Below are 57,671 nucleotides of genomic sequence, written 5' to 3'. Positions count from 1 at the left end.
CCTGCCTGTTAACGCCGAGACCGGCATGATCGACGCCGGTGGCGCCGGCGTGGGCTTCGGCTTCCTGGGCGGCATCGTCGGCGGCTTCCTCGCTGGCTATGTCATCCTGCTGCTCGAGAAGGTCTTTGCCGGTCTGCCCAAGAACCTGGACGGCCTCAAGGCTATCTTCCTGTACCCGCTGTTCTCGACGGCTATCGTCGGCCTGGTCATGCTCGGCATTTCGGGCCCCATGGCTGCCATCAACACCGCCATGATGGATTTCCTCAAGGGCCTGTCCGCCTCTGGCGCCGTTGTCCTGGGTCTTGCCATCGGCTGCATGTGCGCCTTTGACATGGGTGGCCCGGTCAACAAGGCTGCTTACGTCACCGGTACTGCTATGCTCACCGAGGCACTGGCTGCCGGCGTTGGCACCGATACCTACAACTTTGGCACCAACTTCATGGCTGCCGTCTCTGCCGCCTGCATTGTTCCGCCGCTGATCACCACCTTCGCTGTCGTTGTCGGCAAGAAGTACTTCAGCCAGGAGGATCACGACGCCGGTATCGTCAACCTCATTCTTGGTTGCACCCACATCACCGAGGGCGCCATTCCGTTCATGACCAAGAACATCTGGCCGGTCATGCCCATCATGATGCTCGGTTCCTCCATCGCTTCGATCCTGACCATTATGTTCAACGTTCACGATCCGGCGCCTCACGGTGGCTTCCTGGTCCTGCCCGTTGTCGAGAACGGTCCGCTGTGGGTCCTCTCGATCCTCATCGGCGCTGTGATCGGTGGCATCCTGTTCGTGGCCTTCAAGAAGTACGACTTCGAGAAGAATCAGAAGGCCGCTCCTGTAGCCAAGCCGGTTGAGGCTTCCAAGGCTGCTGCCGTTGAAGCCCCTAAGGCCGAGGCTGCCGACTTCGTGAAGGTCGAGAATGTCTTTGTCGCCGAGGACTTCGCTTCTCGTGACGAGGCTCTGAGCTTCGTTTCCAACCAGGCTGTCAAGGCCGGTATCGCCAGCGACGCCGACGCCGTGATGAACGCCTTCCTGGCCCGCGAGGCCGAGGGCACCACGGGCATGATGGAGGGCTTCGCCATCCCGCATGCCAAGTCCGACGCCATTACCGAGGCTGCCGTCATCGTCGTTAAGGACGAGTCCGGCGTGACCGGTTGGGATACCATGGACGGCGCTCCCGTCAACGTGGCCATCGCTCTGCTCATCCCTGGTGCACAGGCTGGCACCACGCACCTCAAGATCCTGTCCAAGGTCGCCGAGGCGCTCATGGACGAGGACTTCCGTGCCACCGTCAAGGGTTCCACCGACGCCGCCGAGATCGCCAAGACGATCAACGCCCGCCTGGTCTAATTCCACAGTACGCGAATAACATCGCCCCCCTGTATATAAGGCGGAGTCCCTCCCCAGGGCCTCCGCCTTTTTCATCCCCCTTCTTCTAACTTGCGGTGAAATAAGGGCTGTTTAAACGTTTCAACCCCAAAATCAGTCCATATTTCACCGCAAGTTAGAAGAAGGGGATAGCGCGGCTTGTCTATTAGATCGTCCGTGCGGACAAAAATTCAGCCAGAATTCCTTTCGCACGATATTGCTCTGGACCATCCGAGTTTCCGCAACTCGCCTGCCGGGCGGGGCGGTTAAGTTTGTCGTGAGTTCCGCACGCAAAGGAAAGCACTTAATGTGCTTTCCGTCTTGCGCAGGACTGTAGAGCAGCAAACTTAACCGCCCCGCCCGGCAGGCGAGCGGACAGCGAACGACATCTGTCCAACAATTCGTGCGAAACACAATGAAAAACCGTTTGATGTGAGTTAATATAAACAACGTCGTGAATCTGACTCCTGCCACATGCATGACAGGGGTTAAACACAAAAAAGGAGTCAACTATGGTTTCTGAGAAGGCTACCCTCGTTAATCCTCAGGGTCTGCACATGCGTCCGGCTGGTCTGTTCGCCTCCACCATGGGCAAGTACGCCTGTGACGTGACGGTCGTCACCCCCGAGAAGGAGGTCAACGGCAAGTCCCCGATGGCCCTCATGGCTGCTGGTATCCCCTGCGGTACCGAGGTCGAGGTCAAGTGCGACGGCGCCGACGAGGCCGAGGCTCTGGCTGCTGCCATCGAGCTCATCAAGAGCGGTCTTGGCGAGTAGAACTCAAACGGGTCGCATGTTGAACAACTAAGTTCATATTTGGGGGCGCAGTGACCTGTCTTAAGGTAGCTGCGCTCTTTTGTCATGGATATGGCAAAACGCTTTATCACATGACACGGAGAGAGGAATGGGAATGTATCAGGGAGTCAACGCTTCCGAGGGCATCGGTATCGGCACCGTCATGGTCGCCGTCGATCCCGACTTGACGTTTGAGCCGCACGAGGTTGCTGATTCGGCAGCAGAGAAGGAGCGCTATCAGACCGCTCTTTCGGTCTTCTGCGAGAAGACCCAGGCTCAGGCCGACCACATGAAGGAGACGGTGGGCGAGGCCGAGGCCGAGATCATGAGCGGACACATTGTCCTGGCTCAGGATCCGGGCATGACCGACGCCATCAACGCCGCCATTGACGGCGGCACCTGCGCCGAGCAGGCGCTCATGGACACCTCGACCATGTTCGAGAACATGTTCCTGTCCATGGACGACGAGATGTTCCGTCTGCGCGCGGCCGACATCGCCGACATCCGCACCGGTATTCTGGCCGAGCTGCTGGGCAAGGAGGTCGTCGACCTTTCCGTCCTGCCCGAGAACACCGTCGTTGTCGTGCACGACCTCACGCCGTCCATGACTGCCACGATCGATAAGGCCCATGTTGCCGGTATCGTCACCGAGACCGGTGGCCGCACGTCGCACTCAGCGATCATCGCGCGCGCCCTCGAGATCCCGGCCGTCCTTTCGGTTTCCAACAGCTGCACCGCACTGCGCAACGGCATGACCGTTGTCGTCGACGGTGGCAAGGGTATCGTCGAGGCCGATCCCGATGAGGAGACGCTCGCCGCTTACACTGCCAAGGCCGAGGCTTTCGCTGCCGAGAAGGCGGCTCTCGAGGCCTTCCGCGGCAAGCCGTCCGTGACTGCCGACGGCATCAAGAAGATCATTGCCTGCAACATCGGCAACCCCGATGACGTGCCCAACGCGCTCGATCACGACGCCGAGGCTATCGGCCTGTTCCGTTCCGAGTTCCTGTTCATGGACTCTGCTGAGCTTCCTTCCGAGGAGGAGCAGTTCAACGCCTACCGTAAGGTCGCCAGCGCGCTCAAGGGCGCTCCGGTCATCATCCGCACGCTCGATGTGGGTGGCGACAAGGAGATTCCGTACCTGCACATGGTCAAGGAAGAGAACCCCTTCATGGGCTTCCGCGCCGTGCGTTACTGCCTGGCCAACCCCGACCAGTACAAGGTCCAGCTCCGCGCCCTGCTGCGCGCTAGCGCCTTCGGTGACGTCAAGATCATGATCCCGCTCGTCACTTGTGTCGAGGAGGTCTTGGCTGTCAAGGAGCTCGTCGAGCAGTGCAAGGCCGAGCTGACCGAAGAGGGTCGCAAGTTCAACGAGAACATCGAGGTCGGCATCATGGTCGAGACACCTGCCGCCTCGCTGCTCGCTGACCGCCTGGCCGAGGTCGCCGACTTCTTCTCCATCGGCACCAACGACCTGATCGGCTACACCATGTGCGCCGACCGTGGTAACGACACCATCTCCAACCTGTACCAGGTTTACTATCCCGCCGTGCTTCGCTCGCTTAAGAACATCATCGAGAGCGGCGTGAAGGCCGGCATCATGGTCGGTATGTGCGGCGAGGCTGCTGCCGATCCGCTGCTCGAGCCGCTGCTGATCAGCTGGGGCCTGGAGGAGTTCTCGATGAGCGCTCCGTCGATCCTGCGCGCCCGCAAGACCATCAGCCAGTGGACCAAGGCCGAGTGCGACGAGCTCGCCGAGAAGGCGCTCGCCTGCAACACCGCTGCCGAGGTCAAGGCGCTGCTCGAGTCCGCAGCTCGCTAATTTGGTATCAGAGGTAACCGCGTGGTTGGAATGGGCCGGCCACGCGGCCCTCACATATACAGGGGGTACTGTAAATGTTCTACACGCTAACCGCTAACCCGGCTGTCGACATGACGGTTTCGAGCTCTCCGCTCGAGCCCGACGAGAACGTCCGCACCGGCTCGGCCAGCTACACGGCTAACGGCAAGGGCCTCGACGTGTCCTTCGCCTTTAAGAAGATGGGCGTCGACACCGTCGCGCTCGGTTTCTTCGCCGGCTTCACGGGCAAGTTCATCGTCGAGGAGGTCATGAACCTGGGTTGCCTCTGCCGTCCGGTCTGGACCGACGGTATCACGCGCATCAACACCTACGTCAACGATGGTCAGCACGAGTACGGCATCCTGAACCCGGGTGCTCCGATCACGCCGCAGCACCAGGAGGAGCTCTACAACATCCTGGACACCGCGGGCGACCTTGAGTGCCTGATCGTCTCCGGCTCCGTGCCTCCCAAAGCTACGCCCGACTTCCTGGCTCAGGTCATGGAGCACGCCCAGGCCCGTGGCGCCGACGTCGTCCTGGACCTGTCCTCCGACAAGCTCAAGGAGCTCGCTCACAAGAAGCCGCTGCTCATCAAGCCGAACCATCACGAGATGAAGGCCATCTTCGGCGTGCCGGTCGACACCGACGACGAGGTCCGCGTTGCCATGAAGCTGGCTCACGAGGCCGGCGTCCAGAACGTGCTGCTCACCCGTGGTAGCCGCGGCGACGCTTACTTCTCCAATGGCGAGGACATCTGGTATGCCAAGCGTGAGTTCAACATCAAGCTGGTCTCTTCCGTCTGCGCCGGCGACTGCACCCTCGCTGCGTTCCTGCACAAGTGGTACAGGGATCGCGACAACGTCGAGGAGGCCATGAAGCTCGCTATGGCCACCGGCGCCAACGTTGCCGAGTCCGTCGGCATTGGCGACTTCGGTCACGTTGACGAGTACAGCAAGCGTGTTGCTGTTCGCAAGCTCGATCGTCAGTAATCGAAACGCGACATATTCGCGCGCATGCGGCGCCCCGGTTTCGGCCGGGGCGCCTTTTTTGTTCTGTCATGGGGGAGACATGTTCTGCCGTACTTCATCGCTTCCACACCGTTCACCGAGTTGTTGTAGCCTTTTATCGATGCGTGGAATATACTTTCATTAACTCGTTGCCTTGTGAAAGGAACATTCATGATTTATACGCTCACTGCAAATCCTGCCATTGACTACAACATCGCCTGCGACGGCCTTTCGGCCAACACCGTCACCCGCACGCGTAACGCGGTCTACACGCCCAACGGCAAGGGCCTCAACGTCTCGTTCACCCTCGATCACTACGGCGTCGACACCACAATCCTGGGCTTTTTTGCCGGCTTCTCGGGCGAGTTTATCGTCAAGGGCGCCGAGGCCCTGGGCGTGCCCGTCAAGCCCGTGTGGACCGACGGCATTACGCGCGTCAACGTCTTCCTCAACGCCGGTCCCGATACCGAGTACAACATGGTCAACGCCGGTGCCGCCATCAATGAGGCCAACGAGCAGGAGATGTTTGAGCTCATCGATTCACTCGACGATATGACCTGCCTGGTCATCAGTGGCTCGCTGCCCCCCAACACCTCCGAGGGTTTCCTTGCCGAGGTGCTTCGCCGTGTTAAGGCAAAGGGCGCCGAGTTCGTGCTCGATATCTCGAGCCATCAGCTGGCCGACCTTATTGCCATGGAGCCGTTGCTCATTAAGCCCAACGACGACGAGCTGCTCGACATCTTTGGCATTAAGGTGAGCGGTGGCGACGACGAGTCTGTCAAGGGCGCGATGGCCGAGCTGCATGCCAAGGGCGCCAAGAACGTGTTGCTGACCCTCGGCGGTGCCGGTGCATACTTCTCCAACGGGGAGCACATCTGGTTTGCCAAGCGCACCTTCGACGTCAAGCTGCTGTCGACGGTCTGCGCCGGCGATTCCTCGCTGGCCGCCTTCCTGTCCGTGTGGCACGACGCTCCCGAGCGCGTCGAGGACGCCCTGCGTCTCTCGATGGCCACCGGCGCCAACGTTGTCGAGTGCCCGGGCCTGGGCGACTTTGCCAAGGTCGATGAGTATCAGAAGGGCATTGCCATCCGTCAGGTCTGCTAGCGCAACGTACGGGCCTTGGTTTCTTGCATTGTTGAGCACCCGTCTCGGATTGCCGAGGCGGGTGCTTTTTCATTTTGGTAGCCGAGGACTTGGCACTCAATCACGCGAGATGTGGGTTCGCGTGTGCGCCCGCTCTCGTTTCTTGCTAGACTTCTTGGGAACCGTCAATCGATACGCCCGCAAGTGCAGGAGGCCACAGGAATGTGCAATGTTTCGCTTAACGCTACGCAGCCGTCAGCCGCCTCTCTGCGCGTGTTGCGAGCCCTCGAGGATGCCGGTCTTGAGGCCTGGTATGTGGGCGGTTGGGTGCGTGACGCGCTGATGGGATGCCCCAGCCACGATGTAGATATGTGCTGCAGCGGCCTGTGGCAGGAGTCAAAGGCGGCGCTCGAGGCCGCTGGCATTGCGGTGGTCGAGTCGGGCATTAAATTTGGCGGCATCACCGCCATTTGCGATGGCGAGCGCATTGAGGTCACCACCTATCGCCTGGACGGCTTTTACACCGATGGCCGCCATCCCCAGAGCGTGGAGCGTGCCGCCTCGCTTGAGGACGATCTGGCGCGTCGTGACTTTACCGTCAATGCCATGGCGTGGCATCCCGAGCGCGGCCTTGTCGACCGCTACGATGGCCAGGGTGACCTAGACCGCAAGCTGATTCGTGCCGTCGGTGATCCTAAGCGCCGTTTTAATGAGGACGCCCTGCGCATGTTGCGCGCGGTGCGCTTTGCCTGCCGCCTTGACTTTGTGATTGAGCCCGAGACCAAGCGTGCCCTTGCCGAGTGCGCGCCGCTGCTCGATGCCGTGGCGCGCGAGCGTGTGGGCATTGAGCTTGAGGGCATCCTTTCGACCGGCCACGGGGGAGACGCCATGCTGCGCTACCCCGAGCTCATCTGCGCCGCCGTACCAGAGCTTGCGCCGGCTCGTGGGTTTGACCAGCGCAGTGTCTATCATGCGTTTAACGTCTACGAGCATATCGCCCGTGTACTGACGGTGGCGGGGGAGTTGGCGCTGTGCGACGGCGTTACACCCTCAATGAGCCTGATGTGGGCGGCGTTTTTGCACGATGTGTCCAAGCCCGACTGTTTCACGGTCGACCATGCCGGTAACGGACACTTCTACGGTCACCCCGAGCTCGGGGCCAAGAAGGCACGTGTCATTATGGATCGCCTCGCGCTTTCGCACGATTTGGTTCGCGACGTGTGCCTACTCATCAAGTATCACGACAAGCCGCTGCGTCCCGAGCGCTCCTGCTTGCTCAATATGATGCGCGCGCTTTCGGGCGAGGGCGTCGACACGCCGCGTCTGATGGACGAGCTCATGGACCTCAAGCGTGCCGACACACTTGGCAAGGCCCCGTCGTGCTTCTATTACGTCGAGACGATTGAGGAGATGCGCGCGCTGGCGCACGAGCTACTGGAGGCGCGGGAGCCCTATACGCTCAAGATGCTCGCCATCAACGGCGGTGACCTGATCCGCGCCGGTGTGAAGCCGGGGCCCGAGCTGGGCCAGCTTCTCAACGCCGCCCTCGACGCGGTGATCGAGGACAACATCCCCAACGATCGCGAAGCCCTCCTGGCTCATCTCAACTTGAACTAGCTAATCAGTTGACCTGCGCGTTCCATAACCTGCCGACAATTTTTCGGCAATTTGGAATTTCTTCTTGCGCTGACGTTTTTTGTCCCGTAATATATGTCCTCGCAGCACGGCAGTGCAGATGTCATGTGGCCCGTTCGTCTAGCGGTTTAGGACGCCGCCCTCTCAAGGCGGAGATCACCAGTTCGAATCTGGTACGGGCTACCATGCATCTGATACCCGGTCTTTCCACGGAAGGCCGGGTTTTTTATTATCAAACAACTGTCTGTCATTCCCGTTTGAACAAGAGCTTTTCGTTCTGCTTATGGCCCTTACGGGTACAATAACCAAGATATTTTGACTGTTAGAAGGAGTCTCATGACGGAGTCCTCTCAGCATACGTCCAAGCCCCAGGTCGAGGTTGAGGCCTCGGGCGGCGATGACAATAAGAGCGCACGCCGCGGCGCAATCTTTATCGGCGTTGTGCTGGTAGGTTATATCGTCTATCTGGTGGTAACCGGGCAGATGGGGCAGTTCTGGGCTGCTATGTCGAGCGTCCAGGCGCCCTGGCTCGTTGTCGCGTGTCTTTGCATGTTCATGTATCTGTTCTTTGGCATTGTGGCCTATGCGATCGCCGTCTGGCTCGACCCCAATTCACCCGTCGGCATTCGCGACCTGATCTCGGTCGAGGCGAGTGGCATCTTCTTTGGCAACCTGACGCCAATGATGATGGGCTCTACGCCTGCCCAGATCTACCGCCTGACCAAAGCGGGCCAAAACGTGGGCGAAGCGGGTGCCACGCAGTTCACCCGATTTATTGTGTATCAGTTTGGCCTCGTTGCCTGGGGCGCTATCCTATTGCTTGCTCGCATGCCGTTTTTTGCCGAGCGCTATGGTGACATGACGCTGCTGTGCGTCTTTAGTTTTGGCGGTCACTGCTGCATCCTGCTCGGCATCTTCGCCGTCGCGCTCATGCCTAAGACCGTCACGCGCGTCGCCCATTGCATCATCAATTGGCTCGAGCGCATAGGTGTCTCGGCCACTAAGATCGATGGATGGCGCTCGTTTGTCGATGGCGAGATCTACTCGTTCTCCGAGAAGTTCAAGCTTTCGGCCGGACATTTTTCGTCCATGCTGCTCACCGTGTTTATCACCATGCTGCAGCTCGCGTTTTTCTATCTGGTGCCGTATTTCCTGATGCTTGCCTTTGGCCACCACGAGGTCGACTTTTTCTCGGTCATGGCCGCGAGCGCCTTTGTCCAGCTGCTGAGCTCTGCGGTCCCCTTGCCCGGTGGAACTGGTGGCGCTGAGGGCGGCTTTGCATTGTTCTTGGGTCATTTCTTTGGGTCGGCTTCGACCGCCGGCTATCTGCTGTGGCGCCTCATTACGTTTATCGCGCCGACCATTTTGGCTGCGCCCCTGCTGGGCCTTAAGAGCGCCCACAACGAGAGTATCCATGCGCGCTGGGATCGTGTGATGCGCAGGTTCGGCCGCACGCCTCAGACGCCCTCTGCGCCCACTATGCCGCACCCCATGAATGCTGTTACCGTTGATCCCAAGAAGCACGCTCAGAAGGCTTCTGGGACCGCTAAACCGGCTCATAAAGCCTATGTGCGACAGACAGGCGACGGTATCCGCGTGTCTCCGTCGGCACTCAATAAGAAGAAGCACCCTAAGTCCCAGTAGGGCAGTCGTGCGTTCTTCATGATGCGGGGCATATTTGTGCTGTATGGGGGATAATCCTCTTACGTAGATTATCTCTCATCTGTTGATGAATGCCCGCATATCGAAGGGACACGTCCATGGACACCAGCAAACCGCGTCTTGATCGCCGCATCGTTCGCAGCCGCAATGCCATTCTTACCGCTTTCGAGCGCCTGCTCATGGAAAAGCCGCTGGCAGACATTACGGTGAGTGCCATCGCGCGCGAGGCCAATGTCGACCGCAAGACCTTTTACGTTCACTTTGGTACGGTTGATGGCTTGCTCGATGCCATCGCCGCCGATGTGGTCGAGATGATCGTCGACTCTGTCGAAAAGACGCTTTCCTCTATGGGCGGTAACACCAACGAGCGCGCCCTGGGCGCGGCGGCGACCTTCTTTAAAACCGTTAACGAGGCGCTGTGCAACAACCTGGTGCTCAATCGTCAGCTGATCGAGAACATTCCGCTCGATGATTTTATGGCTCATCTTCGTACGCCGCTCGAACACGAGATTGCCGAGCGCGATCTGCTGCCCCAAGGTCTCAAGGACGAGATGTTCGACTACTATCTGGCGTTTCTGCTGTCGGGTATCATCGGCATTTACCGCACGTGGGCGCTCTCCGATGGCTCGGTGCCCATCGAGCGCATCTCGGAGGTCGCTAACAATCTGACGTTGAACGGACTATCGAGCCTTGAATCTCGCTTGGAGTAGGCCTACTGCCGGAATATGTCCCCAAGCAGCCCCTTAATGAGTTGCGGTGAAATAGTGTCTGTTTTTGCTGGTAGAAGGCATAATCAGTCCCTATTTCACCACAACTTAGGGGATATATGTCATAGATGGCGCGGGCGCCCCAAGGTAATTTGGGGCGCCCGCGCCTTTGTATTCTATCGATGATGGGGCACTAGCAGCTAGACTTAAGCTTGCGGTCCTGCTGTTCGAATTTATGCATATCGCTATCGGCCATGCCCTGCGTCTCGTCTTTGTGGCGCTTGGCATAGAGGGGGTCGCTTGGATCGTTCCAAATGCGATCTGCCACGGGAGCCCAGGCCTCGGCCGCGGCGCGGGTTTTCTCGCGCAGCTGCTCGGGCGTTTCCTTCTCGACCAAGTCGGTGCTCATGGCACCCGTCTCGGCCACCATCCTGGGCAGCACATCGGGGTTCTCGAGCATGGGGCAGGGCTTGAGGTAATTGTCGTTGAACGGCTGGCCCTCGTAATACTTCATAAAGAGGGGAGAGCGCAGCGCGTCAAGCAGACTCACTTCGTGGATGTTGGCGTTGGAATAGTGGATGAACACGCACGGCTCCACGTCGCCCGCTGCATTGATGTGCAGGTAGCGACGGCCGCCGGCGATACAGCCGCCCACGTACTCACCGTCATTTTGGAAATCGAGGGTAAAGAGCGGCTTCTTCTCGCGCATCTCACGAATAAAGCGATACATGTGCTCGCGCTGTTCGGGCGTGGGCATGAGCTCGGAGGTGGCGTTGCGTCCGACCGGCATAAAGTGGAAGTACCAGCAGAAGAGCGCTCCCTCGCTGATCATCCAGTCCATGTTTTCCTCGGTGGCGACGGTATCGGCGTTGGCGCTGGTCCAACAGGTCGAAATACCAAACGGTAGATTGCGCTCGCGTAGGAGTTTCATCGCATGCTCGATCTTTGCGTAGGTCCCCTCGCCGCGGCGGGCATCGGTGGTGTGCTCGTTGCCCTCGGCACTGATGGCCGGAACAAAGTTGGCTACGCGGATCATGTCGTCGCAGAACGCTTCGTCGATAAGCGTTGAGTTGGTAAAGCAGAGGAACACGCAATCCCGGTGCTTTTCGCAGATCTTGATAAGGTCGTGTTTGCGAACGAGCGGCTCACCACCTGTGTAGATGTAGATGTGCGTGCCGAGTGCTTTGCCCTGCGTGATGATAGAGTCGATGTCTTCAAACGAGAGATTTTGCTTATAGCCGTACTCGGCTGCCCAGCAGCCCGTGCAATGCAGGTTGCAGGCGCTCGTGGGGTCGAGCAGGATGGCCCACGGAATGTTGCACTGGTACTTTTCGCGATTCTTCTCCTGCTGCGGCCATGCGAGCAGGTTGCCGTCGACAATAAGCGCCTTGAGCAACTTGGTGCGCATATCGGGATTGAGGGTGAAGACTCGCATGATCAAGTCATACCAATTGCCGCGGCTCTTGATGACGTTGGTGAACGCTTCGCGCTGCGCAGGAAACACGCGGTCGGGGACCAGCTTGTTCACGAGATCCATGATTTTGTCGATGTTTTCTTGCGGGTTGTCGTCGAGATAATCGATGAGTTTGTTGAGCGCTGCACGCTCCGCTGACTGTGTAAGCGACATGGGCATATCCTTTCATGTGTGGCTTGTGTGTGATAATACCCATATGTGGAATTAAAAGAGCGTAAAGAATACCTATTGTGTCTATTCAACGAATCAATTTGATTTGGGGTAAAGCGTTATACCAGACGCTTTCAAAGTTGCGGTGAAATAGGGTCAGATATAGCCTATTAACAGCATAAACAGCCCCTATTTCACCGCAACTCATTGGTGGCTTACTGGTAGCGTAGACACTCGACGGGGTCGAGCTTTGCGGCGCGGCGGGCGGGGTAGAAGCCAAAGATCACGCCGATGCCGACGGAGACGGCGAAGGCCAGCAGCACCGTGGCGATTGAAAAGCTCGGTGTGATTTGCCCGCTGGCACCGAGCTCGCTGAGAACCCCTGATCCTGCGGCAAACATCGCAAGGCCCCAGGCCAGCAGATAGCCAATCAGGACACCCAGTAGGCCACCGGTGACGCACAGCGCCGAGGACTCGGCCAAAAACTGCGCGGTGATATCGCGACGACTGGCGCCCAGGGCACGGCGAATACCGATCTCGCGGATGCGCTCAGTCACGTTGGTGAGCATCATATTCATAATGCCGATACCGCCGACAAGCAGTGAGATACTAGCGACAGCACCCATGATGAGCGAGAAGGCGCCCATAAACGAGTTGAGTGCATCGATGGCGCTTTTCATGGAGGTCGCCGATACGCTGTCGTACTCATCATCCTCCGCGATTCCCTTCATCGCGCGCACCTTGGACTCGATGGTTTTGCAGAGCTCATCCATGTCCGTACCCTCGGCGGCAAGTGCTGTCACGCTGGGGAATGAAGGATTCTCGTCGCCAAACAGGCCGGAGATGGTTTCGCGTGGCATATACAGCGTGAGCGAGCCCATGGAGTCGTTGCCGCCATCAATCACGCCTACAATCTGCACCTCGCCGTTGGACACCTTGATGGTTTTCCCCAGTGCGTCCTGTTCGTTGCCGTAAAGCTGATCGGCGCCGCCGCGGCTGATGAGCGCCACGTGCGATCCTGATTGAGACTCGGCCTGTGAATAGACACGTCCTGCAACGAGCTTGCTGGCACCCACGGCGTCGAGCATGTCGCTGTCGACACCCTGTGCCATGACGGTATAGCTTTTATCGCCGGTCTTGTACTCGGTATACGCGCTGTCGACAATGCCGATCTGCTCTATCTGCGGCACTATTTTTTGAAGCTTCTCGACGTCCGAATCGGTGAGTTCTTGCGACGAATAGATTTGCACCATGCGTGCCGCATTGAGGCCCAGGCTATTGACCAAGCTGTTTTGGATGCCGCCGATGAGCGAGGTCATGGCGATGACCGAGGCTATGCCGATGACAATGCCCAGGATGGTGAGCAGGCTGCGCCCCTTATTGGCCTCGAGCGAGTGAAGTGCTTCTTGGATGAGGTCGTGCGTGCTCACACCATCACTCCTTTCTGCGGGATGGTCGGTTCGGAGATCGTGGGTAGGCTATCTACGGCGTTGCGCAGGGTCCGCGGTGCATGTGGAATATACGCGCCGTCGTGGATGCGGCCGTCGCGAATGGTCACGGCGCGGTCGGCCTCGGCGGCGATGCCGGGGTCGTGCGTGATGAGTATGATGGTCTTGCCGCGCTCCTGGAGCTTATGGAAGGTCTCCATCACAAGCGCTCCGGTGGCGGAGTCCAGGTTTCCCGTCGGCTCGTCAGCCAAAATGATGGGCGGGTCATTAACGAGGGCGCGTGCGATGGCGACACGCTGCATCTGGCCGCCCGAGAGCTCGGATATGCGGTGGTCCCAGTGGTCGACGGGCAGCGTGACGGCCTGCAGCGCGTGCACGGCGCGCATTTCGCGCTGGCTACGGGGCACGTTGGTGTAGGCCAGCGGCAGCATGACGTTTTCGATAACCGACAGGCGCGGCAGCAGGTTGAAGCTCTGAAAGACAAAGCCAATGCTCAGGGCGCGGACTTCGGTGAGCTCGTCATCATCGAGCTCCGCCACGTTGAGGCTCTGCAGGTAATAGTCGCCTGCTGTCGGTTTGTCCAGGCAGCCCAGGATGTTCATGAGCGTCGACTTGCCTGAGCCCGAGGGGCCGGTAATGGCGACGAACTCGCCGGGATCTACCGCCAGGCTCACGTTGTGCAAGATGTGGGCGCAACCCGCCTCGCTCTCAAAAATGCGGTGCACGTTGCGGATGTCGATGACGGGACGCATTACATACCCTCGTCGGCAGACATACTGCCCGAATCTGCGCTGTAGCCGCCGTCAGCCGTTGCGTCCGCTCCGTTGTCCATGACGAGGGTGTCGCCATCGCGCAGCTTGGTAACCGGCACGTTAGGGTTGATCTCGTTGCCCTGGTCGTCGCGCTTGACCTGTATCTTGCCGACTACAGCTTCGTTGTCGTTTTGCGTCACGACGGTCACCTTCACGCGACGGGTTTGCTTGCCCTCGTCATCGGTTGCCACGTTGACGTAATAGTGTTCGCCGTCTTTGGTCATGAGCGCCATGGTCGGCACCATCACCACGTCGTCGAGCTGCTCGGTCACCACCGAGACCTCAGCGGTCATGCCGGGCTTAAGGCGGCTATCGGGAGCTTCGATGAGGATGTCGACGTTAAAGGTCACGCTGCCGCTGCCACCGTAGCTGGAGTCGGAGTTTGCCACCGATGCGATAGCCGTGACGGTGCCCTGGCTCACGATGTCGGGAAACGCGGGATACGTCACGTTGGCGCTCTGACCCACGGCGATTTTGGCGATGTCCTTTTCGCCCACCTGGACCGTTACCTTCATCTTGGAGAGGTCGGCGATCTGCATGCACTGTTTGCCACCGCTCGTGTCGCCTTCTCCCATGACCATGCCCCCGGTCACCGTGGCGCCCACCTTGGCGTTGAGCTCGACGATGCTGCCCGCGCTGGGGGCCTTCACGGTGCGCTCGGCCGCCTTTGCATTTGCCTGCTCGAGTGTAGCCTGAGCCGAGGCGAGATTGCGCTGCGCACTCGAGACTGCGCTGGCGTTAGCGGTTGCGTCTGTTGGTGCAGCCGCCCCGTCGGCATCTGTCGCCGGTGCGGACTGTGCGGCAGCGAGTGCTGCCCGCGCATTGTTCAGGTCTTCCTGGGCGGCCGCGACCGCGCGCTGCGCCTCGGCAACGGCGTTATCGAGTTCGTCGTTTTTAATCGTCATGAGCACGTCGCCCTCGTTGACGCTCTGCCCGGCCTGTACGTTGATCTGCGCCACCGTGCCGTCGACAGAAGGGGAGACGACCGATGCCGAGATGGGCTTAAGCTGCCCCTTGGCTTCGACTGTGGTGGTAAACGTGCCTTCGGTGACCATGTCGGTCACCGGTCCGTTGGTGCCTGCGGGTTGCGCGTTGATGACCAGCGTTGCGATGATGGCAATGAGCGCGATGGCAACAACGACACCGACGGCGATACCGCGTCGGATGAGCTTTTTGCGCCGACGCTCGGCACGCTTTGCCTTGAGCTTTGCATAGGCTTCTTCATCGGAGATATCGGTCGAATCGTCGAGACTCGTTTGGGGCTGCTTGGTGTCTGCAGCGCTGATAATCGGCAGGGTCTCGGTGGCATCTTGGGGCATGCGATCGGAATCGTCAGGACCCGGATTGATCGTGGGGACCTTGGACATAGCGTCTCCTTTATCGATATGGCTCCGATAAGTATATACGCCCGTCGCGATAGGCGGGCGTATAGAAGTTGCGGATGACGGTACTGTAAGTTTTGTCGCCGTGCTGTCTACTTGTTGTAGACGTTAGCTGCGTTACGAGTGCACGACCACGCAGAGGCCGACTTTGATGCGCTCGTGGAGCGACTTGGCATCGGCCAGACGCAGGTTGATACAACCGTGGCTACCGCACCACTTGTACGATTCGGCGTTATCGAAACTCGAATCGTTTTGCCAGGTGGCGTCGTGGAATCCGACCATATTGCCCTCGAACGGCATCCAGTAGCTTACCGGGCTCTCGTATTTGGGCTTGCCGGTCTCGGGGTCCTTGGCACCGATGAGTTTGCTGGCGCCATCGTTGCTGTTGATCTGCCATACGCCCTCGGGGGTGGCGTCTTCGCCCGGTTTGCCAGAAATAAAGTTGGCCTCCCACACGATGTTGCCGCTCTCGTCGTAGTAGCGCGCATGCTGCTCGGACAGGTCGACGTCGATATAGGCCTTCCAGTCGGGCTCGCCCTTGGCGGTAAATGTGTCGGCCTTCTGGGAGTACTTGATCTCGATTTCGCCGGTCTGCTTGTTGTTGATGGCGTCCTCGACCTGCTTGGCGAGCGAGCTGCTGTCGATGGACCAACCAAAGTCGCCGCCTTCGACGGCGCACTGCTTGCCATCGGCGCGCGTCCACCAGCGAGTGGAGCCCACGGTATTAAAGCCGTTGGCGAGCTCGGCTGCCCAGCTGCTGATCTGCGACGTATCGAGCGTGGGGTTGGCCGGATCGGCAAAGCTGATCCACTGCAACACGGAGCTGCCATCAACCTTGCCGGCATCCTCGCCGTTGAGCTTGAGGGTCACGTTGACGCCCAAGAAGTTGTTGGCGGCATCGCATGCAGACTGAATCTGATCATCGGTCAGCGTTCCATTGAGCGGCTCATAGGCATCGTTGCCGAGCTTGGAAAGATCTACGGTCTCGGCCAGCGAGGCAAGCTCGAGCTCGGCATACTTAATGACATGCTCGCGGTTGAGTTTTTCGTTGGAGCGCGCCTTCTCGACGGTAAACTTGCCGGCCTGCTCGTCATAGGAGCTATTGGCCTCGAACGCGCCCGAACGCCCCTCGTTAAACTCGTCGATGGCGGCGCCCAGATCCTTCTCAAACTGCTTTTGGTCAAAGGTGTCGGAGAGCATGGACAGGTCGACGTCTTGATCAAGATCGACTTCGTTGGAGCTAGCGGTTGTTTTGGTCTTGCCGCTTAAGGATTCTACAAGGCGAACCGGCCATACAATGGCTTCGTTGCGGCTGATAATCTCTTTTGCGGCAGCTTCGCCGTCGACAATGGGCTCATCGGACTCGGGCTGATAGGTCCAGCTAAAGTCATCGCCTGTCACGGTGAGCTTATAGTGCTTCCAAGCCGAGTTGACCTTGGTGGCGGCAGACGAAGCGTTGGAGAACGAGACATCGACGCCGGCGATAGTGGTGTTGGGGTAGGCTACCTGCGAAAACGCTACGACGCCTACGATATAGACAATGACGATAAGACCCAGAACGACAAAGAGCGTCGTCTTTTTACCTGACTTATTGTTCTCGGCGGGTTTGCGTGCGGGGCCGCGATTGCCTCGAGCGTGCGTGGGGGGCTGCTTGGGCGCATTGCCGTTTGCCTGACGCTGCTGGTTCGGGCGTTGGGAAGCGTTTGCCGCACCACGCTGCTGACCGTGGCTCGGCGCGATAGGACGCGGCGACTGAACGCCGCCGGTGTGCCTGCTCGGCTGCTGCGGATCGGGAATCAGTTGAGTTCGATCGTTTTGCGACATCGTATGCATATCCTTCGAATTTCGCCTTGCGGCTCATCGTGTTTTTACTGGGCTTGCATTATAGCGATTACCCAGTTGTTTGTGGTATGGAAACGGTGGCATTCAAAAGAGGTGGGACATTTGTCCCACCTCTGAGTCGTTCTTTGTCGCTATCCGCACACACCGCATTTTGCACAGGCCGAAAGTGCGGCCGGAGCCTGCGCGATGCCGCCCTTTGCCGTCTCGCGCAGCGTGGCCGGCAACGCGTGGCCCACCGAGAGCATGACATGTGCCATCTGGTCAAACGGCACCAGGCTCTTAATGCCGGCGAGGGCGAGTTGTGCCGAGCTAAAGGCCGCCGCCACGCCGATGGCGTTGCGGTTTTGGCAGGGCACCTCCACGAGGCCAGCGACGGGGTCGCAAACGAGGCCCAGCAGGTTGCTCAGCGCGATGGAACTGGCGTCGAGCGCCTGCTCGGGCGTGCCGCCAAGCATCTGCACCAGCGCGGCGGCTGCCATGGCGGCGGCGCTTCCGACCTCGGCTTGGCAGCCGCCCTCGGCGCCGGCAACGCAGGCGCTCGTGGTGAGGTTGAGGCCGATGGCGGCGGCGCAGTAGAGCGCGTCCATGATCTGTTCGTCGTCGAGCTCGAGGTGGTCGGCGAGCGCCAGCACGCAGCCGGGTACGACGCCTGCGGAGCCTGCCGTGGGGGCAGCGACGATCACACCCATCGTGGCTGAGCGCTCGAGCACGGCCATGGCTCGAGCCACGGCGTCGGTCTGGACGGCGCCCATTAAGTTGGAGCTCAGGTCGTTGCTGCCGGTGGCATCGACAAGTTTTGCCTCGCCTCCGATGAGGCCGCCGAGCGATCGCTGCGGATTGTCGATGGGAGCCGTGGTCTCGTCTTTCATGACATCGAGCACGCGACGCATGGCAGCGACGGCATGCTGCTCGCCGGTCAGGCGTGCCTCGCGCACGGCCATGACGGCGCCGATGTTGAGGCCCAGTTCGTCACACGCATCGAGCAGCTGCTCGCCGTCGTCGAAGATTTCCTTTGCTGAGACGCCGGGGGAGAGCGATGAGGCCGAACCGGGAAGCTCAATGAAGGTGGCGTAATCGACATTGTCGAGCTTGCGTAACATGGGGATAACGGTGTCGTCGGGCGCGCCGTCGGTCTCAAAGACGGAGTAGGCCTGGCCGCCCACCTCGGTGCGGTAGGTGCGGCAGAAGGCGATGTTCACATGGGCGTAGGCGAGCAGGTTCGTGAGCGCGGCGAGCACGCCGGGAACATCCTGGTGCGCCACGAAGAGCGTGGAATACATGCCCGAGATGTCGACGCCGACGCCGTTGATGCGACTGATGCGCATCTTGCCGCCGCCCAGGCTCTCGCCGCGGACCTGTGCCGTGGCGCCCGTAAGGTCTTGCATGTCGATGTCCACGGTGTTGGGGTGGATGGAGGCGTCGTCGCCCTTAATGTCAAAGTGATATTCGAGGCCCTGCTCGCGTGCGAGGTCAAAGGCCTGCTTGATGTTCTCGTCATCGGTATCGAGGCCCAGGATGCCCGCGACGAGCGCGCGGTCGGTGCCGTGGCCGCGGTAGGTGTGGGCGAAGGAGTTCCACAGGCCAAAGGTGACTTTGGTGATGCGGCCTTCCAGCAGGCTGGCGGCAACTTGGGCGCAGCGCAGGGCGCCGGCGGTGTGCGATGAACTGGGGCCGACCATGACGGGGCCCAAGATCTCGAATGCCGAGGTCGTAGCTAGTGTTTGCGGCTTGCCTGCCATGGCTGCTCCTTTGCCTTGTCTCGTCGTCCCGAGGGGCGGGGCATAAGGTCGATCGCGAGTTCCGCACGAGCCGGAGAGCACTTAATGTGCTCTCCGTGCGAGCAGGACTGTCCGAGCAGGCGACCTTATGCCCCGCCCCTCGGGACTAAGGATACATGGTTGGAGTGCCTGTGCTGCAAAATTCATTAGCTAGTGACGCAGCGTAGGCTCATATCGAAACATCTTCACTACCGGATTAATAAAAAAGAAGTACCGCTTGGGGGCGGTACTTCTTTTGAAAGCGTGTGCGTGTTGTGACCTTGGTGGTTCCCAATTACAGTCCGCAGGCTGCTTTGAGTTCTTCGACTCGGTCGGTTTTCTCCCAGGTGAAGTCGGCGTCTTCGCGGCCGAAGTGACCGTAGGCTGCCGTCTTTTCGTAGATGGGGCGACGCAGGTCCAGATCGCGGATGATTGCGCCTGGGCGCAGGTCGAAGGTCTTCTCTACGGCCTCGACGATCTTGTCCTCGGCAACATGCGCGGTACCGAAGGTGTCGACCATGATTGAGAGGGGCTTGGAAACGCCGATGGCGTAGGCCAGCTCGACTTCGCAGCGGTCGGCAAGGCCGGCAGCGACCACGTTTTTGGCGACCCAGCGCGCGGCATACGCGGCGGAGCGGTCGACCTTGGTGCAGTCCTTGCCGCTAAAGGCACCGCCGCCGTGACGGCCGTAGCCGCCGTAGGTGTCGACGATGATCTTGCGGCCGGTGAGGCCCGTGTCGCCCATGGGGCCGCCCACGACAAAGCGACCGGTGGGGTTCACGTAGATGTCCGCTTTGTCCCACGGCATGTTCTCGGCAGCCATGACCGGGGTGATGACGTGCTCGATGAGGTCGGCCTTGATCTTGCCCATGTCCTCGATCTCGGCGGCGTGCTGCGTGGAGATGACGATGGTCGTGACCTCGACGGGCTTTCCTTCCTCGTAGCGCACGGTGACCTGGGTCTTGCCGTCGGGACGCAGATAGGCGAGGGTGCCGTCGTGGCGCACGGCGGCCAGGCGCTCGGCCAGGCGGCTTGCCAGGTAGTGCGGCATGGGCATGAGGGTCTTGGTCTCGTTGGAGGCATAACCGAACATCATGCCCTGGTCGCCGGCGCCGATCAGGTCGATCGGGTCGGTGGTGGCGCCGGTCTGGGTCTCGAAGGACTCGTCGACGCCCTGGGCGATATCGGGCGACTGCTCGTGGATGAGGCTCATAACGCCGCAGGTGTCGCAGTCGAAACCGAACTTGGCACGGTTGTAGCCAATGCGACGGATAACGCCGCGGGCGATTTCCTGTACGTCGACGTAGGCCTGGGTGCGAATCTCGCCGGCGACGATGACGGTGCCGGTGGTCACGAGGGTCTCGCAGGCGCAGCGGACGTTCTCCACGTTGGCAGGCACGCCGTTGGGGGCGATGTAGCCCTGCTCTTGGAGCTCTATTTCTTTGGCGAGGATTGCGTCGAGGACGGCGTCGCTGATCTGGTCAGCGATCTTATCGGGATGACCTTCGGTCACCGACTCCGACGTAAAAACAAAGGACCCGTGTTGAGGTGGGATGGAACGAAGTTCTTCTGACATGATTGTCCTTTCAAAAACGTGTCCCGGCGACCGTTACCATTCCGCCGGGCTCTCTATGCAAGGGCACATCATAGCGCGTAAATCAAACATTCACACCCTTTCCGCACCTACTCATTGGGGACAGACTTAAATGACCAGTCTTAAATCAAGAATGTCCCCAATGACTACAACGACTAGTCATTTAAGACTGTCCCCAATGGCTAGGTCGGTGCCCTTTGTGCGGAGGTGGGCATTGTTGCTTTATACTGGTGCGGTTAGACATCCATCCTGCAATCGAGGAGATTTCCATGGCATCAGACGTTCGCGTCCGCTTTGCACCCTCACCGACGGGCAAGCTGCACATCGGCGGCGCCCGCACCGCTATCTATAACTGGGCTTTCGCCCGCGCAAACGGCGGTACGTTCATCCTGCGCATCGACGACACCGATCCCACCCGTTCCACCGACGAGAACACGCAGATCATCCTGCGAGCCATGCGCTGGCTGGGCCTGGACTGGGACGAGGGTCCCGAGGTGGGCGGCGACTATGGTCCCTATGCCCAGACCGAGCGCCTGGACCTGTACAAGCAGGCCGCCCAGAAGCTTTGGGACGAGGGCAAGGCCTATCCCTGCTTCTGCACCAAGGAGCAGCTCGACGCCGATCGCAAGGCCGCGCAGGAGCGCAAGGACCCCTTTCAGGGCTATCAGCGCCGTTGCCGCGATCTTGATCCCGAGGAGGCCCGTCGCCGCATCGAGGCCGGCGAGCCCTACGTCCTACGCATCAAGGTGCCCGAGGACCGTGGCGACGTCGTCATCCACGATGCCGTCCACGGCGAGGTGACCTTCGACGCCAAGGAGCTCGACGACTTTGTCATCTTCCGCGCCGACGGCACGCCCACGTACAACTTCGCGACCGTCGTCGACGACGCCATGATGAAGATCACCCACGTCATTCGCGGCGACGACCACCTCTCCAACACCCCGCGCCAGGTCATGGTCTACGAGGCCCTCGGCGCGCCCGTGCCCACGTTCGCCCACATCTCCATGATCTTGGGTGCCGACGGCAAAAAGCTTTCCAAGCGCCACGGCGCCACCTCGGTGGAGGAGTACCGCGACGCCGGTTACCTGTCCGATGCCTTTGTCAACTATCTGGCGCTGCTCGGCTGGTCGCTCGACGGCGAGACCACAATCATCCCGCGCGATGTCCTGGCCAGCAAGTTCTCGCTCGACCGCATCTCCAAGAACCCGGCGACCTTCGATCCCAAGAAGCTCGATTGGGTCAATGCCGAGTACATCAACGGCATGTCCGACGCGCAGTTTGCCGACGAAATCATGGTCCCCGAACTGCACGAGGCAGGCCTCATCGAGGGTAACGTCGAGTACGGCGAGGACTGGATTGATGCGCTTGCCGCCATCGTCAAGCCGCGCACCAAGATGCCGGCCGACGCCGTGACCGTTGCCGCCCCCATCTTTGCTACGGCCGAGACGCTCGAGTATGACGAGAAGTCCGTCAACAAGGGCCTAGCCAAGGAGGGCATGGGTGCCATTCTGGACGCCGCCAAGGCCGCGCTCGAGGGCGTGGACGAGTGGACCGCCGAGGCCATCGACGCTGCACTTGAGCCGCTGCCCGAGCAGATGGACCTCAAGAAGCGCGTGGTGTTCCAGGCCGTGCGCGTCGCCGTCTGCGGCAACATGGTGAGCCCTCCGCTGGGCGAGACCATGGCACTCGTCGGCCGCGACGATTGCCTGGCGCGCATCGACCGCGCCCGCACGATGGCGCTGTAATCGCTGCGCAAACGTTTGTATCCGAGCCCCGTTCTCCCCGAGCGGGGCTCTTGTTTCTGTACCGATGAGTGGGTTTCTGGGACAAAATAATCAGTAGTGTTTGTCCCATGTTCGAGTGACGCAACAAGCTTGACACTTGTATCGGCCATGGGACAAACACTACTGATTATTTTGTCCCAGCCCTTTCAGGTCCGTTCGTTAGAGGTGGTGTATGGCTCAACAACTGTCGCTGTTTGCTTCGCCGAAACCGGAGGAGGCTCCGGTGAAGCCCGTTCCTGCCGCTGCCCCGGTAAAGCCCGAGTCTGCACCCGAACCCGTCGCCGCCTACGCGAGCGTGGTTCTCGACATCCCGACGCGTGCGCTGTCCGAGCCATTTGCCTACGGCATTCCCCGGTCCCTTGCCAACGAGGCGCAGATCGGATCCACGGTCCTGGTCCACTTTGGTAACCGTGCCGCCGCGGGCTATATTGTCGACATTGCGCCTGGGCTGGGCGACCTGCAGGGCAACAACGTCCTCGACCCTGCGCGCATCAAGCCCATCGAGGCCTTCCTCAGCAAGCCGCTCTTTACCGCCGATGCTGCCCGTATTGCACGCTGGATGAGCCGCGAGTATGTCGCGACGCTTTCCGAGTGCCTGCGCCTGTTTTTGCCCCCGGGCGGCAGCCCGCGTGTAGTCAAGGGCGACGACGGCGTGTGGACGGTTGAACGTCCAGCCGTCAAGCCCATCCAAAACCGTTGGGTGATGCTTACGCCCGAAGGCTTTGATTACACGCCGCCCAAGACCGCGGTCCGTCAGCGCCAGCTCATCGAGGCGCTACAGTGCGGCTCGGTTACGACGCGCGACCTCAACCTGCTCTACAACAGTATGTCGGCGACCATCAAGGCGCTCGAAAAGCGCGGCGTCGTGGTGGTGGAGGAGCGCCGCGCCTGGCGTGGCTGCAGCGAGCAGACCACGCTGTCCTCGGCAAGCGGCAAAGCGCCGGTCTCCCTTACCAACGGCCAGCAACGGGCACTCGTGCAGATTGAGCGCGCCCGCCTTGACGCCCATGGCGACGTGGTCCTGGTCGACGGCGTCACCGGCTCCGGCAAAACCGAGGTTTACCTCTCAGCCATCGAGCGCGTGCTCGCAGCCGGTCGCTCGGCCTGTGTGCTGGTGCCCGAGATCTCGCTGACGGCCCAGACCGTCGGCCGCTTCCGCTCGCGCTTTGGCGAGACGGTGGCTGTGTTCCATTCGCGTCTTTCTGCTGGCGAGCGTCTCGACCAGTGGGATATGGTCGCCAGCGGTGCGGCCCGCGTGGTTGTCGGCGCTCGCTCGGCGCTCTTTTGCCCGCTCAGCGATTTGGGCCTCATCATCATCGACGAGGAGCACGAGACCAGTTACAAGCAGGGCTCCAGTCCGCGCTACCATGCGCGCGAGGTGGCGGCCGAGATGGCACGGCGCTACCGCTGCCCGCTCGTGTTGGGCTCCGCCACGCCTTCTGCCGAGGCCCTCGACCGCTGCCGCCGTGGAACGTATAGCGGTGCTACTTGGACGCGTGTCGAGATGCCCGAGCGCCCGGGACACGCCGTGCTGCCCACGGTCCGCATCGCCGACCTGCGCCGTGAGTTTTCTCACGGCAGCCGCTCCATGTTCTCAAAACCCTTGATGGAGGGCTTGGAGCGCGTGGTCGAACGCCGCGAGAAGGCCGTGCTGCTGCATAACCGCCGCGGCTTTGCGCCGTTCCTGATGTGCCGCGAGTGCGGCTGCGTCCCCACCTGCAACCACTGCTCCACCGCGCTTACGTATCACGAGCGCACGCACACGCTGCAATGCCACACCTGTGGTTCGTCTTGGCGCGTGCAGCCGTATCCCGCGCCCACGAGCCGTTGCCCCAAATGTGGCAGTCGCTATCTGGCAAAAATGGGTCTGGGTACGCAGCAGATCGAGGACACACTGCACCAGATGCTTCCCGAGGACGTTGCCATTATTCGTATGGATGCCGATTCTACGCGCGGCAAGGATGCGCACAAAAAGTTGCTCGAGCAGTTCGATGCGGCCGATTGCGCCGTGCTGCTGGGCACCCAAATGATCGCAAAGGGGCTCGACTTTCCCGAGGTCACGCTCGTGGGCGTGGTCAATGCCGACTTTGCGTTGAAGTTGCCCGATTTTAGAGCAGGGGAGCGCGCCTACGATCTGTTGGAGCAGGTGGCGGGCCGCGCCGGCCGCGGCGATCGCCCCGGCGAGGTGATCATCCAGACCTACCTGCCCGAGGACCCGGTCATTCGCGCCGTCGCCGAGCACGACCGCTCGATCTTTACCGACTACGACCTGGACCAGCGCCGCGACGCCCTGTATCCGCCGTTCGTGCGTCTGGCCAACATCTTGGTATGGTCGGCAAGCCGCGACAATGCGCAGGATTATATCGGTCGCATCGCGAAGCTCCTCAAGCGTCGCTGGCATGCCGCCGCGCCCGACTTTTTGCGGGCGGGGAGCGCCGTGCCGCAGGTGCTTGGTCCGGCTTCGTGTGTAATCGAGAGAGCCAAGGACCGTTACCGCTTCCATCTGCTTGTAAAGTCGCCGGTAGGGTACCATGTCTCTGATGATATCGACGCCTGCCTCAAAGAGGTGGGCTCCGTGTGCGGCGTGAGCGTGAGCGTTGACGTCGACGCCTATGATTTGATGTAACTACCTGAAAGGATGGCCATGGAAGCCAACGGAATCGTACTGTCGCCCGACCCTCGTTTGCGCCAGGAGTGCGCCGTCATCGAGGAGATCACCCCGGCGATCGAGGCGCTTGCCGAGAAGATGAAGAAGATGATGTTCGAGAACGGCGGCTGCGGCCTGGCTGCTCCGCAGATTGGCGAGCTCATTCAGCTCGTCACCATCGACTGCGACTACAGCGACAAGAACGACTACGACCCGTACGTGCTCATCAACCCTGTCATTGTTGAGCAGAGCGACCATCTGGTATCGTTTAGCGAGGGCTGCCTTTCCATCCCCGGCATTAGCTGCGAGATCGAGCGTCCCGATCACGTTGTCGTCGAGGCGTATGACCTGGACGCCAACCTGATTCGCTACGAGGCCTCAGGCGACCTGTTCTGCGTGTGCCTGCAGCACGAGATTGATCACCTGCACGGCAACACCATGTTCGAGCGACTGAAGCCCATGCAGAGGATCAAGGCAGTCAAGGAGTACCAGGACGCCCTGGCCCGCGGCGCTCGACCGGGAGAGACGGAGTAGGTCCCACCGTCCCCTTCCGCCGCAGGGCTTAGGTTATTGCTCCATGCTCAAACAGTCCTGCTCGCACGAAGAGCACATTAAGTGCTCTTCGGCTCGTGCGGAACTGCGCGTGGAGCAATAACCTAAGCCCTGCGGCGGAAGGGGACTGCGCTTTCGTGCTCCTTTTCGCCCGGGTGCCGTCGGGCCAGGGATGGGCGTCTTCGCTGATAGGTGCTTTGCTGAAAGAGTTGCTTTTATTGCGGCTCTTTCTTTGGTTTTGGGTATATTTGTTCTTGTTGAAATGTTATTGCGGATGGACTGGTGACTTGGCTTTCCGCTGTTCTTTGTAGCCGTCTCGGCTTTGGTTGAGAGGAGACGTTCTTTATGCGTATTGTGTTTATGGGTACGCCTGATTTTGCTGTGCCTTCTTTGACTTCGCTTGTTGAGGCTGGGAATGAGATTGCGCTTGTTGTTACTCGTCCTGATGCTGTTCGTGGGCGTGGTAAGAAGCTAGAGCCGTCTCCTGTTAAGGCTAAGGCACTGGAGCTGGGGTTGCCGGTCATTGAGGCTAATCGTATGACGCCTGAGGTTGTTGAGGCGCTCCAGGCTGCCCAGGCTGATATTTTCTGTGTGGCTGCCTATGGCTGTATTTTGCCCGATGAGGTGCTGCATATGGCGCCGCTTGGTGTTGTGAATGTTCATGCGTCCCTGCTGCCTCGTTGGCGTGGGGCTGCTCCTATTCAGCGTGCCATTCTTGCTGGTGATGAGGTTGCTGGCGTTTCTATCATGCGCATCGGGCATGGCGTGGATACTGGTGCTTATTGTGCTCAGTCTTCCACATCGGTTGCCGGTAAGCATGCTGAGGCGCTGACCATGGAGCTTGGTGAGCTTGGCGGCAAACTGTTGGCTGATACGCTTCCTTCGCTTGCCGATGACTCGGCTGTTTGGACTGAACAGGATGAGGCGCTCGTTACCCATGCTGCCAAGATTTCTAAGCAGGAGATGCGCCTGGATCCGCACATGGCGGCGCTTGATTGCGTGCGCCATGTACTGGCTTCGTCCGATACCGCGCCTGCTCGTTGCGTGATTGCTGATAAGACCGTACGCGTGCTCGATGCTGCGCCGGCTGATGTGTCGCTCGGCGAGGGTCAGGTTCTCGTTCAGGCCAAACGTGTTTACCTTGGCCTATCCGATGGCTCGGTTGAGTTGCTCGAGGTTAAGCCCGATGGCAAACGTGCTATGGCCGCATCTGCTTGGGCTGCTGGCCTGCAGGGTGCCGATCTTATCTGGGGTGTTTTGTCATGAGCAAGCTGTCTCCCGCGCGCAAGCTTGCGCTCGATGTGCTGATGGAGGCCGATCGCCGCGGTATGTATGCGCGCGACGTGCTGTCCTCTCGCGCATCGGCCAAGGCTATTGACCAGCGCGATTCCGCTTTTGCCGCCCGCTTGGCGCTGGGCGTGGCCGCCACGCAGGGTATTTTGGACGAGTTGCTCGATCAGTTTCTCGATAAGCCCAAAAAGGTTGCGCCGCGCGTTCGCATGGCGCTTCGTATCTCGGCCTTCGAGATGCTCTACCTGCATACGCCTGGCCGTGTTGCCGTAAGTCAGGGTGTTGAACTGGTTCGCTGCGGTGCTAAGTCCGCCGCTGGCTTGGCCAATGCTGTACTGCATAAGGTTGCGGATCACGTTGAGGACTTTGCTACTGCGTCCGATGTGGATGAGTCTGAGCGACGTTTGGTCCGTCTGTCGCGCCTGATGGGTCTACCTCGCTGGCTATGCGCTCGCATTATGGCGTCGTTTGACACTCCAGAGGGTGCGCTTAACTTTGCCGGCAATCTGGCCCCCGCGCCGTTGTCCCTGCATGAGAATGCCTTTTCGACTAAGTCCGATCCGTATATCTCGCAGCTCGTCGCGCCTGTTTTCCCGGGCTGCCATGCCCCGGTCGATGCTCAAGTTACTGTTGCTTCGGGTGTGTTTGAGCGTGCTGCCGCGGTGGCATCTGACCTCAACGCGCAGCTTATCGCCACAGCTGCCACGCGCCCTGGTAGCTGCCTTGAGATTGGTGCCGGCCGTGGCACCAAGACCTATGTGATGATGTGCCAGGCCAAGCGTGCGGGCTATGAGCGTCAGCATACGGCGCTCGATCTTCATGATCGCAAGTGCGATCTGAATCTCGCTCGCCTGCATAAGGCCGGTATTCAGGGCGTTCGTACGGTTTCGGGTGATGCCTGCGAGCTTGATGAGGTGCTCACATCGTTTGATGCCATGCTTGGCGAGCCGGTTAAGTTCGACACAGTCTTTATCGATGCGCCGTGCTCGGGCACCGGTACCATGCGCCGTCATCCCGAGATTCCGTGGCGTCTGACCGAGAACGACGTTACGACTGAGCTGCCCAAGCTGCAGCTGACGATGCTCAAGGAAGCCGCTGCGCGCGTGGCTGCCGGCGGCGAGCTCATCTATGCCACCTGCTCGGTTTTCGACGAGGAGAACACGCAGGTCGTGGAAGCGTTCCTAAACTCTCCCGAGGGCACCGGTTTTAGCCTGGAGCCGCTCTCTCAGGCGCAGATTCTGCACCTCCCCGAGTTCGATCAGGCCAAGAAGCTCGTATCCGTTCGTCAGAACGATCGAGGCCTCTTCCAAAGCGTGCCGGTAAATGCCGATTCCTACGACGGCCACTTCTGCGCCAGACTAGTCCGCAAGTAACTACTAAGTTGCGGTGAAATTGGGATTGAATAGCGGCTTCTAGCCGCCAAACATTCCTTATTTCACCGCAACTCATATAGATGCCTGGGTAGCTAAAGAATCAGCCCCGCGATCGGTGTCGGTCGCGGGGCTGATTGGTTTCTAGTGGCTGTGCGGGCAGTTGGCGCAGCAGCCGCTCGTGGCGCTGGTGCTGGAGCCGCCGCTTCGCTGGTCGGTGTTGTAGAAACCGCTACCCTCAAATTTAATGCCGCTGGCCGAGAACGTCTTGGCCGCCGGGGCACCGCAGCTGGGGCACACGACCTCGGGGGTCTCGGACATGGGATGCTCAACCTCAAACACGTTGCCGCAGCTCGAGCACTTGTAATCGTAGCGCGCCATAATTCTTCCTTTTCAGCACAAAGCGGGCAGATTACTCTGCCCGCAAAAATTCAAACGTCTGTAACTGTACCCTATATTGGGCGTTTTATCACGCTTCGCCCCAGAATCTATGCGTGTTGCGCAGGAGCTGTGCGGTTTTGCCCTCGGCGGCCGCAACGTCGGCCTCGTCAGCCTGCCAGGTCCAGTTGCCCGTGGCCACGCCCGGTACGTTCATGCGCGCGTCGTCGCCAAGCCCCAGGACATCCTGCAGCGGCATCATCACCAGGGGAGCGTCGCTTGCCAGCGCATCGCTCATCAGCTTGGCCGCCACCTCAACACCGCTCGGTTCGTCGCCGCCCGCAAAGGAACGCGTACACCAACCCGCGAGCGTCGACGTGTCGTGCGTCGAGGTATACAGGATCTTTCCTGGCGTAGGGTGCACGCCGCAACGGACGTCGTAGTCGCCAAACTCTAGCACGTCCATGCCGGGGAAACCACAGGTCGAGGCCATGGCGCGAACACCGGGCGTCAAATAGCCCAGGTCCTCGGCGATAAAGTTGAGCGGACCCAGCTCGTCATAGGCGGTCTGAAACAGGTCCTTGCCCGGTCCCGCCAGCCAGCGACCTTCGGCGCAAGACTTGCCAGCGGGGATACTGAAGTAGCTGTGGAAGCCCAGGAAGTGATCCAGGCGCACGCGGTCGTAGAGCGAGAACGCACGACGTAGGCGATCCATCCACCAGCTATAGCCGTTCTGCTTCATGTGGTCCCAGCGGAACGTCGGGTTGCCCCACACCTGACCCTCGGGCGCAAAGTTGTCGGGCGGCGCACCGGAAATCTCAATCGCCTTGCCGGTATCGGACAGCCAGAAGTTCTCGGGTTCGCTCCATGCATCGGCCGAATCGTCCGAGACATACATCGGGATATCGCCGATGACCTCGATTCCTTTCTTGTGCGCATAGTTCATAAGCTCGCACCAAGCCAGGTCAAAGCGGTACTGCATGTACGCCTGCAGCTCTGACTCGTCGTGGAAACGCTTGTCGTCGATCAGATGCTCGTTGTAGCGCGCAACATCTGCCGGCCAATCGTGGCGCGATTCGCCCTCAAAGTACTTTTTGACGGCCATATAGACGCAGTACTTCTCGAGCCAATCGGCATTGCGATGTTTAAACGCGGTGTACAGCGGATCGGCATCCTCGCCGCCACGGGCCTTCCAGGTCTTAAAGTCTGCGGCTAGCTCCTCGTGGCTCTCGGGTAGCAGGTCGATATTGCCTGCAAAGGCCGAAGGACCGGCGTAAGGGGAGCGGAAGAAGTCCGTGGGGTTGACGGGCAGGACCTGCCAGTAGCGCATGCCCATAGCGGACAGATGGTCAATAAAGCGACGCGTGGGCGCGCCGATCGTGCCGGGCTTGCCGTCGTCGGTCGGCACCGAGGTGATGTGACAAACGACACCCGCGCCGTGATCGAGCGGCTCTTGCAGACGCTGCTCGGCGTGGTGATAGATGATCGACGACCCCAGCGGATACAGATCGAGCGTGACCGTGCCGTTGTGGATCTCGCACTCGTGACCGCTGATCACGTCACTCGCGCATTCGTCGAGCGCCGGAATCGTCACGCGGTGCGAATTGCGCAGGCTGCGGTTGATGATAACCGTCGCGGACTCGCCATCCTTGCCCGTGCGGTTGTATGCCAGCACCTCGTCGTTGAGCGCGAAGGCCTTGATTTCGCCGTCGATCATAAATGGCAGTGCGCGGCGTACGGCAGAGGCGTTCTTGACGATAGCCAGCGTATCGAAGTCGTGCAGTTGGTCCTTGGTCGGCAGGGTGCGGCGGTTGCCCGGATCGGTTAGACCCTCCAGGCCGTATTCGTCGCCGTAGTAGATCGAAGGCACGCCGGGGAAGGTCATCTGCATGAGCGTGGCGAGCCAAAAACGGCTCTTGGCCAGGCCCATCGAGTTCTCGTCCAGGCGCCATTTGCTGCGCTCGCACTCGGGCAGCTGCGACTCGTCGGGGCCGCCGCCGAGCACCGAGATGATACGCGGGCGGTCGTGGCTCGACAGCAGGTTGAGCGCGCAGGACAATGCCTCGCTCGGGTAGTTCTCGCGCAGGGTCTCGATATCCTCGGCTGCCTGGTAGGCGTTCTTGTAGCCCATCAAAAAGCCGATGACCATGTCGCGGAAGGGATAATCCATAGCAGAGTCCAGCTCGGAGCCTTGCAGATAGCGGCGCAGATGGCCGTAGCTGATCTTGTTGGAGGCGTCTTCCCAGACTTCGCCGAGCAACAGTGCATCAGGCTTCTCGGCGAGCACGGCCTTTTTGATCTCGGCCAGGAAGTCATCGGAAAGCTCGTCGGCCACGTCTAGGCGCCAGCCATGAGCGCCGGCACGTAGCCATTTACGGATCACGCCGTCCTTGCCCAGGAGCTGCTCGCGAACCAGCTCAGAGCTCTCATTGATGGCGGGCATATTGCCCACGCCCCACCAGCAGTCGTATGAGCCGTCCTCGTGGAAATAAAACGCATCGCGCCATGGAGAATCCTCGCTCTGCCATGCGCCCACGCCGGGGTAGTTGCCGTAGCGGTTGAAATAGATCGAGTCATCGCCCGTGTGGTTGAAGACGCCGTCCAGGATAATGGAAATGCCGAGCTTCTCGGCCGCCTGGCACAGCTCGGTAAAGTCCTGCTCGGTGCCCAGGATCGGGTCGATCTTGGTGTAGTCGGCCGTGTCGTAGCGGTGGTTGCTCGCGGCTTCAAAAATGGGGTTGAGGTAGATGGCTGTAAAGCCCAGCTCGGCGATGCGAGGCAGGTCTTCCTGGATGCCCTTGAGCGACCCGCCGTAGAAGTCCCAGGTTTTGATGAAGCCGTCTTCGGCGCGCTCGTACACGGGCGGCTCGTTCCAGTCCTCGACCATGCGGCGCTGGATTCCGTTGCGTGGTTTTTCGACCTCGGCCAGCGTGCGCTCGCGCCAGTTTTCATCTCGGGCGTAGCGATCGGGGAAGATCTGGTAGACCATTCCACGCTCGTACCACTCGGGACGCACTTCGCGGTGCTTATAGACGGTAATCTGGAAGGACGGCACCTCGGCGTAGTCGTAAGTTACGCCCTCGCCACCGGTGCGACCCTGCGGTGCGCCCAAGCGGACCTCGGGCTGGCCCTCGATATTGCAGATAAAGCTGTACCAGATAAGACAGGGCTCGGTACACTCAAGCTCTACGGAAAATATGCCGTCGCCTTCGTGCGTCATGGGATACCGAGACTCGCCGATCTCATCGACCCAAGTGCGCAGGGTGAGCGTTGCCTGGTTGGGGTCGGCATCCTCCAAGATCACCGAGAGCGAAACGGAAGTGCCAGTGGTCACAGCGCCAAACGGAGTGCGAAACTGCGGCAGGCGGCTGTTGTGTATCAATCTCATAGTACGGTCCAGTTCAATAGAATCATGGCCTGCTGGCCATGGGCTTTACGCACAGGATGTAAGTATATCTGTTGTACACAGGCTGTATAAACAACATCCGTTTACCATCGGCGAACGGTTGTCCTAGAAAATCGTTTTACCAACTATCTACAGAGAAGGGGCGCCCGGTTGAAGCGCCCCTTGCTTAGCGTTTGATGAGGTTTTGGATCGTCTGGATTAGCGGCGCTTGCGGGTGGCCGTTGCCTTGCGGACGGAGGTCTTCTTGGTCGGAGCCTTTTCCTCGGCCGGAGCGGCGGGGGAGACCGGGGTCTCCTTGGCAGGCTCGGGCTTAACCTTTACCTCGGCCTTGGGCTCCTCTTTGGCGGCAGCGGGCTTGGCCTCGGATGACTTCGGTGCCGGCTTGGCCTTTACTGCGGGCTTGGCCTCGGCCTTAGCTTCCGCCTTGGGAGCAGCAGCCTTGGTCGTGGTCTTCTTGGCCGTCGTAGTTGCGCGCTTGCGCGTGGTGGTCTTGGCGGCTGGCTTGGCCTCGACGGTTGCCTTGGCCTTGGATTCAGCAGGCGTCTCCTCGACTTTGGCGGCCGGCTTTGCGGCGGCCTTCGTCGTAGCAGCCTTGGTCGTCGTCGACTTCGTAGCCGTTGTCTTCTTGGCGGTCGCAGTCGTCTTCTTTGCAGCGGTCTTGGCCGGTGCCTTGACGACGGGCTTGGCCTCGACCTCGGTGGCCTTCTTGGCGGCGGCGGTCGCGCGCTTGCGCGTGATCGTTGCCTTGGCAGCGGTGGCCTTGCTCGCAGCGGTCTTCGTGGTCGTGGTCTTCTTAGCGGTCGTCTTACGGGTCGCGGTCTTCTTAGCTGCGGGCTTTGCAGCAGGCTTGACCTCGACCTCTGCCTCGGGAGCAACTTCAGCCTTCACCTCAGGCTCGGCCTTTGCGGGCTCTGCCTCAACCGGCTTCTCCTCGGCCTTGGGCTCCTCAGCGGCCACCGGCTCAGCAACAGCCTCAGGCTCGTCGACAACCGCCGCCGGCCTCTCAATCTCCGGATGCATAAAGAAGTACAGGTCCAGATACTTATCGGCCGAGCGCGTCCAGCTAAAGTCCTGGCTCATGGCCTGCGTGACCAGCTGGTTCCAGGCATCGCGGTTGTCCCAGAACAGGCGTGCCGCGCGGAACACGGCGTCGCCCATCTCGTCGCCGTTAAAGTTGCTAAACGAGAAGCCCGTGCCCTCGCCGGTAAATTCGTTGTACGGGATCACCGTGTCCTTTAGACCACCAGTCTCGCGAACAATCGGCAGGGTGCCGTAGCGCATGGCGATGATCTGCGACAGGCCGCAGGGCTCAAACTTCGACGGCATCAGGAACATGTCGGCGGCGGCGTACATGCGCTGCGACAGCGCAGGATCGAACTCGATGCGTGCGGCCATGGTGCCGGGGTACTTGTCTTGGAAGTAGCGCAGTCCGTCCTCGTAGTCGCGGTCGCCGGTGCCCAGCACCGCCACCTGCACGCCGCCGGCCAGGATGCGGTCAAGCGCGTACATGACCAGGTCCATGCCCTTCTGGCGCGTCAGGCGCGTGACCATCACCATGAGCGGACGGTCGTCGCGAACCTCGAGCCCCAGCTCTTCCTGCAGCTTGGCCTTGCACACGGCCTTGCCAGAACGGTCCTCCACGGTGTAGCTGGCGGCAATGCGCTTGTCGGTCGCCGGGTCAAAGCCTGTCACGTCAATGCCGTTCAAAATGCCCTGCAGCGCATAGGAGCGCTCGCGCAGCACACCGTCCAGGCCCTCGCCAAACTCGGGCGTCTGGATCTCGTTGGCATATGTGGGGCTCACCGTAGTGATAGCGTCGGCATAGCGCAGGGCGCCCAGCATGTAGTTGATGCTGCAGGCGTCGCAACGCAGCTGCGAGGCGGCCGCCGGAATATGCGCCACGCCCAGGATGTCCTCCATCACGGTGTCGCTAAACTGGCCCTGGAACGCCACGTTGTGGATCGAGAACACGGTCTTGACGCGGTCGTACAGCGGCAGGCCCTGGTAAAACTCGCGCAAAAACACGGGCGCCAGTGCCGTCTGCCAGTCATTGCAGTGCAAGATGTCGCTCTCAAAACCGGCCGGCAGGTGCTGCAGGCTCTCGGTGATGGCCTTGGAGAAGAACGCAAAACGCTCGCCGTCGTCAAAGAAACCGTACGGATAGTCGCGCGCAAAGTAGCGCTCGTTGTCCACGAACATATACGTGACGCCGTCGTGCTCGAGCTTCTCGAGACCGCAGTACTCGTTGCGCCAGCCCAGGCTCACGTAAAAATCGGAGAAGTGCTCCATCTGCGCCTTGTACTCGTCCTTGATGGTGGCGTACTTGGGCACCATCACGATAACTTCGGCGCCGGCGCGCACAAGTGCCGCAGGCAGCGAGCCCGCCACGTCGCCCAAGCCACCGGTCTTCACAAACGGTGCGCACTCGGCCGAGGCAAACACGATCTGCATCTTTTTGCTGGAATCTGCCATATTGTCTCCCATGTTGCAATTCGAGAATAGCCGCCTGGCACAAACCGGGCGGCTATTCTACATGTTACGAGCGATGTTGCGGTACCAACGTTAACGTACGATGGTGGTGTCGGAAGTTAACGGAGCCTTGCCCAGCACCAGGATGTTCTCGGGCGTGCCGCGAAGCTCGGTGTTGGTGGGAACCACGTTGTTCTTGTCCAAGATGGCGTTCTCGACTCGGGCGCCGCTCTTGATGATGCAGCTCTGGTTGATGATCGAGTTGGTCACCGATGCGCCCTCCTCGACCACGACGCCGCGCGACAGGATCGAGTTGCGCACGGTGCCCTTGATGATGCAGCCGGCCGAGATGATCGAGTTGCACGCGTGGCTGCCGGTCGCGTAGCGCGAAGGCGGCACGTCGTGAGCCTTGGTCAGGATCGGGCGCTCGGGATCGAAGAGCTGGTCGGCCACGGTCTGGTCGAGCAGGTCCATGCTGCGGCGATAGAGCGACTTCTCGCTAAACACGCCCACGACCTCGCCCTTGTACTCGTAGCTGCACACGTCGATGTTGCCAAAGTCGCCCTGGAGTGCCTCGAGCAGGTCCAGATAGTCGGCGGCCTGGTAGTGGTCGATGATCTCGAGCAGCGTCTCGCGGTTGACGATGCAGCAGTCCATAGACGCGTTGTCGCCATACACGACGCCGGCACTCACGCCCGTCAGGCGACCGTTCTCGTTAATCTCGAGCTTGGTCTCGTCATCGACGTTGCGCGTGGCCTTACAGTACACCACGGTCATCTGGGCGCCGGAGTTCTCGTGCGCCTCGATGATGGTGTTGAGGTCCATGTTAAAGATGATGTTGGTGCCCATCATCACAACATAGGGCTTGTCCGAGCGCTGGAACAGCGTCTTGTTGGAGATGATGTCGCGCAGCAGGAAGCGCATGCCGCCCTTGGTGGTGCCATACGCGTTGCCGGGCACCATGAACAGGCCGCCCTTCTTGCGGTCCAGGCCCCAGTCCTTGCCCGAGCCCACGTGGTCGATCAGCGAGCGGTAGTTGCCCGGCATGACGACGCCGACGGTCTTGATGCCGGCATTCATCATGTTGGACAGCGGAAAGTCGATCAGGCGGTAGCGGCCCAAAAACGGAACGGACGCGATGGGACGATCCTTGAGCAGCACGCTGCCGTAGGTCGAAGAGTAGTTAGCGGTGATATAACCGATGGCCTTGCGATTGATCATCGGATCATTCCCCCTTCCCGATAACGACGTCATTTCCAACGACGGCCGTATCCTTGGTGGTATCGACAGAGCCGAGCTTCACGCCCTCTTCGACCGTGGAGTTCTCGCCCAAAATAGCGCGGCAGATGTGCGCGCCGCTCTTAACGTGCGCACCCGGCAGCAGCACGGAGTCCTCGACCACGGCGCGCTCCTCGATGATGACATCGGTCGAAAGGATCGAGTGGCGAGCGGTGCCGTAGATCTTGCAGCCGTTGGAGACCAGGCAGTCGTCCAGGCGGCCGTCCGGGCCAATGTAGTGCGGCGGACGCGTGGTGATGTTGGACATGATGGGGAAGTTCTTGTCAAACAGATCGAACTCGGGGTTGTTGCCCAGCAGGTCCATCGAGGTCTCGTGGAAGCTGGCGATGGTGCCGACGTCCTTCCAGAAGCCGTGGAACTCGTAGCTGTACAGGCGCTTGTTCTCGCCGAGCAGCTTGGGGATGATGTCCTTGCCAAAGTCGTGGCTCGAGCGCTGGTCCAGAGCGTCCTCCTCGAGCGCCTCGATCAGCACGTCGGCCGAGAAGATGTAGATGCCCATGGACGCGAGGTTCGAATCGGGCTTATCGGGCTTCTCGGTGAACTTGGTGATGCGGCCGTCCTCGGGGTCGGTGGTCAGGATGCCAAAGCGGCTGGCCTCCTCCCACGGCACGGGCATAACGCTCACCGTGAGGTCGGCGTTGTTCTCAATGTGCGTCTTGAGCATCTTGCGGTAGTCCATGCGATACAGGTGATCGCCCGAAAGAATCAGGACGTACTTGGGGTCGTTGGCCTTGATGTAGTCGAGGTTCTGCGTAATGGCGTCGGCCGTGCCCGCATACCAGGCACCGCCGGTCTGCGTCTCGTACGGCGGCAGGATCGACACGCCGCCGTCGCGGCTGTCCAGATCCCACGCCTCGCCGGAGCCCACATAGGCATGCAGCAGGTAGGGGCGATACTGTGTCAGAACGCCCACCGTGTCGATGCCCGAGTTGGAGCAGTTGGAGAGCGAAAAGTCGATAATGCGGAACTTGCCACCAAAGCTAACCGCCGGCTTGGCGATCTTTTGGGTGAGTGCCCCCAATCGGCTGCCCTGTCCTCCTGCGAGGAGCATCGCGATGCATTCTTTCTTACTCATCGATTTCTCCTTCTGTCATCGATGTTCCTAAACCCATTAGCGACGGGCGCGGCGCTCGGTCGCGCCCGTCGAATAATGCCGTGCGGCAAAGGGAGCTCGCGCGCCTTTATGCGTGCCAGATCTCGTCGCGATACTCGCGAATGGTGCGGTCGCTCGAGAACCAGCCGGAGGAGGCGGTGTTGAGCAGGGCCTTGCGGTTCCAGGTCTCCTGGTCGCCGTAGCTGCCGGTGAGCTTCTCCCAGGCGTCGACGTAGCTGCGGAAGTCGGCCATGACCAGGTCGGGGTCGTTGTTGTTCATGAGCTCGTTGTAGATGCTCTCGAAGTTGCCCGAAAGACCCGCAAAGGTGTTGTCCTTGAGCTCGTCCATCACGCGGCCCAGACGCTCGCGGTCGCCGTTGAGGGTATCCCACGCAAAGTAGCTGTTGGATGCCCAGAGCTGCTCGACCTCGGGAGCGGTCAGGCCAAAGATGGCCTCGTTCTCGCGGCCGGCCAGATCGGCGATCTCGATGTTGGCGCCGTCGAGGGTGCCCAGCGTAATGGCGCCGTTCATCATGAGCTTCATGTTGGACGTGCCCGAGGCCTCCTTGCCGGCCGTGGAGATCTGCTCCGAGATTTCGGCGGCGGGGTAGATGAGCTGGGCGTTGCTTACGCGGAAGTTGGGGATAAAGCAGACCTTCATGACCTCGTTGACGCGGGCATCGTTGTTGATGACGTCGGCCACTGAGTTGATCAGGCGGATGGTCTCCTTGGCGAAGGTGTAGCTCGAGGCAGCCTTGCCGCTAAAGATGAAAGTCGTCGGCGTCACGTGGAAGTTGGGATCGGCGATGCGACGGTTGTAGATGTCCATCACCTTCATGATATTCATGAGCTGGCGCTTGTAGGCGTGGAAGCGCTTTACCTGAACATCGAAGACGGTGTTGGGGTCAATAACCAAGCCGGTCTCGGCCTTAACGTAGGCGGCCAGGCGCTCCTTGTTGGCGCGCTTGGAGGCACCCACGGCCTTCAGAAACTCGGTGTCGTCCTTAAACTCCTTGAGCTTCTCCAGCTCAAAGGCGTCCTTGAGCCAGCCATCGCCAATGGCCTCGGTCACGAGTTTGGCATAGGTGGGGTTGGCCTCGGCAAAGAAGCGACGGTGCGAGATGCCGTTGGTCTTGTTGTTGAACTTTTCGGGCGTCAGGGCATAGAAGTCCTTGAGCACGATGTTCTTGATGATATCGGAGTGGATCTTTGCCACGCCGTTGACGCTGTGGCTGCAGATCACGGACAGGTTGGCCATGCGAATCTCGCCGTCCCACAGGATGGCGGTCTGGCGCAGACGCTCCTGCCAGCCCTCCTGCGTGGTGTCGAACGACTCGTGCCAACGACGGCTGATCTCGTCGATAATCTGGTACACGCGGGGGAGGAGCTTGGAGAACGTGCCGATGGGCCACTTCTCCAGAGCCTCGGGCAGGATGGTGTGGTTGGTGTAGCTCACGACCTGCGTCACAATGTTCCAGGCGTCATCCCACTCGAGCTTCTTCTCGTCGATGAGGATGCGCATGAGCTCGGGGCCGCACATGGCGGGGTGGGTATCGTTGGTGTGGATGGCCACAAACTGCGGCAGCAGCTCCCAGTTCTCGCCGTGCTCCTTCTCAAAGGTGTCGAGCAGGCTGTAGATGCCGGCCGAGACAAACAGGTACTCCTGCTTCAGGCGCAGCAGACGGCCGTGCTCGCCGGCGTCGTTGGGGTAGAGGATGGCGCTGATGGCCTCGGCCTCGGCGCGCTCGGCATCGGCCAGGGCATAGTCGCCGCGGTTGAAGGCCTCCAAGTCAAAGTGCTCCTCGACCGGCTCGGCGGCCCAGACGCGCAGCTTGTTGACGGTCTCGCCGGCATAGCCCACAACGGGGATGTCATAAGGGACGGCCAGGATGTCCTGCGTGTCCACCGTGCGGTAGAACGTGCGGCCGTTCTCCTCAAAGCCCTCGACGTGGCCACCAAACTTGATGGTCACTGCCTTGTCCTGACGGCGGACCTCCCAGGGATAGCCGTGGGTGAGCCACTCGTCGGTGGCCTCGACCTGGCTGCCGTTGACGATCTCCTGCTTAAACAGGCCGTAGCGGTAGCGCATGCCGTTGCCATAGCCGGCAATGCCCTCGGCTGCCATGGAATCCAGGAAGCACGCGGCCAGACGGCCCAGGCCACCGTTGCCCAGAGCCGGATCGGGCTCCTGGTTCTCGATGACGGACAGATCAAAGCCCATGTCGTCGAGCGCCTCGGCGACCATGTCGCGCACGCCAAAGTTGAGCAAGTAGTTGTCGAGCAGGCGGCCGATCAAAAACTCGATCGAGAAGTAGTACACGCGCTTTTTGCCCTCGGCGGTGGCGCGGGCGTCACTCTTGGTGGCAACGGTGCGTGCCTTCTCGGCCACGAGCTTGGCCAGGGCGTTAAAGCGGTCCAGGTCGCTGGCGGCCTCGACGCTCTTGCCGCTAATGCTCATGACGGCATCGCGATAGAGCTCGGTAAACTCCTGCTTGTTGTCGAAGATCTTATTCATACGTTCCTTTCCCCCGGGGATGTTTCTCCCGGAACGGTTATGACTTGTATCCTACGCCCCGTCGGGGCGGGTAATTACAGCTGTAACGGCATTGTTACGCATCCTTGGCAGACGGCTTAACAGAAGCAGACTTTGCCTTGGTAGCGCCCTTTTTGGCAGCCGGCTTCTTGGTCGCGGTAGCCTTAGCAGCGGGCTTTGCGGAAGCCTTGGCCTTGGTCGTCGTGGCCTTCGCCTTGGCCGGCGCCTTCTTAGCGGCCGCGGCCTTGGGCTTCACCGAGGACGTGCGCTTGCGCGTAGCCTTCTTGGTGGCCTCAACTACCGGCGGCTTATAGCTGCTGGGACCGCGGCGCTTAAGCACCACACCTGCCAGGCCGGGCACCTTAATCTCGATAGAGTCCATCTGCCCGTTCCAGGGATAGGGCTCGCTCGAGCAGGTGTAGGGTTCCTCGCCTGCATAGCCGCTGCCGCCAAACTCGGGACGGTCGGAATCGAAGATGACCTCCCAGTCACCCTCGCGCGGCACGCCCACGCGGAAGCTCTCGTAGCTTGCCGGATCAAAGTTGATCAAGATCACCAGGTCGTCATCGACGTCCTCGCCCTGGCGCACAAAGCTCACGATGGACTGCTTGGAGTTGTCCGCGTCGATCCAGGTAAAGCCGTCGTCGGTGTAGCCACGCTCGTACAGGGCGGGCTCGGCGGTGTACAGGTGGTTGAGCGCCTTGATAAACGCCTGATGATGACGGTGGGTCTCGTACTCCTCGTTCAGGAACCACTGGATGGACTCGTAGTAGCGCCACTCAATAAACTGGCCGATCTCGTTGCCCATAAAGTTGAGCTTGGCACCGGGGTGCGTCATTTGATAGAAAGCCAGCGTGCGCAGGCCGGCAAACTGGCGCCACCAGTCGCCCGGCATGCGGCCGATCAGCGAGCACTTGCCGTGCACGACCTCGTCGTGGCTCAGCGGGCAAATAAAGTTCTCGGTAAAGGCGTACATGATGGAGAACGTGAGCAGGCCGTGGTTGCCGGGGCGCCACGGAAAATCGGTCTGCATGTAGTGCAGGGTGTCGTTCATCCAGCCCATGTCCCACTTGTAGTGGAATCCCAGGCCGCCGTCCTGCGGCGGGTAGGTCACGAGCGGCCACGCAGTGGATTCCTCGGCCATCATCATCACGTCGGGGTAGTGAGCCTCCACGGCGCAGTTGACCTGACGGATAAATGCGCTGGCGTCCAAGTCCTCCTCGGTACCGTACTTGTTGAACTTCTTTTGACCCGGATCGTCGATGCCAAAGTTGAGGTACAGCATACTGGACACGCCGTCCATGCGGATGCCGTCAACATGGAAGTTCTCGAGCCAATACAGCACGTTGGAGACCAAGAAGGAGCGGACCTCGCCGCGGGCGAAGTCGAACTTGTGCGTGCCCCAGTTGGGGTGAATCTCGTGCTCAAACAGCATGTGGCCGTTAAAGGTGGCAAGGCCGTGGGAGTCGGCGCAAAAACCGCCGGGCACCCAGTCCATGATCACGCCGATGCCCGCCTCGTGGCACGCATCGATAAAGTGCATGAGCTGCTGCGGGTTGCCGTAGCGCGACGTGGCGGCGTAGTAGCCGGTCGTCTGATAGCCCCAGGAGCCGTCGAAAGGATGCTCCATAAGCGGCATGACCTCGATATGCGTATAGCCCATGTCGCGCACGTAGTCCACGAGCTCCACCGACAGGTCGTCGTAGGTGTAAAACTCGCCGCGCTGCGCGGGGAAGGGATCCATAGGGCCAGGGTAGTTGCCGTACTCGTCCGGCTCGCCCTGCGGCGCATCGCCGTGGCGCTTCCACGATCCGATATGCACCTCGTAGATGTTCAGCGGCTGCGACATGTGGTTGTGGCCGGCGCGGCGCTTGAGCCACGCCGCGTCGTTCCACTGGTATCCATCGAGGGTCCACAGCACGCTCGCGGTACCCGGAGGGCACTCGGCCTTAAAGGCATACGGATCGGCCTTATAGAGCTTTTCGCCCTCGTTGGTCTCGATGAGATATTTATAGAGCTGGCCCTGCTCGGCGCCAGGAATAAAGCCTTCCCAGATAGCGCTCGTATGCACGGGCACCAGCGGGTTGGCTTCCTCATCCCAGTCGTTAAATTCGCCAATGACATGCACGCTCTTTACATCGGGCGCCCAAACGCAAAAGCGCCAGCCGCGCGTACGGTTCTGCGTGTCGGGGTGCGCGCCCATCTTTTCCCAGCTGCGCTCCCACGTGCCGATGCCAAATAGATAGACATCGTCCTTGGTGAGCTCCGGTGCGTGCGGGGCAGCTTTACGGGTTGCGGGCTTTTTAGCCGTTGGCTTTAGCTTTGTATCGCTCACGTTTGATCCCATCATGACGCGGCAGCGTGTTGCCTTGGTGACTAGATGCGAAAGGTCCAAGGCTGCACGAATCGAAGGGACGGCGATAGTTCTATGATTCGTTCCACCTCGCGTGCTCGGTGGAACTTTCGGCAGAAACTACGATAACACCTGTACGTTACTTTTATGAAGGAAAGTGGTTTTAGGGCGACGTTTAATCGGTAAGCGCCATGTTTAGACCACTGGCAGAATTGCCGTGGTAAAACTCTTGACAGTTTTACCAATTAGGGATTCAAGATTGTTAGTCTGACGTTTGGTAAAACGTTTTTAGCAGGATGTTTACCATTTGACATCGAAAGGTTCGTTTATGTCCCAGACCGCCGCCCCCAACGTTGCTTTTATTTTCGATTGCGACGGCACACTGGTTAATAGCACCCCCGTTTGGGCCTATGCCCAGCCCGAGTTATTGCACCGCCACGGAGTTGACGTGACGGTCGACGATTTTGCCCAGTTTGAGCATTTGTCGCTCGAGGATGAGTGTCAGGCATACCACGATACGTGGGGCATTGGCGAGAATGGCGAGGAGCTGTATCGCGAGCTGAGCGAGATTTTGATTGATGGGTACTCCAAGGTGCCGCCGCGCGAGGGGCTGCTTACATTTTTGAAGCAGGCGAAAACGGCGGGCGTTGCCATGTGCGTGGCTACGTCCACGCCGGCCGAGCTGGTTAAGTCTGCGCTTGCGGGCGCCGGGCTCGATGCCTACATGGAGTTTGTGACCACCACGGGCGAGGCGGGACGCTCTAAACAGTTCCCCGATGTGTACGAGTTGGCGCTGCGCCACCTGGAGGAGCGCCATGGGCACCAGTTTGAGCGTGCCTGGGTGTTTGAGGACGCCGTCTTTGGCCTAAAGAGCTCTGGGGTCGCTGGCTTTAAGCGTGTAGGTATCTATGACCCGCACGGCCGCATGAAGCGCGACGATGTACGCGCCAACTGCGATATCTTTATCGGCAGCTATGAGGATCTGGATCTGGATCGCGTGCTTGCGTTTGAGGGATAGGCGAGGACTGTGGCTTGTAAGGTATTAGTGGTCTGCGGCTCGCCCGTGGTGGCGAGCGCGGATCTGTTGCGTAGGCTAGCAGGGGAGTGCGACCACGTTGTCGCCGTGGATCGCGGACTCGATGCGTTGCTGAACGCCGGCCTGGGCTGCGACGTGTATGTGGGGGATACCGATACGGTGAGTGATGCGGGCCGTGCGTTGGTCGATGCCGCCGAATCCTTTGAGGCGGAACGCCACGACCCCTACAAGGACTATACCGATCTGGCGCTGGCGCTCGATTCCGTCCGCCGTCGATGGCCGGGTGCCGAAGTGGTTGCGACCTGCGCCACCGGCGGACGCCCGGATATGGCGCTTTCCGTACTGGGGCTGCTCGCAGGCTACGATGACGCCCCAGTATGGATTGCCGAGGACAAGGTGGTTTCCCGCATCCTTCGCGCAGGCGAATCGTGGACCATCGAAGGCGCCGAAGGCAAGACGTTCTCCATCATCGCCATAGCCCCCGGGACGGTAGTAAGCGAACACGGCCTAGAATGGGAGCTAGACCACAGCCCCCTGGGCTTGTTGGTCGACACGGGCATCAGCAACGTCGTCAGGGGCACGGCCACGATCCAAGTCCACACCGGCACCGCCATAGCTTACCTATATCAATAGGTATTTAGAATCTGACCCAAAAAAGTCCTTGCACGTCGAGTCAACTTCCCCTATAGTATCTCCTCGTCACGGGGGCGTAGCTCAGCTGGGAGAGCGCTTGACTGGCAGTCAAGAGGTCAGGGGTTCGATCCCCCTCGTCTCCACCATCGTGAATGCAAAGGCCTTCGGAATTCCGAAGGCCTTTTTTATGCCAAAATACCTCGCGCCACAAACCCCACCCACACCAACAAAAAGTTGCACAATTTATTTCCCATGTCTGTACATAGTTTGTTAGACAAACGTGATTATCAGTGCAGCTCGCCGTTCCATTTGTGCTTCAGGATCGCCCTTAATCACCGCTCGCACCCCAATATCCTGCGCCAACGTGAACAACATCCAAAAACAACCCCCTTAAGCACGCCAAATGAACGATATGTTGTCCAACACAACCCAAATCAGTTTTGCTAACAGCTTGTGCTAGGATAGCTAACGTTACATGGGTTCAACTGTGCTCACGGCTCCAACATGCCACATAGCGCAGGGTCGATCAGCATCCGGCCGTAACGGCGGTGTTAGAAAAACCACGAGCTCCAATATCGATTGCCATGCACGTTTTGCACTTGTTTTTGCGGCTATTTATAAGTTCGCATTAGAAGGTGCAATAAGTTGTTACGGCAAACCACGGCAGTCCTTCAGCTGTTTGCGTGCGGTCCAGTTTTGTACCCGCTTGACTTGTTCGCACGCAGCCAGCTGGAGTCGCGGTCATTTTTGCGATACACGTCCGCGTCTCTAGCAACTGCACTCATACATACCGTTCACGGTGGGACAGAGCCACGTGCTTGTCTAACTGGGCTCAGGGTTTGAATATGGAGCGCCTCCGCGCACAAGCGCCCTGGCGAAGCCATACCCAAACCCCGTGAGCCACACGTAAGACAGCAAGGGGGTGGTGCTCGTGTGGTATGTGATCCAGGTCATTAACGGTCGCGAAGACGTAATGCGCGAGCGCATCGAGCGTATGGTGCCGGCTGGTACCATGCAGGAGCTCTTTTATCCCCAATTTCAAACCGAGATCAAGGTACACGGCGAATGGGTCAATACGACCAAGCCGCTGTTCCCCGGTTATCTTATCTGCGACACGGCAGATCCCCGTACCGTGCAACAGTATCTGCTTCGCATGGACGACTTTGCCCGGGTGCTATCCCAGGACGGTCAGTTTGTGCCGCTAGCAAAAGAAGAGGTCCAGCTTATTGGCGGCTTTACGCATAGGGGAGACCGCGTTGTGCCCATGAGCGAGGCCCTAAAAAACGGTGATCAGGTTGTAGTGACGGCAGGTCCACTGCTGGGCCACGAAGGCCTTATCAAAACCATTAACAGACGCAAGAGCACTGCTTATTTGGAGCTCGACCTGTGCGGCAGACACGTAACCACTCGTGTTGGCCTCGCGGTGCTTTCGGTCGAGCAGCGTGTGATGCGAAACCTTAAAAAGGCGATCGCCTAGCTGCGGGCTGTCGCTATGCAGAACAGGGAGGATCCCCGACCCTGGGATGAAGTGTTGGAAGAGAACGTGTCGGATAAACCTCAATATGCAACGGATGCGCCCGCGGGGGCGGCGCTCATCGCTCAGGCCATGGAACGGCGTGAGGGCGCCGGTCGCTACAAGGCCATGCAATCCATCATGGACTGGGATCGCTCGCGCCTGGCCTACCGTGCCGTTAAGCGCGCGTTCGACATCGTATTCAGCAGTGTCGCGCTTGTCGCTATCGCGATCCCAAGCCTAATTCTCGCCGCGGCCATCCGGTTGGAGAGCGAGGGCAGCCCCTTCTACAGCCAGATCCGTGTGGGCCAGACCCGCCTCGACGGCAGCCTGTCCACCTTCCGCATGTGGAAGTTCCGCTCCATGTACAAGGACGCCGACGAGCGTCTCGCCGAGCTCAAGGGGCTGAACGAGATCGCCGGCGCCATGTTCAAGATGAGGGACGACCCCCGCGTCACCAGGATCGGTAGGTTCATCCGTAAGCACTCCATCGACGAGTTCCCGCAGTTCCTGAACGTGTTCCTGGGCCAGATGTCCGTGGTAGGCCCGCGCCCGCCGCTGCCCAACGAGGTCGCTGAGTACACCGAGTACGACCTGCAGAGGCTAGCAGTGAAGCCAGGTATTACGGGGCTCTGGCAGGTGACGGAGCGAAACTCCACCGGGTTCGACGGCATGGTCCGCCGTGATCTCGAGTACATAGCCAAGCGCGGAATCGTCATGGACCTCAAGATCGTCCTCCTCACGGTTCTGGAGGTCTTCAACGGAAGCGATGCGTACTAATGCCTAACTTTAATACCCGATTCGAATCGGAGAAGAAAATGAAGATTGCCGTCGCCGGAACCGGCTACGTCGGCCTGTCCCTCGCCGTCCTGCTTTCGCAGCACAACGAGGTGCACGCGCTGGACATCGTGCCCGAGAAGGTCGAGAAGATCAACAGCTACGTATCGCCCATCCAGGACGACGAGATCGAGCGCTTCCTGGCGGAGGCCAAGGCGGGGGAGCGGCAGCTCGACCTGCGCGCCACCGTGGACGTGGCCGAGGCCTATGCGGGCGCCGACTACGCCGTCATCGCCACGCCCACCAACTACGACTCGGACAGGAACTTCTTCGACACGAGCTCCGTCGAGGCCGCCATCGCCGCCGTGCGCTCGGTGAACCCGGACGCCTGGATTGTCATCAAGTCGACCATCCCCGTCGGCTACACCGCGGGCCTTCGCGAGAGGCTGGGCGATTCCAAGATCTTCTTCAGCCCGGAGTTCCTGCGTGAGAGCAAAGCTCTTTACGACAACCTGCATCCCAGCCGCATCGTGGTAGGCGCGCCCAAGGACGACCCAGAGGCCGTCGCGGCCGCCGAGAAGTTCGCCGGCCTGCTCGCGCAGGGCGCCGACCCCGCCGAGCTCGATCGCGTCAACGCCGACGGCTCGAAGGGCATCCCCGAGCTCGTGCTGGGCACCACCGAGGCCGAGGCCGTCAAGCTCTTCGCCAACACATACCTGGCGCTGCGTGTGGCCTACTTCAACGAGCTCGACACCTACTGCGAGGTCCGCGGCCTCAACACCCGCGATGTCATCGACGGCGTCTGCCTGGAGCCGCGCATCGGCAGCCACTACAACAACCCCAGCTTCGGCTACGGCGGCTACTGCCTGCCCAAGGACACCAAGCAGCTGCTGGCCAACTACAGGGACGTGCCGCAGAACCTGATCGAGGCCATCGTGGAGGCCAACCGCACCCGCAAGGACTTCGTGGCCGACGAGGTGCTGCAGATGGTGTGGGACCGCGTGTACGCCGGCAAGGAGAAGCCGGTCGTGGGCGTCTACCGCCTGACGATGAAGTCCAACTCCGACAACTTCCGCGCGAGCTCCATCCAGGGCGTCATGAAGCGCGTGAAGTCCAAGGGCGTGCCCGTGGTGGTCTACGAGCCCACGCTGGACGCGCCGGAGTTCTTCGGCTTCGAGGTCACCCACAATTTGGAGGCCTTCAAGGCCGGCTGCGACATGATCGTTGCCAACCGTTGGAGCGACGAGCTCGCGGACGTGTCGGACAAGGCGTACACGAGGGACCTGTTTAAACGGGACTAGGGGAGAGGGCGGAACCAGGCTGATCCGCTTCAATCATTCGCTATTTTAACCGCGTCGAGGGCGGGGGTGTTCGGCATTAGCCGATACACCCCCGCCCTTCATTGTTCTTCGCAGGTAAAATTCGCCTAATTCGAGCGATCGCTCAACGTGATTCGTGCCTTGAAACCGGCTCCATATTCTCCCGCCCGTGCCTGGTCATCCAACTTGAAGCCGATGTTATACAGCTTCCCCGACTTCGTCTTCCGAACCAGGCCATGCTCCAACATGAATGCGACAACGCGGCGATGTGCTTCGACGTCGTCCAAGTTCAGGTAGAAGCAGGCGACGCCTCTGCCGTTCTCGATAACGGACTCGAATGAGCTGTGCTTGCATTCCGCGACGACCATTCCGAGGGCCGCCTTGCGGCAGACTTCCTCCGCGAACTCGATATCGTTGAAGTAGAACATCCATTTCCCGCACCTGCTCTCGTCTAGCGCAGGTGCCAGCTCGGTGTCGATGTAGAACAAACACCATGGGTTGTCCACCCTGACGATTCGGCCGTCTTCGCTCAGCATCGTCTTCTCTTCCATCCATGCCTCATATGGTTTGAGGGTGCTTTCGTAGTACGCGATTGTTCTCGGAGAGCACCCCTCAACTTCCTTGTCGGTAAGGAAGAGACCGAGTAGACTCGAGTTGCTGGGCACGCTGCTTTCGGCATGGCTACACATAGTGCTTTCGAGCACTGCTTTTAAGATTGCTTTATCTGCAGATAGTCTAGAACCGGCTACATCTGTGTTAGAACCATATTGATCATCGCTTCCACCGGGGGCTCCTTTCCCCTTGGTTCGATGGAAACAATTCTGAAGTGCAGGCCTATGTTCCGGTAAATGATTATTTAGCTGAACTCGGAGAAGCCCTTTTTGCTCAAACAATTGAAGAGAACAAGCGAGAAAATCATTACCGTTCAGTCGAGTCATTCTGCGAAGTCAAGGGCGGTTAGAGGCTCCCTAAAGGTTCAGAGCTAATTGCAGAGGCAAACTCTCATCCATATATTCGAGTCCGCGACTTAAACAACGCTTCTGTTCTCTTACTCACTTCGGAAATGCTATATATCGACGATGAAACACGATCTAATATTTCGCGCTACGTTGTCAACACTGGCGATCTAATTGTTTCCGTTGTCGGAACGATTGGCCTTACGGCGTATATCGGAAAAACGCTCGATGAGGCAAACCTCACAGAGAATTGCAACAAACTTACTTCGTTTAAAGGCGACTTTGCGGCGTGGTCGTATTTCTTTCTTCGTAGCTCAATGGGCATGGAAGCTATTAGGCTTGGAACTGTTGGTGCCGTTCAGACCAAGCTTGCATTAAAAAACATTAAGTCGATGAACGTCCCGTTTGCTCCAGCTTGTGCAATAGAAAGAACGACTTCGACGCTCAATGGTATTCTTGAGCTCATATAGGCTAATATACTCAAGTCGTAGGCTCTTGGCGAACTGCGTGACGCATTGCTTCCCAAACTCATGTAGGGCGAAATCGACGTCTCTCAGTTTGGCGCTGTTCGGATGGATTAGGTATAGAGCGCTATGGCAGGGGGGCGAAGATGATGATTGTTGTAAATGAATCGGCTGCTGCTTCATATCTATACCTAATGGGATTAACCATAGACGAAGAGCTGCCGCTTACGCAACACCTCTCTCTATTGCCGGCCACGTGCAAGGCCTCGCCGGACGACATGATAAATTCTGTGATGAAATATGGCAGCGGAGATGAGACCGATTTAGGTGTCTTGATTGCCGTCCTTAGGAAAACTACAGCTCAGTTGCGCGTTGTTGGAGAGGGCAAAGAGCTTGCAGTTCGAGTTTGGAATGCCCAATCTGCAATAGTTCTATTGTCCGCGCTTTTGAATTGCGAATTGTATTGGCATGTTCAGAGCGATTCGCGGACAGAAGATTTTTCGCCATGCTCGGCAATCAATGTTGTTCTTTCTACAAGGTTGTTCATTCCAAGAAAATTGAAAGTGATCAACGATTCAGAGAAGCAGTGGATAAGACAGCATTATCGGGACGCATGGGAACTGTTTGATAAAAACACGCGATTTGAGACCGCGGTGAATTCCTTGTGGAGCTACAAGCAATCGCTTCGACCTTCAGTTCAAATGGCGATTATATGGGCTGGGATTGAGTCATTGTTTGGAGTCCGGAGCGAACTTGTTTTTCGTGTCAGTACTCTCGCAGCTTTGTTTCTTGGAGGAGGCAAGCAAAAACAGCAAGAAATAAAGAAACTATATAGAGCAAGGTCAGAAGCCGTTCATGAGGGAAAACAACCTTCTGAGTCTTGTGTTTCCGATTCTGCAAAATTATTGCAAGCGCTAATCTTGGAATGCGTCGAACGGGGCTGTTTACCAAATGAGGACGGTTTGCTTTTCGGATTCGAAGAAGGATCGGCTAAATAATCATTTATCGCCCTACGAGTATTTGCAGATGAGACACCGATGCGTTTCAGTTGCATTGCATAGACAAGATAACGAAAAAGCAGCAAATCAAGAATGGCGATTCGCAAACATGGTTTATCCGGAGTTTTCACCAACCGCATCTTTGCGCGCCGCCTCAAATGAAACCCATAATGGAGTTTGGGCCATTCCAGAGTCACTTGCGCAAAGGTATTGCGAGTTTTTGGATCCAGTGATTTTGAGACGTAGCGTCGCCACTCAGACCGCGAACGCTTCATCGATCTGCAACTTCGGCAAAGCAAAAGGCCGAACATATGACCATGTTTTGATTTATCCAGTTGCCGATATGGCCTCTTGGTTGCAAGATGCCTCGACGGATCTGAAGCCGCAGACACGCTCCAAGCTCTATGTTGCAATTACTAGGGCGAGGTTCAGCGCTGGCTTCGTGGTTGCTGACAATAAAATAAATGAGCTTCCAGACACGCTAAGCGTCTGGAAGCCATAAATCAATCACGTGTTTGTTTGTCAGCAAAAGCGGATCCCTACGTGAACCTAAAGACGGCCTTGATCAGCCATCCGTTGAACCTGGAGATGCACTTACCAGTCAACTTCATCCATATCACCCCAATCCTCTGAAACAACTCTCATGTCACCCTTCTCTGGCTGCGTCTCGGTTGCGCCCAGCGCCTATTTGGCTACTTCCGCTTGTATCCTGAGTAATAACCTCCGCTGCTGCAACCAAGGTGGCGAATTGCTGCCTTTGCCATATGGATCTGTATGTAAGTGCTTCGAGGTGATGATGCCGATCTCACTTCAATTCATGGACGCATCGAAATAATAGGGCGGAGTCGCTCTCTCGATCCCGCCTCGCAAACCCGAATAGTTCTGACTTTCCCGTTATCCGGAACATCTGGGGAAGTTCGCGTCCCAGTCCGGAAAACCCAATGCCTGAAACGACGATGCCAAGGGGTTACTCGGTCAGCTTCTTGCATCCGTGCCAGGTCAAGGGAAGGGGCAGCCTGTAGAACGAGGTTGGCTCCATAGGGATCTCCTCGAGCCTTCCGTTGCCCCGCCGAACCCATGAAGTTCCGCTTGCGTCGGTGAAAGCCGTTTCGGGTGCCGTGCGTACTCCCATTCCGTGCCCTTCCGTCGGGAGCCATATGCACCATGCTCCAGGAGGAAGCGTGCCGACGCAGACGCGGTTGGGATAAGCGGGGCGGTTATCCTCACCTTTGAAAGAGGGGCCGGCCCCGCTAATCCCGACGCAGGTGACGATTACGTCGTAGACGGGGGACTCGCTTTCGTTTCGAAGCACGACGAATTGCCAGACGAACCGATTGTCCTCGGGCTGATCAGTTCGGTTTCGATCCCCTTCGTACCATGCCGATATGCGGGATGGCTGATGCCGCTTGATGTCGTCCTCCCTGTTCCTTTTGCTCTGGCTGCCTTGCCAGAATGCGACAATCAAGGCCACCAAGGTAACGAGTCCGATGAATGCTTGGACAATCAGATTGGCGATGTCTATATCGATGCCAAAAATCATTGGATGGTCACCGGCTCAGCGTCGTGGGGCGATAATTCTAACTCCGAATAATACGGCTTGATCGATGGTCGACGTTACGTAAACGTCAAAATGGGTTTGTCTTAACAGCCTTATTTTCTTAAGACAAACTTGCCGCAACGCCAATTCAAAGAGTTTGCCGTGACGCAGACAGATGCAGTTGGTTGCTGAAAAGCGTGGTTATTTGGGCAGGATTCGCTTCAAAACGCCCGTCGATTATTACGATCTAATGCAGCCTGTAGGGTGGATGTACTTCGATAAGCAGTAGTCGACATGCTCTGGTTTTGAACGAAAAGTCCCAGAGACAATCGATAACGATTCTTCTTTGATGATGCGAGCGGCGCTACCATTAGCAGCGCCGCTTGTTTTCCGCTCGCAGATAGATCCCGCCATGTTGACCACCGAATGCATCTTGACCGACGTGCTCGTACTCCTATTCGGGCACAGAAATTGGAGGCGCGGCCCCCAGCGTCTACTCAGCGAAATTCGTTAAGAAAGCTGACATCGAACACTGTGAACTCCGTCATCGAATCGAATCTCATTGACTGGGATGCGTTCATTAATGATGACTTTGATGCCTATTTCAAAGCTCGCGTCATGGCTTTGCTGGACGCTATTGAGTTCGCACTGGGCAAGTCCATCTCCGATAGGGGCACCGAGGAAACAGTAAAGAGATTTGGCCGCTCATTGGAATAAGATGCTTCTTAGCTCCGTTATTGGTTATAGAAAGAAGGCTTAATGTCTGATTTTGAAATTTTGCAGCAGTCGTGCGAAACAGCAGACGAACTTTCAAAGAAATACATCAGCTCTAGTTCGCCTGACTTTAAAGCATGGAAGACAAGGGCGGACAGGCTTTTAATTAGGCGATTTGGAAAAGACAGCTACGAATTTAAAAGCTTTAACAAAATCAGCTACTCGTTGTCTTTCTTCACCTCCGGTACGCCCGACTCGGCTTTCGTTGAAGCCTGTGCGGACGGCCTGCGCAGTGCAAAAGCTGTGCTGGAGACATACCTTGATGAGTTTTCAGACGAAGGGGAAACCGGATCGACTGCAAATGTTGGAGATTATTCGAAGGTATTTATCGTTCATGGTCACAACGGAGAGCTTAGAGAAAGGGTCGCGAGAATCATCGAAAGGCAGGGCCTGACGGCGGTTGTCCTAAACGAGCAGTCAAATCAGGGCAAGACAATCATCGAAAAGCTGGAAATTGAAGGCGATGCAGCAGGAGCGGTATGCCTTTTTACGGCGGACGACGAAGGAAGAGCCCAGGCAGAACAGTCGGAAAAGCCCAGGGCTAGACAAAATGTTGTATTTGAAGCCGGATACTTTATTGGTCGGCTTGGCAGGGAAAACGTTGCAATTCTTGTTGACAAAGGTATCGAGATTCCCTCCGATCTACAGGGCGTCGTTTATACCGGAACAGACAGTTGGGAGTTCGGCCTCTTGAAAGAACTCAAGTCCATGGGATATTCCATCGACTTTAATAAGATGGATATCTAATCCGTTGATCCCTCCTTTCACCGACTGGCAAAACGATTTACACCTAATTGTGGACATTGCCCACACGATTTCTCTTTGCTCCCGCATTGATCTCGCTAAACTATAAATTGCTGCTACCAGGGCATTTTCTGGTGCACATTCTATTGGCTCCTGCGAAGATCGGAGCAGGTATGTTTGCTGCCGAATCCCACGCCAGCCGTCATTACATTCCGATTGTTGCCATGGCCTGCCTATGCGTTTTGCTGGGCGGGCCTTCTTATGCCGCTGGCGCGGAGAGCCTCATCATCGCGGGCGCGACGTACTACGAGCCGGGCGTGTCGGGCCCCGGCTGGGTCTGGACCGATGCCGACCACCTGGAGCTTAATGGCTACGCGGGCGAGGCCATCGGCGCCGAGGGCGACCTGGTGCTGACGCTTGCCGGGCAGAACTCCGTGACGGAGTCGCATGCGCCCGATGCGGACATCACGCTGTGCGGCATGGAGGTGTGGGGCAACCTGACGCTTCGCGGCACCGGGACCCTGACGGCGACGGGCTCGCAGTGCGGGATCCACGTGTCGCAGGCGCTCGTGGTTGACGGCTGCACCGTCGATGCGCGGGCAGACGGGGCCGATATTACAAACGAGGCGGTCGCCGGCGTGATTGCCGGCGACATGGCCGTGCGCGGCGGCGGGCGCGTCGTTGCCGCGGGCGCCGGGTCCGGAGCGGGCGTGCGGGCTTATGGCGTGTTTCTGCAGGACGCGGGCCTTAGCGCTGGTGTGGACGGCTGCCGGCTTTCCGTCGACGCCTCGTGGCTTGATGCGGCCGGTGCCGACGGCGGTGTTGCGTGCACGGTCGGGTCGCTTGTGTCCGCACGGTTTGTGACGCCTGCTGGTGGGGTCTTTGGTGCTAGTGGCGTGGTGGATGCCTCCGGTGCAGTGGCACCGCATGTAGTGATTGAGCCCGAGGGCGCTACGCCTCCGGCGGGGGAGACTGACGGGGGCGATGTACCTGGCGATAGCGCGGACAAGTCTCCCGCCGATGTAAGCCCCGCTGCTGGAGAGCCCACCACAGGGCCCACGACAAATCCAGCGCTGAAACCCGCGGCCACGACAACCAAGACAACAACGGCAGCAACCAAGACCACGGTCGCCAAGACGGTCAAGCCCAAGCCTGCCAACGCAACAACTGCGGCACTCCCCAAGACCGGCGACAACAACTGGGTCGTCGCCTCTGTGGCGCTTTTCCTACTGGGGACTGTGCTCCTGACTGCCGCATATCGCTGCTGAAATAGCTTCCATTTGGAAGAAAGGGACATCCACAAGAATAGCTATCTGCTTATTTGTCTTTAGGCAACCAATTATCGAAGGCGGGGTCCATGCGGACGCAACCATGGGCTAAATCATGACAACGAGACCCGGATTAATATACGCGAGAAAAGAATTAACAATAAAGTGGGGCAGACCACAAGCAGCAATAAGGGCACCGGGACCTATGTAGGCTCCGGTGCCCAAGCACAATATCGGCAGTACACGGAGTTTCGCAATACGGCGATCATGGTCGGGCACAAGGCGGATTTAGATTCGCTGAGTTCATTTTTAGTGCGAGCAGTATGGTCTAACTCCTCTTTTGCGTATATCCGGCTGCTGTGGTCGAGGTCTATGTCCCATGCGTAGAATTACTTGGTATATAGAATTGCAACACCATTAAGTATTGTGGGAGATTCTTGTGAAGTGGAACGAATTAGCTGAATTAATATGCGCGGCTGCCTCTTTAGCATTGGCGTTTGCAGTCGCCGTTGTACAGTATTGCCAGAGCAAGCGCATGGAAGAATTCGAACGTCGTCAGGACGAAAGAGACGAACGCAGACACGCCGAAGGGAATAGGGCACAGGCGGTTGAGTTTATCTCGAGGTACTACTCTGACAGAGGCTTAATCCCGCTTTGCGCCGTCGCGGCTATGCACAACGATCTCTTCTACTATTCGCGCGAGATGTACCGGAACTTCTGTTGTCTCGTGCCAGAGGTACAGAATCTAATTCTCGAGTATTGTAATCTTGACCTGCGAGTGCGAAAAGAGAATGATCTGTTTAATCGTTGTATCGCCGCCGCCGAAAACGCCCTCTGCGATCGCTTCCCAAAAGATGAAACGGTTTTCTATGACGACGGGAAATACGTCCTACGCAGCCTCGACAGGTACGCAAGGGAGAAAATGCCAACCGTGCGAATCGATTGTCCTCTAAAGTGCTTGGACGCTTCCTGCCTTCCCTCTGATGGCTATTCTTCCGAGTACGATCGACCTATAGCTAACATCCTTTCCAGGGATTTTGAGTCGCAGGACTCTTCCGCCACTCCTATATCCGATCTAGAAAAGACGTATTGCTTCAAAACGAGCACCGAGATTGAGGCCTGCCGGTTCGCAACGACGCTCGCGTTCTATGTAGCAACGTTACATTCAAATGGCAAGGTCGACGATAGAGACTATGGTTGCCCAGGTGGTTTCGAAGACGAAAGAATCGAGACCATGGAAGACCTATTTCTTCTTGCTGTCTTTCAGATGTATACCAGGTTTCTACTTCCGGACGAGGAATAGGAACCGCAACCGCGCGCCCGAGCGTTAAATATATGTTCAACCTTCTTCCCCTATGTCCCCTTTTGGGGACAACGGTTAACGGAATACCTCAGTGCTATACTCGTTGTCCTAAGGAAGTGGTTCATATGTACTTGAGCGATACTAAGATTCAGGAGCTCATCGACAACAAGGTGCTGCTCAACGCCGATGCTTCGAACATCGGCCAGGTTACGTATGACTTGCGCACCGACGGATTCTACATTAATGAAAGCAAGCAGTTCGAGGTCGAGCTTGGCCCCGGAGACTCGACTTTTGTCTCTTGCGTTGAATGTGTCGCGCTACCCAACAATCTGACTGCTAGCGTACTTCTGCGCAATTCGCGCATTCGCCAGGGGCTTTCTTTGGATGCACCGCTCTATTTCCCTGGCCATGGAACTAGGCTGTTCTATCGTGTTACAAACGTAAGCGGCAGTACCATTACCCTCGATAAGTCTAAGGGTATCGCGCAGGTCGCATTCCAGCACGTCGAAGGCACGGTTGCCCATCCTTACCATGGAGCCTTTTCCGATGAGCTTAACTTTAATGGGCTCGCCGACTATTCTGACGTCTATGCCGGAGAGCTCAAAAAGGTTGAAGACAAAAAGGAAGAAGTTGCCAATATCGAATCTCGTATTTACGGTAATGTGCTGGCACTCTTTGCCATCTTCGCCGCGATCTTTACGCTCGTGAACGTTAATGCCGGAGGGATCTCTTCCGATATTACAACCGTCCGTTTCGTTGCGCTTGACCTGCTGATTATCGGCGGATTTCTGGTCCTTGCGTCTGCAATCGAGGCTTTTCTTGTTAAGGACAAAGAGAAGAAGGCGCGGCTTCCGCTCGGGATAGGTGTCACGTGCATTGTCGTTGCTGTTGTCCTTGCATTGCTCTAAGTACTTAGAGGATTAGGGGAAAGCAATATAGGTTCTGAGACGGGGTGCCTCGGCGTTTGCCGCGGCACCCCTGCTTGTTGATCGGACTTTCATTTTTCAAATTACATGGCCGCCATAGCAGCCCCAAGACATCTGCTATTTAAAACGCATGTCGCGAAAGCGTAAAACCGGGGTCTGGTCGACAGATCTCGGTTTTTCCCGCACTACGCCTGGATCCAGGACCTCGTATCCGGAAGCCGCTCCCGCGACGAGCTCGTCAAAGAGCTAAGGCGCAATTGCGTTGTTCGCGCCGGCGACCAGTCGCACGTATAAAATCTAAGCATCCGCACGCCAACTATAAAATGGATTGGACGCCACATGGAACTCCCTAGCACCCTGTGCAGCAATGTCTACGACTTTGCGTTTTGCCCCGAGCCCTGCTACGACCGCCTTGTCGACCTCGCCGATCCCGAGGACTGGGGTCCCAGTAACCGCATCCTCAAAAACTACCTGTCGTTCTCGTTTAGCCGCGCGGTGTTCCTGACCGAGCGCGACGTAGACCAGACCGCGCCGTCCAACCTGCCGTTGGTGTTCGACGACGATCGCTGCCTATTCAACACCGGCCTGTACACGCGCCGCTACGAGACCATCTACGGCCTGTTTGAGCCCAATACCAAGCCCGACGCGCGCCAGCGCTGGTTTTTGAAGGGCTTCTTTAAGGAGAGCGACCCCATGCTGGTCTCGTTTGAGTACCTGCCGTGCCGCGTGCGCTTTGCCGAGGACCCCTCCGAGCTGGTCTTTGACTACCGCCTGCCCATCCGTTCCAACATCGACCACATTCTGGGCGATGAGGAGAACCTTACGCGTATTCCTGCCAGCCTGATGGGGGAGGGCAACTCGCTGCTGTTGCGCCGCGCCTTTGAGGGCGCCGTCGTCGAGGCCGCCCGCCGCGCCGCCGCCAACTACACGCTTGCCGTGCCGCAGTTCTACGGCGGCCGGATCCAGCTGCTGCTGCCGCTGTGCCTAACCGGCGACAAGCCCGAGCTGGCGCTGACCATCCAGCGCGAGGACGGTTTCTACGCCGCGCGCACCTGCCTCACACTCGACATGGCTTACAACAACGCGCGACTGATCTGCCGTCCCGAGACATCGTGGATTAAGCGCTAAATGGTGGTTAAGCTGCTGGTTTACCGATTGCTTTGGTTGCTTTGGCTTGGCTAGTACTCACGAATTTAAAATCGAGGGCAAAAAGTTCTTGGTAAACCACGCGCGGCTATGATAGTATCTCTTTTGCCGAAAGGCGACGGGCGATTGGCTCAGGGGTAGAGCATATCCTTCACACGGATGGGGTCACAAGTTCGAATCTTGTATCGCCCACCATCAAAAGTACAGGTCAGAGGTGTTAAGCCTCTGGCCTTTTTCTTTTTGACACCAAGGGTAACACCAAAGCAAATCGTAGTCGTCTAAGGCGTCGTTTTTTCTCGCACCCTTTTTGCTGACGTCATTGCTCGTTTTATATAAAACGCATGCGTAATTTACATAATTAAATTAAAGGCGTTAATGAGGGATTACACCAATATTACGAAATAGAGCAGACAACAGATTTGTGGTCTTTCAACTCGGGTAGAGTGCAAGAAAAAATGGGAGTAAATAAAAAGAAAAGGCTCTGTTAGACCAGGATTGACATTCCGCCCCGTCATCTTCTTGCGATTGCACAATGGTCGCCCCTTGTCGAATC

General features: G+C 58.8%; 42 protein-coding genes and 3 tRNA genes (1 of these 45 running past the window's edge). 30 read left to right on the top strand and 15 right to left on the bottom strand.

Going from position 1 to position 57,671, the window contains the following annotated elements; all coding sequences use genetic code 11:
- The 9 genes from I2H81_RS06915 to I2H81_RS06875 form a co-directional block, all read left to right on the top strand.
- On the top strand, positions 1 to 1,348 hold the 3' portion of the coding sequence (locus I2H81_RS06915; protein ID WP_195645020.1) for a fructose-specific PTS transporter subunit EIIC. The gene continues 656 nt to the left of window position 1, outside the view; only the last 1,348 of its 2,004 coding nucleotides appear in the window; the start codon falls outside the window, past its left edge; it ends in the stop codon at positions 1,346 to 1,348.
- A gap of 530 nt (positions 1,349 to 1,878) precedes the next feature.
- Positions 1,879 to 2,142 (top strand): HPr family phosphocarrier protein, encoded by a 264-nt coding sequence (locus I2H81_RS06910; protein ID WP_022094575.1) that lies wholly within the window; start codon positions 1,879 to 1,881, stop codon positions 2,140 to 2,142.
- 133 nt (positions 2,143 to 2,275) lie between these two features.
- On the top strand, positions 2,276 to 3,979 hold the full coding sequence (gene ptsP / locus I2H81_RS06905) for a phosphoenolpyruvate--protein phosphotransferase (protein WP_099431685.1): 1,704 nt from the start codon (positions 2,276 to 2,278) through the stop codon (positions 3,977 to 3,979).
- Between the two features lie 74 nt (positions 3,980 to 4,053).
- The gene (locus tag I2H81_RS06900) at positions 4,054 to 4,986 is read left to right on the top strand and encodes a 1-phosphofructokinase family hexose kinase (protein WP_099431686.1); all 933 of its coding nucleotides are present in this window, start codon (positions 4,054 to 4,056) and stop codon (positions 4,984 to 4,986) included.
- A 189-nt stretch (positions 4,987 to 5,175) separates the two neighbouring features.
- Positions 5,176 to 6,108, top strand: a complete 933-nt coding sequence (locus tag I2H81_RS06895) for a 1-phosphofructokinase family hexose kinase (RefSeq protein WP_118205626.1) — start codon at positions 5,176 to 5,178, stop codon at positions 6,106 to 6,108.
- A 201-nt stretch (positions 6,109 to 6,309) separates the two neighbouring features.
- Positions 6,310 to 7,704 carry a CCA tRNA nucleotidyltransferase gene (locus I2H81_RS06890; RefSeq protein WP_195645019.1) on the top strand — a complete coding sequence of 465 codons (1,395 nt, stop codon included), beginning with the start codon at positions 6,310 to 6,312 and terminating at the stop codon, positions 7,702 to 7,704.
- 127 nt (positions 7,705 to 7,831) lie between these two features.
- Positions 7,832 to 7,908: transfer RNA gene (locus I2H81_RS06885), tRNA-Glu, on the top strand.
- A gap of 150 nt (positions 7,909 to 8,058) precedes the next feature.
- Positions 8,059 to 9,366, top strand: coding sequence for a lysylphosphatidylglycerol synthase transmembrane domain-containing protein (locus I2H81_RS06880; protein WP_195645018.1), 1,308 nt, complete (start codon positions 8,059 to 8,061; stop codon positions 9,364 to 9,366).
- A 116-nt stretch (positions 9,367 to 9,482) separates the two neighbouring features.
- Positions 9,483 to 10,094 carry a TetR/AcrR family transcriptional regulator gene (locus I2H81_RS06875; RefSeq protein ID WP_195645017.1) on the top strand — a complete coding sequence of 204 codons (612 nt, stop codon included), beginning with the start codon at positions 9,483 to 9,485 and terminating at the stop codon, positions 10,092 to 10,094.
- Positions 10,095 to 10,284: 190 nt separating this feature from the next.
- Here I2H81_RS06875 and I2H81_RS06870 read toward each other — a convergent pair whose 3' ends face one another.
- From I2H81_RS06870 to metK, 7 genes are all read right to left on the bottom strand, one after another.
- On the bottom strand, positions 10,285 to 11,718 hold the full coding sequence (locus tag I2H81_RS06870) for a radical SAM protein (protein WP_195645016.1): 1,434 nt from the start codon (positions 11,716 to 11,718) through the stop codon (positions 10,285 to 10,287).
- A 212-nt stretch (positions 11,719 to 11,930) separates the two neighbouring features.
- Positions 11,931 to 13,145: an ABC transporter permease gene (locus I2H81_RS06865; protein WP_195645015.1), complete on the bottom strand. Its 1,215-nt coding sequence runs from the start codon at positions 13,143 to 13,145 to the stop codon at positions 11,931 to 11,933.
- A complete protein-coding gene (locus tag I2H81_RS06860; protein ID WP_195645014.1) occupies positions 13,142 to 13,915 on the bottom strand; it encodes an ABC transporter ATP-binding protein in 774 nt (257 codons plus the stop codon). The genes I2H81_RS06865 and I2H81_RS06860 overlap by 4 nt, the downstream gene beginning before the upstream one ends.
- Positions 13,915 to 15,342 (bottom strand): efflux RND transporter periplasmic adaptor subunit, encoded by a 1,428-nt coding sequence (locus I2H81_RS06855; protein WP_195645013.1) that lies wholly within the window; start codon positions 15,340 to 15,342, stop codon positions 13,915 to 13,917. The genes I2H81_RS06860 and I2H81_RS06855 overlap by 1 nt, the downstream gene beginning before the upstream one ends.
- Before the next feature lie 132 nt (positions 15,343 to 15,474).
- The gene (locus I2H81_RS06850; RefSeq protein WP_195645012.1) at positions 15,475 to 17,181 is read right to left on the bottom strand and encodes a L,D-transpeptidase; all 1,707 of its coding nucleotides are present in this window, start codon (positions 17,179 to 17,181) and stop codon (positions 15,475 to 15,477) included.
- A 149-nt stretch (positions 17,182 to 17,330) separates the two neighbouring features.
- Complete coding sequence (gene sdaAA, locus I2H81_RS06845; protein ID WP_195645011.1) at positions 17,331 to 18,938, bottom strand: L-serine ammonia-lyase, iron-sulfur-dependent, subunit alpha; 1,608 nt, start codon at positions 18,936 to 18,938, stop codon at positions 17,331 to 17,333.
- 313 nt (positions 18,939 to 19,251) lie between these two features.
- Complete coding sequence (gene metK, locus I2H81_RS06840; RefSeq protein WP_195645010.1) at positions 19,252 to 20,532, bottom strand: methionine adenosyltransferase; 1,281 nt, start codon at positions 20,530 to 20,532, stop codon at positions 19,252 to 19,254.
- Positions 20,533 to 20,819: 287 nt separating this feature from the next.
- Between metK and gltX the strand changes: the two genes are divergently transcribed.
- The 5 genes from gltX (at position 20,820) to I2H81_RS06815 (ending at position 28,196) form a co-directional block, all read left to right on the top strand.
- On the top strand, positions 20,820 to 22,295 hold the full coding sequence (gene gltX / locus I2H81_RS06835; protein ID WP_195645009.1) for a glutamate--tRNA ligase: 1,476 nt from the start codon (positions 20,820 to 20,822) through the stop codon (positions 22,293 to 22,295).
- Positions 22,296 to 22,506: 211 nt separating this feature from the next.
- Positions 22,507 to 24,960, top strand: a complete 2,454-nt coding sequence (gene priA, locus I2H81_RS06830) for a replication restart helicase PriA (RefSeq protein ID WP_195645008.1) — start codon at positions 22,507 to 22,509, stop codon at positions 24,958 to 24,960.
- An 18-nt stretch (positions 24,961 to 24,978) separates the two neighbouring features.
- Positions 24,979 to 25,515 carry a peptide deformylase gene (def, locus tag I2H81_RS06825; protein ID WP_195645007.1) on the top strand — a complete coding sequence of 179 codons (537 nt, stop codon included), beginning with the start codon at positions 24,979 to 24,981 and terminating at the stop codon, positions 25,513 to 25,515.
- 363 nt (positions 25,516 to 25,878) lie between these two features.
- Positions 25,879 to 26,799 carry a methionyl-tRNA formyltransferase gene (gene fmt / locus I2H81_RS06820; protein WP_195645006.1) on the top strand — a complete coding sequence of 307 codons (921 nt, stop codon included), beginning with the start codon at positions 25,879 to 25,881 and terminating at the stop codon, positions 26,797 to 26,799.
- Complete coding sequence (locus I2H81_RS06815; protein ID WP_195645005.1) at positions 26,796 to 28,196, top strand: RsmB/NOP family class I SAM-dependent RNA methyltransferase; 1,401 nt, start codon at positions 26,796 to 26,798, stop codon at positions 28,194 to 28,196. Before fmt ends, I2H81_RS06815 begins: the two co-directional genes overlap by 4 nt.
- Positions 28,197 to 28,337: 141 nt before the next feature.
- Here the strand turns inward: I2H81_RS06815 and I2H81_RS06810 are convergent, their stop codons facing one another.
- From I2H81_RS06810 to glgB, 7 genes are all read right to left on the bottom strand, one after another.
- The gene (locus I2H81_RS06810) at positions 28,338 to 28,574 is read right to left on the bottom strand and encodes an FmdB family zinc ribbon protein (RefSeq protein WP_055310612.1); all 237 of its coding nucleotides are present in this window, start codon (positions 28,572 to 28,574) and stop codon (positions 28,338 to 28,340) included.
- Between the two features lie 88 nt (positions 28,575 to 28,662).
- Complete coding sequence (locus I2H81_RS06805) at positions 28,663 to 31,959, bottom strand: 4-alpha-glucanotransferase (RefSeq protein WP_195645004.1); 3,297 nt, start codon at positions 31,957 to 31,959, stop codon at positions 28,663 to 28,665.
- A 216-nt stretch (positions 31,960 to 32,175) separates the two neighbouring features.
- Complete coding sequence (gene glgA, locus I2H81_RS06800) at positions 32,176 to 34,449, bottom strand: glycogen synthase GlgA (RefSeq protein WP_195645003.1); 2,274 nt, start codon at positions 34,447 to 34,449, stop codon at positions 32,176 to 32,178.
- Positions 34,450 to 34,539: 90 nt separating this feature from the next.
- Complete coding sequence (gene glgD / locus I2H81_RS06795) at positions 34,540 to 35,667, bottom strand: glucose-1-phosphate adenylyltransferase subunit GlgD (RefSeq protein ID WP_117735092.1); 1,128 nt, start codon at positions 35,665 to 35,667, stop codon at positions 34,540 to 34,542.
- Between the two features lie 4 nt (positions 35,668 to 35,671).
- Positions 35,672 to 36,820 carry a glucose-1-phosphate adenylyltransferase gene (locus I2H81_RS06790; protein ID WP_148331385.1) on the bottom strand — a complete coding sequence of 383 codons (1,149 nt, stop codon included), beginning with the start codon at positions 36,818 to 36,820 and terminating at the stop codon, positions 35,672 to 35,674.
- Positions 36,821 to 36,926: 106 nt separating this feature from the next.
- Positions 36,927 to 39,353 carry a glycogen/starch/alpha-glucan phosphorylase gene (locus tag I2H81_RS06785; RefSeq protein WP_195645002.1) on the bottom strand — a complete coding sequence of 809 codons (2,427 nt, stop codon included), beginning with the start codon at positions 39,351 to 39,353 and terminating at the stop codon, positions 36,927 to 36,929.
- A gap of 94 nt (positions 39,354 to 39,447) precedes the next feature.
- On the bottom strand, positions 39,448 to 41,721 hold the full coding sequence (glgB, locus tag I2H81_RS06780; RefSeq protein ID WP_195645095.1) for a 1,4-alpha-glucan branching protein GlgB: 2,274 nt from the start codon (positions 41,719 to 41,721) through the stop codon (positions 39,448 to 39,450).
- Positions 41,722 to 42,052: 331 nt separating this feature from the next.
- Here glgB and I2H81_RS06775 point away from each other — a divergent pair, with 331 nt between their 5' ends.
- The 6 genes from I2H81_RS06775 to I2H81_RS06750 all read left to right on the top strand — a co-directional run bounded on the left by I2H81_RS06775 (position 42,053) and on the right by I2H81_RS06750 (position 46,984).
- A complete protein-coding gene (locus I2H81_RS06775; RefSeq protein WP_195645001.1) occupies positions 42,053 to 42,742 on the top strand; it encodes an HAD family hydrolase in 690 nt (229 codons plus the stop codon).
- A 9-nt stretch (positions 42,743 to 42,751) separates the two neighbouring features.
- Positions 42,752 to 43,393: a thiamine diphosphokinase gene (locus I2H81_RS06770; protein ID WP_195645000.1), complete on the top strand. Its 642-nt coding sequence runs from the start codon at positions 42,752 to 42,754 to the stop codon at positions 43,391 to 43,393.
- 70 nt (positions 43,394 to 43,463) lie between these two features.
- Positions 43,464 to 43,539 (top strand) — tRNA-Ala (locus tag I2H81_RS06765).
- Between the two features lie 779 nt (positions 43,540 to 44,318).
- Complete coding sequence (loaP, locus tag I2H81_RS06760; RefSeq protein WP_271817520.1) at positions 44,319 to 44,870, top strand: antiterminator LoaP; 552 nt, start codon at positions 44,319 to 44,321, stop codon at positions 44,868 to 44,870.
- 66 nt (positions 44,871 to 44,936) lie between these two features.
- Complete coding sequence (locus I2H81_RS06755; RefSeq protein WP_271817521.1) at positions 44,937 to 45,686, top strand: sugar transferase; 750 nt, start codon at positions 44,937 to 44,939, stop codon at positions 45,684 to 45,686.
- Positions 45,687 to 45,724: 38 nt separating this feature from the next.
- Positions 45,725 to 46,984 carry a nucleotide sugar dehydrogenase gene (locus I2H81_RS06750; RefSeq protein ID WP_195644998.1) on the top strand — a complete coding sequence of 420 codons (1,260 nt, stop codon included), beginning with the start codon at positions 45,725 to 45,727 and terminating at the stop codon, positions 46,982 to 46,984.
- A 125-nt stretch (positions 46,985 to 47,109) separates the two neighbouring features.
- On the opposite strand, the gene I2H81_RS06745 is transcribed toward I2H81_RS06750, so the two are convergent.
- The gene (locus I2H81_RS06745; RefSeq protein ID WP_195644997.1) at positions 47,110 to 47,553 is read right to left on the bottom strand and encodes a hypothetical protein; all 444 of its coding nucleotides are present in this window, start codon (positions 47,551 to 47,553) and stop codon (positions 47,110 to 47,112) included.
- A gap of 434 nt (positions 47,554 to 47,987) precedes the next feature.
- On the opposite strand from I2H81_RS06745, the gene I2H81_RS06740 reads away from it, so the two are divergent.
- The 10 genes from I2H81_RS06740 to I2H81_RS06695 all read left to right on the top strand — a co-directional run bounded on the left by I2H81_RS06740 (position 47,988) and on the right by I2H81_RS06695 (position 57,313).
- Positions 47,988 to 48,428 (top strand): restriction endonuclease subunit S, encoded by a 441-nt coding sequence (locus I2H81_RS06740; protein ID WP_117769675.1) that lies wholly within the window; start codon positions 47,988 to 47,990, stop codon positions 48,426 to 48,428.
- 140 nt (positions 48,429 to 48,568) lie between these two features.
- Complete coding sequence (locus I2H81_RS06735) at positions 48,569 to 49,420, top strand: hypothetical protein (RefSeq protein ID WP_117769676.1); 852 nt, start codon at positions 48,569 to 48,571, stop codon at positions 49,418 to 49,420.
- Between the two features lie 109 nt (positions 49,421 to 49,529).
- On the top strand, positions 49,530 to 49,922 hold the full coding sequence (locus tag I2H81_RS06730; protein ID WP_147332604.1) for a P-loop NTPase family protein: 393 nt from the start codon (positions 49,530 to 49,532) through the stop codon (positions 49,920 to 49,922).
- Positions 49,923 to 50,819: 897 nt separating this feature from the next.
- Positions 50,820 to 51,011, top strand: coding sequence for a hypothetical protein (locus I2H81_RS06725; protein WP_147357110.1), 192 nt, complete (start codon positions 50,820 to 50,822; stop codon positions 51,009 to 51,011).
- A gap of 705 nt (positions 51,012 to 51,716) precedes the next feature.
- Positions 51,717 to 52,478 (top strand): TIR domain-containing protein, encoded by a 762-nt coding sequence (locus I2H81_RS06720; protein ID WP_195644996.1) that lies wholly within the window; start codon positions 51,717 to 51,719, stop codon positions 52,476 to 52,478.
- A gap of 170 nt (positions 52,479 to 52,648) precedes the next feature.
- Positions 52,649 to 53,743 (top strand): hypothetical protein, encoded by a 1,095-nt coding sequence (locus I2H81_RS06715; protein WP_195644995.1) that lies wholly within the window; start codon positions 52,649 to 52,651, stop codon positions 53,741 to 53,743.
- A 439-nt stretch (positions 53,744 to 54,182) separates the two neighbouring features.
- Positions 54,183 to 55,046 (top strand): hypothetical protein, encoded by an 864-nt coding sequence (locus tag I2H81_RS06710; RefSeq protein ID WP_195644994.1) that lies wholly within the window; start codon positions 54,183 to 54,185, stop codon positions 55,044 to 55,046.
- A 125-nt stretch (positions 55,047 to 55,171) separates the two neighbouring features.
- Positions 55,172 to 55,954 (top strand): dCTP deaminase/dUTPase family protein, encoded by a 783-nt coding sequence (locus tag I2H81_RS06705; protein ID WP_195644993.1) that lies wholly within the window; start codon positions 55,172 to 55,174, stop codon positions 55,952 to 55,954.
- Between the two features lie 357 nt (positions 55,955 to 56,311).
- Positions 56,312 to 57,100, top strand: coding sequence for a DUF3825 domain-containing protein (locus I2H81_RS06700; protein WP_195644992.1), 789 nt, complete (start codon positions 56,312 to 56,314; stop codon positions 57,098 to 57,100).
- Between the two features lie 138 nt (positions 57,101 to 57,238).
- A tRNA-Val gene (locus tag I2H81_RS06695) sits at positions 57,239 to 57,313 on the top strand.
- Positions 57,314 to 57,671: the final 358 nt, after the last annotated feature.

Origin of the sequence: Collinsella aerofaciens (assembly GCF_015561195.1) — a bacterium.
Lineage (GTDB): Bacteria > Actinomycetota > Coriobacteriia > Coriobacteriales > Coriobacteriaceae > Collinsella > Collinsella aerofaciens_AC.
Note: the sequence above shows the minus strand (reverse complement) of the source record. Positions and strands in the feature narration are given on the sequence as shown.

Excerpts from the sequence above, each read along its gene's own strand:
- I2H81_RS06910 (WP_022094575.1), top strand. The coding sequence starts at position 1,879 with ATGGTTTCTGAGAAGGCTACCCTCGTTAATCCTCAGGGTCTGCACATG.
- ptsP (WP_099431685.1), top strand. The coding sequence starts at position 2,276 with ATGTATCAGGGAGTCAACGCTTCCGAGGGCATCGGTATCGGCACCGTC.
- I2H81_RS06900 (WP_099431686.1), top strand. The coding sequence starts at position 4,054 with ATGTTCTACACGCTAACCGCTAACCCGGCTGTCGACATGACGGTTTCG.
- I2H81_RS06895 (WP_118205626.1), top strand. The coding sequence starts at position 5,176 with ATGATTTATACGCTCACTGCAAATCCTGCCATTGACTACAACATCGCC.
- I2H81_RS06890 (WP_195645019.1), top strand. The coding sequence starts at position 6,310 with ATGTGCAATGTTTCGCTTAACGCTACGCAGCCGTCAGCCGCCTCTCTG.
- I2H81_RS06880 (WP_195645018.1), top strand. The coding sequence starts at position 8,059 with ATGACGGAGTCCTCTCAGCATACGTCCAAGCCCCAGGTCGAGGTTGAG.
- I2H81_RS06875 (WP_195645017.1), top strand. The coding sequence starts at position 9,483 with ATGGACACCAGCAAACCGCGTCTTGATCGCCGCATCGTTCGCAGCCGC.
- I2H81_RS06870 (WP_195645016.1), bottom strand. The coding sequence starts at position 11,718 with ATGTCGCTTACACAGTCAGCGGAGCGTGCAGCGCTCAACAAACTCATC.
- I2H81_RS06860 (WP_195645014.1), bottom strand. The coding sequence starts at position 13,915 with ATGCGTCCCGTCATCGACATCCGCAACGTGCACCGCATTTTTGAGAGC.
- I2H81_RS06855 (WP_195645013.1), bottom strand. The coding sequence starts at position 15,342 with ATGTCCAAGGTCCCCACGATCAATCCGGGTCCTGACGATTCCGATCGC.
- I2H81_RS06850 (WP_195645012.1), bottom strand. The coding sequence starts at position 17,181 with ATGTCGCAAAACGATCGAACTCAACTGATTCCCGATCCGCAGCAGCCG.
- sdaAA (WP_195645011.1), bottom strand. The coding sequence starts at position 18,938 with ATGGCAGGCAAGCCGCAAACACTAGCTACGACCTCGGCATTCGAGATC.
- metK (WP_195645010.1), bottom strand. The coding sequence starts at position 20,532 with ATGTCAGAAGAACTTCGTTCCATCCCACCTCAACACGGGTCCTTTGTT.
- gltX (WP_195645009.1), top strand. The coding sequence starts at position 20,820 with ATGGCATCAGACGTTCGCGTCCGCTTTGCACCCTCACCGACGGGCAAG.
- priA (WP_195645008.1), top strand. The coding sequence starts at position 22,507 with ATGGCTCAACAACTGTCGCTGTTTGCTTCGCCGAAACCGGAGGAGGCT.
- def (WP_195645007.1), top strand. The coding sequence starts at position 24,979 with ATGGAAGCCAACGGAATCGTACTGTCGCCCGACCCTCGTTTGCGCCAG.
- fmt (WP_195645006.1), top strand. The coding sequence starts at position 25,879 with ATGCGTATTGTGTTTATGGGTACGCCTGATTTTGCTGTGCCTTCTTTG.
- I2H81_RS06815 (WP_195645005.1), top strand. The coding sequence starts at position 26,796 with ATGAGCAAGCTGTCTCCCGCGCGCAAGCTTGCGCTCGATGTGCTGATG.
- I2H81_RS06810 (WP_055310612.1), bottom strand. The coding sequence starts at position 28,574 with ATGGCGCGCTACGATTACAAGTGCTCGAGCTGCGGCAACGTGTTTGAG.
- I2H81_RS06805 (WP_195645004.1), bottom strand. The coding sequence starts at position 31,959 with ATGAGATTGATACACAACAGCCGCCTGCCGCAGTTTCGCACTCCGTTT.
- glgA (WP_195645003.1), bottom strand. The coding sequence starts at position 34,449 with ATGGCAGATTCCAGCAAAAAGATGCAGATCGTGTTTGCCTCGGCCGAG.
- glgD (WP_117735092.1), bottom strand. The coding sequence starts at position 35,667 with ATGATCAATCGCAAGGCCATCGGTTATATCACCGCTAACTACTCTTCG.
- I2H81_RS06790 (WP_148331385.1), bottom strand. The coding sequence starts at position 36,820 with ATGAGTAAGAAAGAATGCATCGCGATGCTCCTCGCAGGAGGACAGGGC.
- I2H81_RS06785 (WP_195645002.1), bottom strand. The coding sequence starts at position 39,353 with ATGAATAAGATCTTCGACAACAAGCAGGAGTTTACCGAGCTCTATCGC.
- glgB (WP_195645095.1), bottom strand. The coding sequence starts at position 41,721 with ATGATGGGATCAAACGTGAGCGATACAAAGCTAAAGCCAACGGCTAAA.
- I2H81_RS06775 (WP_195645001.1), top strand. The coding sequence starts at position 42,053 with ATGTCCCAGACCGCCGCCCCCAACGTTGCTTTTATTTTCGATTGCGAC.
- I2H81_RS06750 (WP_195644998.1), top strand. The coding sequence starts at position 45,725 with ATGAAGATTGCCGTCGCCGGAACCGGCTACGTCGGCCTGTCCCTCGCC.
- I2H81_RS06745 (WP_195644997.1), bottom strand. The coding sequence starts at position 47,553 with ATGGAAGAGAAGACGATGCTGAGCGAAGACGGCCGAATCGTCAGGGTG.
- I2H81_RS06735 (WP_117769676.1), top strand. The coding sequence starts at position 48,569 with ATGATGATTGTTGTAAATGAATCGGCTGCTGCTTCATATCTATACCTA.
- I2H81_RS06730 (WP_147332604.1), top strand. The coding sequence starts at position 49,530 with ATGGTTTATCCGGAGTTTTCACCAACCGCATCTTTGCGCGCCGCCTCA.
- I2H81_RS06725 (WP_147357110.1), top strand. The coding sequence starts at position 50,820 with ATGCCGCTTGATGTCGTCCTCCCTGTTCCTTTTGCTCTGGCTGCCTTG.
- I2H81_RS06720 (WP_195644996.1), top strand. The coding sequence starts at position 51,717 with ATGTCTGATTTTGAAATTTTGCAGCAGTCGTGCGAAACAGCAGACGAA.
- I2H81_RS06715 (WP_195644995.1), top strand. The coding sequence starts at position 52,649 with ATGTTTGCTGCCGAATCCCACGCCAGCCGTCATTACATTCCGATTGTT.
- I2H81_RS06705 (WP_195644993.1), top strand. The coding sequence starts at position 55,172 with ATGTACTTGAGCGATACTAAGATTCAGGAGCTCATCGACAACAAGGTG.
- I2H81_RS06700 (WP_195644992.1), top strand. The coding sequence starts at position 56,312 with ATGGAACTCCCTAGCACCCTGTGCAGCAATGTCTACGACTTTGCGTTT.